The 43,987-nt window shown below is 73.3% G+C and carries 40 protein-coding genes and 7 pseudogenes; 21 read left to right on the top strand and 26 right to left on the bottom strand.

Annotation, left to right across the window (positions count from 1 at the left end):
* Window positions 1-24: 24 nt before the first annotated feature.
* The gene (locus ACFW6P_RS22070; protein WP_386359820.1) at window positions 25-1,164 is read right to left on the bottom strand and encodes an aminoglycoside phosphotransferase family protein; all 1,140 of its coding nucleotides are present in this window, start codon (window positions 1,162-1,164) and stop codon (window positions 25-27) included.
* A gap of 234 nt (window positions 1,165-1,398) precedes the next feature.
* On the opposite strand from ACFW6P_RS22070, the gene ACFW6P_RS22065 reads away from it, so the two are divergent.
* Window positions 1,399-2,889 (top strand): hypothetical protein, encoded by a 1,491-nt coding sequence (locus ACFW6P_RS22065; RefSeq protein WP_386359822.1) that lies wholly within the window; start codon window positions 1,399-1,401, stop codon window positions 2,887-2,889.
* 5 nt (window positions 2,890-2,894) lie between these two features.
* Here the strand turns inward: ACFW6P_RS22065 and ACFW6P_RS22060 are convergent, their stop codons facing one another.
* The 3 genes from ACFW6P_RS22060 to ACFW6P_RS22050 all read right to left on the bottom strand — a co-directional run bounded on the left by ACFW6P_RS22060 (window position 2,895) and on the right by ACFW6P_RS22050 (window position 7,326).
* Window positions 2,895-4,304, bottom strand: coding sequence for a PP2C family protein-serine/threonine phosphatase (locus ACFW6P_RS22060; protein ID WP_386359823.1), 1,410 nt, complete (start codon window positions 4,302-4,304; stop codon window positions 2,895-2,897).
* Between the two features lie 273 nt (window positions 4,305-4,577).
* Window positions 4,578-5,672, bottom strand: a complete 1,095-nt coding sequence (locus tag ACFW6P_RS22055) for a chemotaxis protein (protein WP_386359825.1) — start codon at window positions 5,670-5,672, stop codon at window positions 4,578-4,580.
* An 88-nt stretch (window positions 5,673-5,760) separates the two neighbouring features.
* A complete protein-coding gene (locus ACFW6P_RS22050; protein WP_386359827.1) occupies window positions 5,761-7,326 on the bottom strand; it encodes an alpha/beta fold hydrolase in 1,566 nt (521 codons plus the stop codon).
* A 941-nt stretch (window positions 7,327-8,267) separates the two neighbouring features.
* On the opposite strand from ACFW6P_RS22050, the gene ACFW6P_RS22045 reads away from it, so the two are divergent.
* On the top strand, window positions 8,268-8,414 hold the full coding sequence (locus tag ACFW6P_RS22045; RefSeq protein WP_386359829.1) for a hypothetical protein: 147 nt from the start codon (window positions 8,268-8,270) through the stop codon (window positions 8,412-8,414).
* A 144-nt stretch (window positions 8,415-8,558) separates the two neighbouring features.
* Here ACFW6P_RS22045 and ACFW6P_RS22040 read toward each other — a convergent pair whose 3' ends face one another.
* The gene (locus ACFW6P_RS22040; protein ID WP_386359830.1) at window positions 8,559-8,999 is read right to left on the bottom strand and encodes an SPW repeat protein; all 441 of its coding nucleotides are present in this window, start codon (window positions 8,997-8,999) and stop codon (window positions 8,559-8,561) included.
* A 223-nt stretch (window positions 9,000-9,222) separates the two neighbouring features.
* Here ACFW6P_RS22040 and ACFW6P_RS22035 point away from each other — a divergent pair, with 223 nt between their 5' ends.
* A complete protein-coding gene (locus ACFW6P_RS22035; RefSeq protein ID WP_386359832.1) occupies window positions 9,223-9,402 on the top strand; it encodes a hypothetical protein in 180 nt (59 codons plus the stop codon).
* Between the two features lie 38 nt (window positions 9,403-9,440).
* On the opposite strand, the pseudogene ACFW6P_RS22030 reads toward ACFW6P_RS22035, so the two are convergent.
* A pseudogene (locus ACFW6P_RS22030) lies at window positions 9,441-10,396 on the bottom strand (acyl-CoA dehydrogenase).
* On the opposite strand from ACFW6P_RS22030, the pseudogene ACFW6P_RS22025 reads away from it, so the two are divergent.
* Together ACFW6P_RS22025 and ACFW6P_RS22020 are read left to right on the top strand one after the other, a co-directional pair.
* Window positions 10,298-10,746: pseudogene (locus ACFW6P_RS22025) on the top strand (chitinase); the annotation flags it as partial. The pseudogenes ACFW6P_RS22030 and ACFW6P_RS22025 overlap by 99 nt on opposite strands.
* Before the next feature lie 70 nt (window positions 10,747-10,816).
* Window positions 10,817-12,184 carry a phospholipase gene (locus ACFW6P_RS22020; protein ID WP_386424399.1) on the top strand — a complete coding sequence of 456 codons (1,368 nt, stop codon included), beginning with the start codon at window positions 10,817-10,819 and terminating at the stop codon, window positions 12,182-12,184.
* 264 nt (window positions 12,185-12,448) lie between these two features.
* Here the strand turns inward: ACFW6P_RS22020 and ACFW6P_RS22015 are convergent, their stop codons facing one another.
* Genes ACFW6P_RS22015 through ACFW6P_RS22005 form a run of 3 tightly spaced genes read right to left on the bottom strand, consistent with a single transcriptional unit; the run spans window position 12,449 to window position 15,587 of the window.
* Window positions 12,449-12,838, bottom strand: a complete 390-nt coding sequence (locus ACFW6P_RS22015) for an STAS domain-containing protein (RefSeq protein ID WP_386356891.1) — start codon at window positions 12,836-12,838, stop codon at window positions 12,449-12,451.
* On the bottom strand, window positions 12,835-13,911 hold the full coding sequence (locus tag ACFW6P_RS22010; protein WP_386356888.1) for a B12-binding domain-containing protein: 1,077 nt from the start codon (window positions 13,909-13,911) through the stop codon (window positions 12,835-12,837). The genes ACFW6P_RS22015 and ACFW6P_RS22010 overlap by 4 nt, the downstream gene beginning before the upstream one ends.
* Before the next feature lie 11 nt (window positions 13,912-13,922).
* Window positions 13,923-15,587, bottom strand: coding sequence for a PP2C family protein-serine/threonine phosphatase (locus ACFW6P_RS22005; protein WP_386356885.1), 1,665 nt, complete (start codon window positions 15,585-15,587; stop codon window positions 13,923-13,925).
* Window positions 15,588-15,913: 326 nt separating this feature from the next.
* Here ACFW6P_RS22005 and ACFW6P_RS22000 point away from each other — a divergent pair, with 326 nt between their 5' ends.
* Entirely contained in the window at window positions 15,914-16,306 is a 393-nt protein-coding gene (locus ACFW6P_RS22000) for a VOC family protein (RefSeq protein WP_386356882.1), read from the top strand.
* Between the two features lie 46 nt (window positions 16,307-16,352).
* The gene (locus ACFW6P_RS21995; protein ID WP_386356879.1) at window positions 16,353-17,450 is read left to right on the top strand and encodes an adenosine deaminase; all 1,098 of its coding nucleotides are present in this window, start codon (window positions 16,353-16,355) and stop codon (window positions 17,448-17,450) included.
* Here the strand turns inward: ACFW6P_RS21995 and ACFW6P_RS21990 are convergent.
* Both ACFW6P_RS21990 and ACFW6P_RS21985 read right to left on the bottom strand, forming a co-directional pair.
* Entirely contained in the window at window positions 17,414-17,929 is a 516-nt protein-coding gene (locus ACFW6P_RS21990; protein WP_386356876.1) for a DUF664 domain-containing protein, read from the bottom strand. The two genes, ACFW6P_RS21995 and ACFW6P_RS21990, sit on opposite strands and share 37 nt — an antisense overlap.
* A gap of 42 nt (window positions 17,930-17,971) precedes the next feature.
* Complete coding sequence (locus ACFW6P_RS21985; RefSeq protein WP_386356873.1) at window positions 17,972-18,856, bottom strand: LysR family transcriptional regulator; 885 nt, start codon at window positions 18,854-18,856, stop codon at window positions 17,972-17,974.
* Between the two features lie 118 nt (window positions 18,857-18,974).
* On the opposite strand from ACFW6P_RS21985, the gene mgrA reads away from it, so the two are divergent.
* Entirely contained in the window at window positions 18,975-19,967 is a 993-nt protein-coding gene (gene mgrA, locus ACFW6P_RS21980; protein WP_386356870.1) for an L-glyceraldehyde 3-phosphate reductase, read from the top strand.
* A 56-nt stretch (window positions 19,968-20,023) separates the two neighbouring features.
* On the opposite strand, the gene ACFW6P_RS21975 is transcribed toward mgrA, so the two are convergent.
* The gene (locus ACFW6P_RS21975; RefSeq protein WP_386356867.1) at window positions 20,024-20,311 is read right to left on the bottom strand and encodes a DUF1905 domain-containing protein; all 288 of its coding nucleotides are present in this window, start codon (window positions 20,309-20,311) and stop codon (window positions 20,024-20,026) included.
* A gap of 264 nt (window positions 20,312-20,575) precedes the next feature.
* On the opposite strand from ACFW6P_RS21975, the gene ACFW6P_RS21970 reads away from it, so the two are divergent.
* From ACFW6P_RS21970 to ACFW6P_RS21960, 3 genes and pseudogenes are all read left to right on the top strand, one after another.
* Complete coding sequence (locus tag ACFW6P_RS21970; protein WP_386356864.1) at window positions 20,576-20,986, top strand: hypothetical protein; 411 nt, start codon at window positions 20,576-20,578, stop codon at window positions 20,984-20,986.
* Between the two features lie 59 nt (window positions 20,987-21,045).
* Window positions 21,046-21,213: pseudogene (locus tag ACFW6P_RS21965) on the top strand (FHA domain-containing protein); the annotation flags it as partial.
* 48 nt (window positions 21,214-21,261) lie between these two features.
* Window positions 21,262-22,180: pseudogene (locus tag ACFW6P_RS21960) on the top strand (serine/threonine-protein kinase); the annotation flags it as partial.
* 17 nt (window positions 22,181-22,197) lie between these two features.
* Here the strand turns inward: ACFW6P_RS21960 and ACFW6P_RS21955 are convergent.
* The 4 genes from ACFW6P_RS21955 to ACFW6P_RS21940 all read right to left on the bottom strand — a co-directional run bounded on the left by ACFW6P_RS21955 (window position 22,198) and on the right by ACFW6P_RS21940 (window position 25,382).
* Window positions 22,198-23,496, bottom strand: a complete 1,299-nt coding sequence (locus ACFW6P_RS21955; RefSeq protein WP_386356862.1) for a streptophobe family protein — start codon at window positions 23,494-23,496, stop codon at window positions 22,198-22,200.
* A 754-nt stretch (window positions 23,497-24,250) separates the two neighbouring features.
* Window positions 24,251-24,664 (bottom strand): PRC-barrel domain-containing protein, encoded by a 414-nt coding sequence (locus ACFW6P_RS21950; RefSeq protein WP_386356859.1) that lies wholly within the window; start codon window positions 24,662-24,664, stop codon window positions 24,251-24,253.
* Window positions 24,661-25,245, bottom strand: a complete 585-nt coding sequence (locus ACFW6P_RS21945) for a PRC-barrel domain-containing protein (RefSeq protein WP_386356856.1) — start codon at window positions 25,243-25,245, stop codon at window positions 24,661-24,663. Before ACFW6P_RS21945 ends, ACFW6P_RS21950 begins: the two co-directional genes overlap by 4 nt.
* Window positions 25,242-25,382, bottom strand: a complete 141-nt coding sequence (locus ACFW6P_RS21940) for a hypothetical protein (protein WP_386356854.1) — start codon at window positions 25,380-25,382, stop codon at window positions 25,242-25,244. Before ACFW6P_RS21940 ends, ACFW6P_RS21945 begins: the two co-directional genes overlap by 4 nt.
* Before the next feature lie 180 nt (window positions 25,383-25,562).
* On the opposite strand from ACFW6P_RS21940, the gene ACFW6P_RS21935 reads away from it, so the two are divergent.
* Window positions 25,563-26,027 carry an ATP-binding protein gene (locus ACFW6P_RS21935; protein ID WP_386356851.1) on the top strand — a complete coding sequence of 155 codons (465 nt, stop codon included), beginning with the start codon at window positions 25,563-25,565 and terminating at the stop codon, window positions 26,025-26,027.
* Between the two features lie 138 nt (window positions 26,028-26,165).
* Here ACFW6P_RS21935 and ACFW6P_RS21930 read toward each other — a convergent pair whose 3' ends face one another.
* Window positions 26,166-27,053: an RNA polymerase sigma factor SigF gene (locus ACFW6P_RS21930; RefSeq protein WP_386356903.1), complete on the bottom strand. Its 888-nt coding sequence runs from the start codon at window positions 27,051-27,053 to the stop codon at window positions 26,166-26,168.
* 270 nt (window positions 27,054-27,323) lie between these two features.
* Here ACFW6P_RS21930 and ACFW6P_RS21925 point away from each other — a divergent pair, with 270 nt between their 5' ends.
* Window positions 27,324-27,740 (top strand): helix-turn-helix domain-containing protein, encoded by a 417-nt coding sequence (locus ACFW6P_RS21925; protein ID WP_386356849.1) that lies wholly within the window; start codon window positions 27,324-27,326, stop codon window positions 27,738-27,740.
* A gap of 21 nt (window positions 27,741-27,761) precedes the next feature.
* On the opposite strand, the gene ACFW6P_RS21920 is transcribed toward ACFW6P_RS21925, so the two are convergent.
* Entirely contained in the window at window positions 27,762-28,364 is a 603-nt protein-coding gene (locus ACFW6P_RS21920; protein ID WP_386356846.1) for a ClpP family protease, read from the bottom strand.
* Window positions 28,364-29,004: pseudogene (locus ACFW6P_RS21915) on the bottom strand (ATP-dependent Clp protease proteolytic subunit). The gene ACFW6P_RS21920 and the pseudogene ACFW6P_RS21915 overlap by 1 nt, the downstream one beginning before the upstream one ends.
* 593 nt (window positions 29,005-29,597) lie before the next feature.
* On the opposite strand from ACFW6P_RS21915, the gene ACFW6P_RS21910 reads away from it, so the two are divergent.
* The 5 genes and pseudogenes from ACFW6P_RS21910 (at window position 29,598) to ACFW6P_RS21890 (ending at window position 33,937) form a co-directional block, all read left to right on the top strand.
* Window positions 29,598-30,080, top strand: a complete 483-nt coding sequence (locus ACFW6P_RS21910) for a VOC family protein (RefSeq protein WP_386356843.1) — start codon at window positions 29,598-29,600, stop codon at window positions 30,078-30,080.
* 291 nt (window positions 30,081-30,371) lie between these two features.
* A complete protein-coding gene (locus ACFW6P_RS21905; protein WP_386356840.1) occupies window positions 30,372-31,178 on the top strand; it encodes a VOC family protein in 807 nt (268 codons plus the stop codon).
* Between the two features lie 61 nt (window positions 31,179-31,239).
* Window positions 31,240-31,947, top strand: coding sequence for a ribonuclease H (locus ACFW6P_RS21900; protein WP_386356837.1), 708 nt, complete (start codon window positions 31,240-31,242; stop codon window positions 31,945-31,947).
* A gap of 55 nt (window positions 31,948-32,002) precedes the next feature.
* A pseudogene (locus ACFW6P_RS21895) lies at window positions 32,003-32,848 on the top strand (FAD-dependent monooxygenase).
* Between the two features lie 105 nt (window positions 32,849-32,953).
* The gene (locus ACFW6P_RS21890) at window positions 32,954-33,937 is read left to right on the top strand and encodes an aldo/keto reductase (protein ID WP_386356834.1); all 984 of its coding nucleotides are present in this window, start codon (window positions 32,954-32,956) and stop codon (window positions 33,935-33,937) included.
* A 35-nt stretch (window positions 33,938-33,972) separates the two neighbouring features.
* Here ACFW6P_RS21890 and ACFW6P_RS21885 read toward each other — a convergent pair whose 3' ends face one another.
* On the bottom strand, window positions 33,973-34,317 hold the full coding sequence (locus ACFW6P_RS21885; RefSeq protein WP_386356831.1) for a hypothetical protein: 345 nt from the start codon (window positions 34,315-34,317) through the stop codon (window positions 33,973-33,975).
* A 148-nt stretch (window positions 34,318-34,465) separates the two neighbouring features.
* Between ACFW6P_RS21885 and ACFW6P_RS21880 the strand changes: the two genes are divergently transcribed.
* Window positions 34,466-34,963 (top strand): DUF6328 family protein, encoded by a 498-nt coding sequence (locus ACFW6P_RS21880; RefSeq protein WP_386356828.1) that lies wholly within the window; start codon window positions 34,466-34,468, stop codon window positions 34,961-34,963.
* 30 nt (window positions 34,964-34,993) lie between these two features.
* Here ACFW6P_RS21880 and ACFW6P_RS21875 read toward each other — a convergent pair whose 3' ends face one another.
* The gene (locus ACFW6P_RS21875) at window positions 34,994-35,419 is read right to left on the bottom strand and encodes an SsgA family sporulation/cell division regulator (protein ID WP_386356826.1); all 426 of its coding nucleotides are present in this window, start codon (window positions 35,417-35,419) and stop codon (window positions 34,994-34,996) included.
* Between the two features lie 348 nt (window positions 35,420-35,767).
* On the opposite strand from ACFW6P_RS21875, the gene ACFW6P_RS21870 reads away from it, so the two are divergent.
* Window positions 35,768-36,460 carry a hypothetical protein gene (locus ACFW6P_RS21870; protein ID WP_386356823.1) on the top strand — a complete coding sequence of 231 codons (693 nt, stop codon included), beginning with the start codon at window positions 35,768-35,770 and terminating at the stop codon, window positions 36,458-36,460.
* On the opposite strand, the gene ACFW6P_RS21865 is transcribed toward ACFW6P_RS21870, so the two are convergent.
* Window positions 36,357-37,328, bottom strand: a complete 972-nt coding sequence (locus ACFW6P_RS21865; RefSeq protein WP_386356820.1) for an LLM class F420-dependent oxidoreductase — start codon at window positions 37,326-37,328, stop codon at window positions 36,357-36,359. The genes ACFW6P_RS21870 and ACFW6P_RS21865 overlap by 104 nt on opposite strands.
* 73 nt (window positions 37,329-37,401) lie before the next feature.
* Between ACFW6P_RS21865 and ACFW6P_RS21860 the strand changes: the two genes are divergently transcribed.
* The gene (locus ACFW6P_RS21860; protein ID WP_386356817.1) at window positions 37,402-38,832 is read left to right on the top strand and encodes a serine hydrolase domain-containing protein; all 1,431 of its coding nucleotides are present in this window, start codon (window positions 37,402-37,404) and stop codon (window positions 38,830-38,832) included.
* Here the strand turns inward: ACFW6P_RS21860 and ACFW6P_RS21855 are convergent.
* From ACFW6P_RS21855 to ACFW6P_RS21840, 4 genes and pseudogenes are all read right to left on the bottom strand, one after another.
* A complete protein-coding gene (locus tag ACFW6P_RS21855) occupies window positions 38,824-40,479 on the bottom strand; it encodes a serine/threonine protein kinase (protein ID WP_386356814.1) in 1,656 nt (551 codons plus the stop codon). The genes ACFW6P_RS21860 and ACFW6P_RS21855 overlap by 9 nt on opposite strands.
* 294 nt (window positions 40,480-40,773) lie before the next feature.
* A pseudogene (locus tag ACFW6P_RS21850) lies at window positions 40,774-41,345 on the bottom strand (pyridoxal-phosphate dependent enzyme); the annotation flags it as partial.
* A gap of 1 nt (window position 41,346) precedes the next feature.
* Window positions 41,347-42,024 carry an AIM24 family protein gene (locus ACFW6P_RS21845; protein WP_386356811.1) on the bottom strand — a complete coding sequence of 226 codons (678 nt, stop codon included), beginning with the start codon at window positions 42,022-42,024 and terminating at the stop codon, window positions 41,347-41,349.
* A gap of 74 nt (window positions 42,025-42,098) precedes the next feature.
* Entirely contained in the window at window positions 42,099-43,427 is a 1,329-nt protein-coding gene (locus ACFW6P_RS21840; protein WP_386356900.1) for a CAP domain-containing protein, read from the bottom strand.
* Window positions 43,428-43,987: the final 560 nt, after the last annotated feature.

Raw genomic sequence — 43,987 nt, 5'->3', positions numbered from 1 at the left:
GCGCACAGCGGCCCTCCCGTCTCCTCAGCGCGTGCCGACCGCCGCGCGCACGGCCCGCCGGGCCAACTGGCAGTCGTCGTGCAGCCGCCGCAGCAGCAGCCGCTGCTCCTCGCCGGACGGTGCCGAGACGGGGTGGGCCGGGCCCGGTGCCGTCGGGGCCGCGTCCTGCATCGAACGCTGCACGGCCGTCTCGTACGTACGGATCTCCCGGGTCAGCACCAGCATCAGGTTCACCAGGAAGGCGTCCCGGGACGCCGGGCCCGCCGACTGCGCGATCTGGCTGATCTGGCGACGGGCGACCGGCGCGTCCCCGAGCACCGACCACAGCGTCGCCAGGTCGTAGCCCGGCAGGTACCAGCCCGCGTGCTCCCAGTCCACCAGCACCGGACCGGCCGGTGACAGGAGCATGTTCGACAGCAGTGCGTCGCCGTGGCAGAACTGGCCCATCCCCTGCCGCCCGGCGGCCTGCGCGATGCCGTGCAGCAGCTTCTGGAGGTCGCCCAGGTCACGGTCGGTGAGCAGGCCCAGTTCGTGGTACCGCGAGATGCGGGCCGCGTAGTCCAGCGGGGCGTCGAACGTGCCCGCCGGCGGCCGCCAGGCGTTCAGCCGGCAGATCGCCCCGAGCGCCGCCCTGATGTCCGCCCGGGGCGGTGCCTCGACCGGGTGCCGCTGCAGTGCCGCCACCCGCCCGGGCATCCGCTCGATCACGAGGGTGCAGTTGTCCGGGTCCGCCGCGATCAGTCTCGGCGCCCGCACAGGAGGGCGGTGCCGGACGAACGAGCGGTAGGCCGCTATCTCGTGGCGGATCCGCTCGGACCAGCCGGGGGAGTGGTCCAGTAAGCACTTGGCGACGGCCGAGCTGCGGCCGGTCGTGCCGACCAGGAGCACGGACCGGCCGCTGCGGCGCAGTACCTGCACCGGGCTGAACTCCGGGCAGATGCGGTGCACGGACGCGATGGCCGCGCGCAGCTGCGCGCCCTGGGAGCCGGACAGGTCGAGTCTCCCGCTGAGCGGCTGCGTACCCAGCACCGCGCCGCGCCGGGCCCTGCCCGCGCCGAGCACGGGGGCCGCCGGCCGAGCGGGGGCGAGGTAGGGGCCGCTGTCCGCGGGACGCGGGTGCAGCGGCCGGGGCGGTGCGGACACGGAGGACGATGCTGTGTACATGGCCTGGACAGATCCCTTCGTGTGCCTGCGAGAACGGCGCACCACCCGGCCCGGAGGCCCGGGTTCACCCTGGGGAATGCCCCCGCGGCGACCGGGTCGGGGTGGCGCGTTCCTACCTGACACCGGATGGCCCGTGGCACACCATCTGGCGCACCCTGGCGGACCCTGGCGAATAGTCGCCCGGCATGTCTCCCCGGGCTAATGTCAACTCAGCCGAGAACCTGGGGGCTTGACGTGAGCGGACAACCCAACACCCGGCTCGCGGACCTGTTCGGCCTGGCCGGCTGGTCCAAGGGCGAACTCGCGAGGCTGGTCAACCGGCAGGCGGCGGCCATGGGCCATCCCCAGCTGGCGACCGACACCTCCCGGGTGCGGCGGTGGATCGACATGGGAGAGATCCCGCGCGATCCCGTGCCGCGGGTGCTGGCGGCTTTGTTCACCGAGCGTCTCGGCCGTGTCGTGACCATCGAGGACCTCGGTCTGGTCCGGCACGGGCGTGCGGGGAGACGGCAGGGCGGCGGGAGCACGGAGTGTCCCGACGGTGTGCCGTGGGCGCCCGAGCGGACCGCCGCGGTCCTCACCGAATTCACGGGAATGGACCTCATGCTCAACCGACGCGGCTTGGTGGGCGCGGGCGCCGCGCTCACCGCGGGATCAGCACTCAGCAGCGCCATGTACGACTGGCTGCACACCGACCCTGCCCTGGTTGCCGACGCTCCCGGCCACCGTCCCCTGCACGCCGACCCCGCTGGGTTCGACCGCTACGAGGCCGCCCCCGTCGGGTCGCAGGAGATCGAGGAACTGGAGCGCTCGGTCGAGGTGTTCCGCGCCTGGGACGCCGCCCGCGGCGGCGGGCTCCAGCGCAAGGCCGTGGTGGGCCAGCTCAACGAGGTGGGCGGCATGCTCGCCTACCGTCACCCACCCCATCTCCAGCGGCGCCTGTGGGGCGTCGCCGCCAACCTGGCCGTCCTCGCGGGCTGGATGTCGCACGACGTCGGCCTGGAGCCCACCGCCCAGAAGTACTTCGTCATCGCCGCGCACGCGGCCAGAGAGAGTGGGGACCGGCCCCGCGCGGGCGAGGCTCTGTCCCGTGCGGCCCGCCAGATGGTGCACCTGGGCCGACCCGACGACGCCCTGGACCTGATGAAGCTCGCCACGTCCGGTTCGGGCGACGAGGTGCTGCCCCGCACCCGGGCGATGCTGTGCACCGTCGAGGCCTGGGCACAGGCCTCCATGGGCAAGGGCCAGGCCATGCGCCGCACGCTCGGACAGGCGGAGGACCTGTTCATCTCCGACAAGGACGACGTGCCGCCGCCGGACTGGATGCAGACCTTCAAGGAGGAGGACCTCTACGGCATGCAGGCCCTGGCCTACCGCACGCTGGCCGAGTTCGAGCCGGGCGCGGCCGTGCACGCCCAGCACTACGCGGAGAAGGCGCTGGCCCTCAGGGTCGACGGCCGGCAGCGGTCGAAGATCTTCGACTACCTGTCGATGGCCTCGGCCTGCTTCATCGCCGACGACCCCGAACAGGCCGACCGCTACGCCCGCTTGGCGCTGGTGTCGATGGGCTCCAACTCCTCCCACCGCACGTGGGACCGGCTCCGCCAGATGTACCGGCTCACGGCCGAGTACTCCGGCTACCCGAGGATCCAGGAGCTGCGGGAGGAGATCAAGGTCGCCCTGCCCAAGCCGCGGGGAAAGAGCGGCGACGGCGCACCGGCCTGAGCTCCCTAGGACGTGACCCGGGCGACGAGCACGCAGGAGTGGTCCTCGCGCCCGCTCTCGCCGAACTCCTCGACGACGGTCCGTACGCAGTCCTCCGCGGTGCGGGCCCGGGCCAGGCGCGGTGCCAGGTCGAGGAGGAGGTGCGCGGCGGCCGCTCCGGTGTGCCCGGGCACCAGCCCGTCGGTGTGCAGGAGCAGCAGGTCGCCCGGTCGCAGGGTCTCTTCTGCCTGCCCGTACCCGGCGCCCGAGGTGGCGCCGAGCAGGACGCCGTCCGGTGCGTCCAGGGCGCGGCCCGTCCCGTCGCGGAACAGCAGCGGGGCGGGGTGTCCGGCCCGCGCCCACACCAGGGTGCGGGTGGCGGGCCGGTAGCGGCAGCAGACGGCGCTGCCGAGCACGGGCTGCACGGTCGCGTCCAGTAACTGGTCCAGCCAGGCCATGAGCCGGCCCGGCCGGGCGCCGGCCATCGCCATGCCGCGCACGGCGCCGAGCAGCATGGTCATGGTCGACGTGACGGCGACACCCTGCCCGGTGAGATCGCCGACGCTGAGCAGCGTCTCACCGTCGGGCAGGGGGAGCGCGTCGTACCAGTCGCCGCCGGGCACCGTCCGCGTGGACACCGGTACGCACCGGGCCGCGAGGTCGAGGGTGCCGGTGCCCCGGTGCGGCGGCCGCAACGAGCCGCGCCACGGCGGCAGGACGGCCTCCCGCAGCTCGGCCGCGAGCCGGTGCTCGGTGCGTGCCGCCTCCCGCGGGTCGTGGAGCGAGTCACGGGTCTCGCTCACCACCCGCTGGGTGCGGCGCAGTTCGCTGACGTCGCGCAGCACGGCCCACATCGAGACGGTGCCGCCGTCTGCGTCGAGCACCGGTTCGCCCGTCATGTGCACGGTGCGGACCTCGGCGCCGAGGCGGGCGATGCGGAACTCGCCGTCGACGGGCCGGGCGTCGACGAGGCAGCCGGTCACCATCGCCGTGAGCTTCGGCCGGTCCTCGTCGAGGACCAGGGACGGCAGTTCGTCGAGGGTGAGCGGGGCGGCGGCGGGGTCGTGGCCCAGGATCTGGAACAGTTCGCCGGACCAACTGGCCTCGTCCGTCAGCAGGTTCCACTCGGCGCTGCCGACCCGGCTGAGCAGGGGGCCCTGCGGCAGCGGGGCGGGCTCCGGGCCCGCGGCGGTGGGCAGGGGGCCGTCGCGCAGCTGGGCCAGGTGCTGGTCGAGGTCGTTGAGCTGGTGCAGGGCGAGATCGTACAGGGCGCGCTGCCAGCGACCCCGGGCGTGGTCCTCTCCGCCGTCCTCGGCGTCGCGGCGGATCGCGTCCACCTCGCCCTTCAGCCGCCGCGTCTGCGTGATGAGCGCGTCGACCGAGCCGCGTCCTGGCGGCTGGGCGGCGGGGCGGCCCGCGGAGAGGGGGGACGGCATGACGCACTCCGATGCGGGGACGATTCGACCGGGGCGGACGGAGGGACCGCTACGACTGTCGCACAGCCCGCGACGCCCCGTAAGGGATTCGGCGCCACACGATACGGTGGTGTTTCTGGCGTATGCCACCGTCTCCCGGGTTACTCCGAGGTAGGGGGCAACGTCCTCACTCGCGCGTTCAAGTCGTAGCGTACACAGGGCAGTTGACGATCCGTAGGCCGCTCGTGAACAGGCCCCGTCAGGAGTTCGACGAGCCCTGTGTTCGAGCCGGGCTCAGTACCGCAGCACCCCGGCGATGCCGTCCGCGTCACCGAGGGTGCCGTCCGGGACGAAACGGACCTCGGCCCCGGTCCCCAGGCACTGCTCGACGATCTCGTCCACGATGTCCGCGCGGGAGTCGAGGTCGCCCCCGGCGGCGAGGATCAGATGGCCGCCGGTGTCGCTCACCGTCACGCGGTAGTTCTCCTCGACGGCCAGCAGCCGGACACGGCCGTCCCGGGCGCTCTGCCACAGCTCGTCCACCCCGGCGGCGAACTCCCGCCGCCCCCGGGCCGTCTCGAGGGCGCGGGCCACGGCGTCGGTGCTCCTGCGGGCCTCCGCCTTCCTCACCGGGCGCATCGCCTGCCGGACGGCTTCGGCCGTGCCGTGCGCCAGGCCGCCGTGCGGGACCTGCGTCGCCTCCCCCGTGGCGCCGCCGACCTCCTCCAGCAGGGAGAGGGCGGCCGGTTCGCCGGTGACGTACAGCCGCCGCGGGTCGTCGCGCAGGACGGCGCCCATCGCCGTGTCGGTCTCGCGCATGAACCGGCGGGTGCCTTCCTCCCGGAAGGCGCTCGCCACGTCGCCGACCCGCTGCTGCCGCTCCGGGTCGAAGTTCTCCACCCGCCGGGTCAGCGGGAAGCCTCCGAGGCGGGCCTCGGTGACGCGGTCCGCGACGCCGTCCCACAGGGTCGCGCGGTCGGCGGCGAGCGACAGCACCCAGAACGGCCGCTCCGCCGTGTGCGCGGAGACGAGGTTGCGGGTGAGGAAGGTGTCCGAGAGGACCACGCGTTCGGGCACGGGTCTGGCCAGCGACCACACCTGGTGCTCACCCGGGGCCGCGAAGATCGCGAGCCCGTCCTCGGCGTACGTCAGATCGACCTCCGCCAGAGCCTGGTCGAGGTGCCGGGCGACCTCGGCGCGCCGCTCCCGGGTGACCGCCGGATCCGCCCGCAGCCGGCGTTTGGCCTCGGCCACCGCGTTGCGCAGCCGGACCGGGTCCTGGGCGTTGTAGGGCTCGCGCCGGTGTGTCGGCGTCAGCACGGAGACCGCGGGGTAGGGGCGCGGGCGTCGCAGCTCGGCGAGGGTCGCGGGACTCAGAACGTGCTCCATGACAGCACGATAGAACCGATTCGCCTTCCGGGCATTCGGGGCGACGGGTGCACGCTCGACCCGGCCGGTGGCACGGGCCCGGGCCTGGTCACTCGCTGTCGTGGTCGGACCCGCAGGAGCTGCCGTCCGGCGGGAGGGTGCCGTAGAGCAGGAAGGCGTCGACCTTGGCGTGCACGCACTTTGAGGAGCCGTAGCCGGTGTGTCCCTCGCCCCGGTTGTCGAGGACCACGGCCGAGGATCCGAGCCGCTCGGCCGTCTCGACCGTCCAGCGGTACGGCGTCGCCGGGTCGCCCCGGGTCCCGACGAGCAGCATCTTCGGCGTGTCGAGGTCCTTGACCTCGTCGCGTATGTAGCCGGTGCCCTTGGGGCGGCCGTAGCACATCAGCACCTGGGTGAGCCGGTACCGGCCGAACACCGGCGACGCCTGCTCGTAACGGGCGCGCAGCCGGCCGAGCTCCTCGGTGATCCGCGCGGCGGCGGGGCGGTCTGGATCGTCGGCGCAGTTCACCGCCATCAGCGCCGCCGGCGGGTTGTCCAGGGGTACGTCCCCCGGGTCGGTGAGCCCGCGGTGGGCGTCGCGTCGGGACGGCAGGGTGAAGCCGCCGTACAGGAACGCCTCGAGCCCGCTCGTGTCGCCGGATTCCAGCAACTGGGCGACCGCCCGCTGCAGCGAGGGCCACAGCTTCCTGCTGTAGAGGCCCTGCGCGAGCGCGCCGGCGAAGTCCTGGCCGGAGAAGGCCTCGCCGAAGTCCGTCGGTAACGGGTCCTCGTCCAGCGACTCGACGACCTCGACGGCGTGCTCCCTGGCCTGCCTGGGGTCCCGGCCGAACGGGCAGGCGATGTCCTCGGTGCACCAGGTGAGGAAGTGCTCCAGCGCGGTCTGCTGCCCCCGCGCGCTCACCACGCCCTGCTCGGTCAGCGGCTCGGTCAGCGTGTCGACGCCGTCCAGCACCATCCGGCCCACCTTGTCCGGGTACTGGGCCGCGTACACCGCGCCGAGCCGGCTGCCGTAGGAGAAACCCAGGTAGTTGAGCTTGTCGTCGCCGAGCGCGTCGCGGATGACGTCCAGGTCGCGGGAGGCGTTCACCGTGCCGATGTGGGGCAGGACCGGGCCGGAGTGCTCGGCGCATTCGGCCGCCGCGTCGCGCAGGGTCTTCAGCACGGCCTGCGGGTCGGTCACGTCGCCGTCGGTCGCCTCCAGCGCATCCTCGGAGGCGTCGCCGCAGCTGACCGGCGAGGACCGGCCGACGCCACGGGGGTCGAAGGAGACCACGTCGTAGCCGTTCGTCAGGCCCATGAAGTCCTTGCCGCCCAGGGCGAGCTGGTTCACGCCCTGACCGCCCGGGCCGCCGAAGTTCAGCAGGACCGAGCCCCGTGACGTGCCCGTGGCCCGGTAGCGGGCGACGGCGAGGTCGAGGGTGCCCTTGCGGGGGTCGGAGTAGTCGAGCGGGACGGTGACCTTGCCGCACTTCAGGTCCTTCGGCATCTCCGGGCCCGGGCAGGCGGACCAGGAGACCTTCTGGCCGTAGAACCGCGACAGGCCGGGAGGTGGGTCGTCGGCGGCCGGCAGCGCTGTGCCCACCAGGGCCAGCCCGGCCGCGCCGGCGACCGCACAGCGCCGGACCGAGGGGCGCGTGGACAGCGTGGCCAGCATGGATGCCTCCAAGGACGCCCCACGGCGCCCTCGCCCACGATAAGCGGGGCCCGGAAGCCGCGCCTCCGGGAAGCCGCGCCTCCGGGAAGCGGCGGGGCCGGACGACGCGCTGGGGCTTGCGGCGCCGCGCGGCCGTACGGGGGGTTCCACCGCCAGTTCGAGAGCGGCGCCCCGGGACACGGCCCTCATATCGCTTCCGCCACCCCCGCAGCAGCACCATCCCCGAGTCGCCGTAGTCCGGCAGGGTGGGGTCCGCGTCGATGTGGGTGACATCCAGCTCCCGGCTGAGCGGTCCGAAGACCTCGCCGACCGTGCCGGGATCGACCGGGCAGCCCGGCCAGCGTGAGGCCGGTCCGATGCGGTAGGCCGCCATGTTCTCCATGAACGCGGCGACCAGAAGGCCGCCGGGGGCGACCGCGCGGACGAAGGCGCGGCAGAGGCCGGCGAAGGATCACCAGCAGGAACAGCATGCCGGAGAACGCCGCGATCACGGCGGCGTCCCGGGTCTGGCCGCTCAGGCCCTCGTAGAGCAGGATCCCCGGTGCGATGAGCGTCGCACCGGTGCGGACGACCGACGTAGACGATGCGCCCCAGGCCGACCCAGGCGTGCGCGGCCGCGCACACGGGGCAGTGCTCGCCGGAGGCCACCCGGTTGCGGTCCTCACCCACGACCGTGCCGTCCCCGCCCACCGGGACCGACCCGAACGGCTCGTCCCCGGCGGTGAGTGCCTCGGCCGCGAGCTCCACGCAGCGGCGCAGATGGGGCAGTTCCGTGTCCTTGACGACCATGGTGCGCGCTCCCTGTCGTGACGGCGTGACCAGGGGGACCCCAAGGCCCCCGCGGGCAAGGCGAAAACCCGCTGCCCCGCCGGCGGGCGGAGGCTGAGGTACGCCCGTGGATTCACCGGCCGGCGGCGGACGCGGACACCGTCGTCGCCGCCGTGGCGCCGGCCGGCGACGAGCCCGTCGGCGCGGCCCGGGGCCACAGGTACCTCCAGGTCGCCGCCTCCGGCCGGAGCCGCCCCCTCCTGGAACGCCGGGACCTGCTCGCGCCGACCTCGACGACGCCGTACGCGGACACGCCGTAGCGCGGTGCCGGGCGCCGGCCTGCTGCATCCCGGACCGCCCGATCCGTCGCGGGGTCATGACGACCGCGCCGCGTCCGGTGCGGGGACGGGACGGAAACGGCCGGTCCGGGGAGGGACCGGCCTGAGGTGTCTCCGGCGGGGAGGCTACGCCCTGGGGGTGGCCTTCGCCGCCGTGCCGGCGCACACCAGCCCGAGGATCACGGCCAGTGCGCCGATGACGATGTTGTTCCAGATCACGCCGGCGTCCGGGCTGTCGCCGACGATCCACGGCGCGATGATCAGCCACACCCCGACGGCGCACATGGCCCAGCTCAGGCCGTACATGCGTTCCGGAGCCCGAGTGAACCCGAGCGCCAGCAGGCCGATCGCGATGCCCATGATCAGGTTGTGCGTCACCAGCGCCGGCTGACTGGTCGTGTAGTGAACGATCCACGGGGAGGCGGCGCAGTACAGACCGAGCAGGAACACCGGTCCGTCCACGAGCGCCACCTCACGGCCACCGAGCATGCGGGCGTACCGAGCCCTCATTTCGGAGGCATCGGGATGGCTGGTTATGTCACCTCGGGTGGGCGAGACGTTGGCCATGACTCGTCTCCTTCGTCTGGCAGGGCGACCGCTTCTGGTGGGGTATGCGGTATGTGCCACTTAACCTCTATTCTGCTCTTATTTTTCCTTTATGTGTAGAGGTCGAGGGCGCGGCGCACCAGTGGGTACATGTCCGGGTGGATCGGGGGCATCCGGATGTGTACGACGGAGGCCGAACGTCGCCGCCCCGGTGGGCGGCGCAGGACAGGGGAGGGCAGCGGACGTGTCTGTGGCCATCGGTGCGAAGGTGTTGGAGCGGTTTCCCGCGGGTTCCCCGCGCGGTTCGTGGCCTGCGGAGGAGTACGCGGCGCGTCGCCGCGCCGAGGGAGAGCCCGCCACGGTGGTGATGGACCTGGAGACGGACGCGTTCCTCGTGGTGGTTCCGGAGGACGACGGGGCCTGACGCCCGGACGGGCCCGTCCCGGGACCGGTGCCGTCCGGTCAGCCGGACGCCAGGGTCCCGAGGTGCGAGCGGCGTGACTGAGGCGTCTGGCCCTGCACCAGCAGGAACAGTCCCTCGCGCGCCAGCCGCTGCGCGTCGCTGTCCAGCGCCGTGGAGCGACCGCCGCCCGCCACGATCGCGGCGGTCGTCGCCGCGCGCAGCACGTCGAACGCCCGCGCCCGGACCGCCAGCCGCTCCGGTACGCAGGCGTGCGGCTGCGGGTGGTCGGCCAGCGCGTAGGCCTCCCATCGGACCTCGTCGAGCCGGGCCCGCAGCACGGCGGCGGTCTCCGCGCCGTCCCGGGACCGGGCGGCCAGGTCCAGCGCCGCGCCCGCCACCCCGAACACGGCAGGGGTGGTGTGGGCCGCCCTCGGCAGGTCGACCCGGGCGAACTCCTCGCGCGGCGTGCGCAGCACGACGGAGTCCTCCGGCACCCACAGGCCGTCCAGCTCCAGCGAGACCGTGCGGGCGGCGGTGAGGGCCGCGAGCCGCATCGGCGCCGACGGGGTCAGCCCCGGCTGTTCCCGGGCCTCGGTGACGAACACCACCTCGTCCCGGTCCGTCGTGCCGGCCAGCAGCATCACGTCGTTCAGGCCCAGCCCGTGTAGCAGGGCACCGTGCCGCCGAACGACCAGCCGCCCCGCTCGGGCACGGCCCGCACGGGGACCCGGGGGAAGGCGCGCAGGTGCGCGTACGCGATGCCGGCCATCAGCTCGCCGGTCGCGAGGGGACGCAGCAGTCTCTCCCGGACCGGTGACGCGCAGCCGGCGATCATCCCGACCGGGGTGTGGTGCTGCGTCTGCACGAACCAGGTGGAGCAGCACGCCCCGGCCAGGATCGCCGCGGTCTTGCGCGCCACGAGACCGGCGGTCTGGTCCACGTCGTGGAGCAGAACACCGCCAACTACCCGCACTACTGCGACGGGAGCCGGCCCTACGGCTGCCCGGCCGGCCAGGCCGCCTACTACGGGCGCGGCCCGATCCAGCTGAGCTGGAACTTCACCTACAAGGCCGCGGGCGACGCGCTGGGCGTCGACCTGCTCAACAACCCCTGGCTGGTGCAGAACGACTCGGCCGTCGCCTGGAAGACGGCCCTGTGGTACTGGAACACCCGGACCGGCCCGGGCTCGATGACCCCGCACAACGCCATGGTCGACGGCGCCGGTTTCGGCCAGACCATCCGCAGCATCAACGGCTCCCTGGAGTGCGACGGCAAGAACCGGCGCAGGTCCAGAGCCGCGTGACCGCCTACCGGCGCTTCACCCAGATCCTCGGTACGTCGCCCGGCGGCAACCTGTACTGCTGACGACGGCCTCCCGGGCGTGGTGTCATGCGAGATGTCATGCCCCTGACTAGTTGGAGAAAGGGCATCCCCCATGCGCCCACGCGCCCCCCACGCCCTGCTCGCGGCGGCCACCGCGCTGGCCGCCGCGCTCATGGCCCCCCAGCCCGCCGCTGCCGCCGTCCCGGCTTCGGGCACCTACTACGTCCAGAGCGCGGCGCCCGGACTCAACGCGGCCGACAGCCGCGGCGCCGTCGAGCAGCACCGACCGCGCGGCGACGAGGACCGCCAGCAGTGGCGGCTGAAGCCGGACGGGTCCGCCTCCCTCCTGGAGAACACCGACGCGCCCGGCAGCTGCCTCGGCCGCAGCGGCGACCAGGCCGCGACCGTCGCCTGCGCGAGCGCCGACGCAGCCTGGGAGATCACCGCGTCGGGCACCGACCTGTTCACCCTGCGCGTTCCGGGGACCACGCGCCACCTCACGGTGGCCCCCAAGCCGCCAGGCGCGAACCACCCCGCCCGGCTCGTCCTCGGCGGCCCGGGGGACCTCGCCGCCTGGTACCTCACCCCGGTCGAACCGGCCACCGCCCCCCTGCCCCCGCAGGACCGGCGCACCCTGGACCAGGTCACCTTCCTCACCACGCACAACGCCTACGCCAACGGCGTCGACGGCGGCTTCGCCCCGCCCTTCGTCAACCTGGTCCCCAACCAGACCCGCGGGATCGAGCGCCAACTCGCCGACGGCGTGCGCGGATTCATGCTGGACGTCCATCAGACACCCGACGGCGCGATCCTCTGCCACAACAGCTGCACCCTCGTCAGCAGGCCGGTCGCCCTCTGGGTCGACCTCCAGCGCATCGTCGACTTCCTCGAGGCCCACCCGGACCAGTTCGTCACGGTCTTCCTGGAGGACCACGTCGACCCGGGCGTCCTGCGCGCCGAACTCGCCCGCGTCGACGGCCTGCCGGACGTGCTGTACCGGCCCGACCGCACCGGCGTCCGGCAGTACGGCTGGCCGGCGATGGCCGAACTGATCGCCGCGAACGACCGGCTGCTGCTCTTCACCGACCACAGCCGCTCGGCCGATCAGGCAGCCGGCCTGACGCGGGACGGCTTCGGCGTCATGTACCAGCGCGAATGGACCGTCGAGAACTACTGGTCCATGGGTGCGGGTGTCGGCACCTCCGACTGGTCCTGCTACAGCCGCTGGTACGGCCCGGACGTCAACATCCCGCTGACCCGCACCGAACCTGGCTTCCGCCCGCTGTTCGTCATGAACCACTTCCGCGACGTCCCCTTCACCGGCACGGCCACCACGGACAACAGCAAACTCGCCGACCGGGCGCGGCGGTTCTGCCAGCCCGCCGCCCGCAAGAAGCCCACCTTCCTCGCCGTCGACCACTACGACCGCGGCGACCCGGCCGCCGCCGCGGCCGCTCTCAACGCCTACACGTATCCGTAGAACGCCCCCTCGGTCCGCGCGACGTGTGCCGTTCTGCGCCGCGGCCGGCGGGGTGTGGGGGCGCGGGGTGCCGCCGCCGTCCACGACGGCGGCGTGCGCGCCGTGGCCCGGGCCCACGGCGCGAGCCCCGCCCGCCCATCCGCATCGCCCGGACCCGCACCAGGGTCCTCGCGCGCTTGCCGACCCCGCCCACCTCACCGGGAACGCCGGGGCGGGCGCGATCCGCTTCACCGGCGAGGACCTGGATCGGCTCGGCGGGAGCGTCTAGGTGGCGCCGGCCTCGGTGACGTCCCCGCTCTGCTCGTCCCCCCGCGCCGATGCCGCGGGCCCGGTCAGGTACTCCAGGACATTGGTGAGATGCAGGGTGCGCTCCAGGAACTCGGGCCGGTTGTCCAGGTGCAGGGCCATGCCCGCGGCGCTGGTGTGACGATGGATCATCAGCAGGGCCGACAGGCCGGAGGAGTCGATCCAGGCCAGTTCGCCGAAGTCCAGACGCACTTCGCGCAGTACCGCACCCTGGGACAGGTGGGGGAGCACGATGTCGAGGAGTTCGCCGGAGGTGTCGTAGTCGAGCTCGCCCACCACCCGCACGGTCAGTGCGGGCGGCGCGAGGTCGACGGCGACGGTGAACTGGGGCGAGGGCGGGTTCGTCATGCGGGGGTCTCGGAGCCGGGGAGGGGAAGGGAGGAGGAACGGCCGTCGAGGACGGTGGTGCCCTCACGGATCAGGGCGAGGGCGCGGGGGAAGTCGTGCAACTGCCCGGCCAGGAGATCCAGGCCGGCGTTCAGTGACCGGGCCGGCACCTGCCGCGCCTCGAGGATGTCGGCGGTCCACAGCAGGAACGAGGTGAGCAGCTCGGCGTCGTCGACGTACAGGGCCGTCGCGAGGAACGCCACGATGTGGGAGATGTCCTCGGCGGTGCGGTCACGCTGCTCGACCGAGTAGGCGCGCATGGCCGGGAAGCGGTCCTCCAGGTCGGCCATGGTCTGCCGGACCAGGGGGACGCGGTTCTGGACGACCCACGTGTACTCCTGGTCGGCCAGGTGCGGGAGGTCGTCCACGGCCTGGCGCAGCATCGCCGGGGCGGGCCGGGGGAGTCCCGCTTCGAGCGCGCCGGCCGCGCGTCGCGCGTCGCCGGCCCACCGGTCGGCGCCCAGGGCGCGGGCGTAGCGCCCGTCCGGGCCGAAGGCGCGACCGCCGGCCATCACGGGCGTCCCGATGGCCTGGCACGCGGTGATGGCGCTGTGGGCGGCGGGCAGGTGGGTGGGGATCGAGCTGGACAGCAGCACCGCGTCGGGATTGGTGCGGTGCAGGTGCGCGATCAGGTGCGGGGTGGGGGTCTGCGCCCCGAGGTAGTCCACCTGCCAGCCGCGCAGCCGCAGCGTCTCGGCGACGAGGCGGGCCGGGAAGGCGTGCCATTCACCGTCGATGCAGGCGACCGTCACCCGGCCCCGTCGCGGGGAGCGTCCGGCGCCGTCGCGGTCGCGATGGGCCAGGGCGGCGACGGCGCGTTCGTTGATGGCGGTGGCCGCGTGCTCCTGGGCGACGGTGATGCGGTCGGCGGCCCACTCGGCGCCGATCCTCTCCTGCACGGGCGCGATCACGTCCAGCAGGAGCGATTCCTCGTCCAGCTCCTGCGCCGGTGCCGAGGACAGGACGTCGACGGCGGCGTCCTCGTCGCCCTGGGCCACGGCGTGCCACAACCGGTTCTGCAGTGTCACTGACATCGCGGGATCGTTCACCTGTCCTTCCTGTCGTTCCCTCGACGCCCGTTGACCACCGACAGCCCGCCCGTCTTGGGGGCGCTGACGGCGACGACGGCCATGTCGTCGTGCCGGCCCGAGCCGAGCCACTGGGCGGCCAGCATCTGCACCCGCTCCACGACCGCCTCGGCGGGCAGCCCGGCGCACTCGGCCAGCACCCGCTTCAGACGGTCCTCGCCGAACAGTTCGTCGCCGAGCGGACCGCCGCGCGCCTCGGTGATGCCGTCGGTGTAGAGCAGGCAGGTGTCGCCCTGCTCCAGCACCGTCTCCGCGGACGTCGCGGTGACGACCGGCAGGGCACCGATCAGCGTGCCCCGGGAGCTGATCTCCTCCACCCGGCCGTCGCTGCGGACCACGAGTGGCGGCAGGTGGCCCGCGCTGGTCAGCCGCAGGTGCGCCCGGCCCCCGCGGCGGCGCACCGAGGCGAGGACCAGGGTGGCGAAGCGGGTGTGGTGGGAGCTGAGCAGGGCGCCGTTGAGCAGGTCGAGCACGCGCTGGTGGTCGTCGGCCAGGGGGAGGAGGGCGTGCAGGGTGTTGCGGATCTTGCCCGTCAGCACGGCGGCGTCCAGGCCCTTGCCCGCCACGTCGCCCAGGACCACCAGCGTCTCCTGCGAGGGATCGGAGCCGGGGTGGACGTCGTAGAAGTCACCGCCGACCCGTTCGTGGTCCTTGGCGGCCCGGTAGCTGCCGGCGTACTGCACGCCGTGCACCCGCTGCAGGGCGGGCGGCAGCAGTTCGTGCATCAGGGTGGCGGTGATGGCGGCCTGCTCGGTGTACAGGCGGGCCGCCGAGAGGGCGGCACCGGCCCGGGCGGCGAAGAGGCGGGCGAAGATCTCCTCGCCCTCGGTGAACGCCTGCTCGGTGCTGGACCGCAGCAGGATGAGGGCGCCGGCGGGTACGCCGTGCCCGGGCAGCGGAGTGACGATCACCGAACCGACCGCTCCGGTGAAGCCGTCGGGGATCGCCCAGTCGGGAAGGAGGGAGGGATCGATCCAGCGCGCCGGCACCGGCGGGAACCCCTGCAGGGCCTCGGGCAGTCCGGGCACGCTGTGCGTGTCGATCTGCCGCGTCACCTGGACGACGGGTCCGCCCTGCGGAGCGTAGGTCAGCGGGTGGCGGCGGCCCTGCGCCGGAGCGACGAGGACGGCGGCTTCCGCCAGATGCTGCGCGGCCATCGACGCGGCGACCTCCATGCAGCGGGGCACGTTCAGCGTCGACAGCAGCGACGAGGACGCCTCGGAGAGGATCTCGGAACGCGCGTGTGCGCTGCGCACGGCCTCCTCGGCCAGGTGGCGGTCGGTGTCGTCCACCAGCCACCACACCACGTCCCCGTCGGCCGCCGCCCTGGGATGCGCCAGCACGAACCGGTCGTTGATGGATCCGCTCAGGGGACCGGCACCGCGGCTGCCGGGCACCTCGGTGATGCTGCGGTGCGCGTCCGACAGCCAGGCCGGCACGGACTCGCGCAGCCGGTCACCGCTCACCGCGCCGGGCAGCAGGGTCCGGGCGGCCTCGTTCAGCTGGACCAGGGAGCCGTGCCGGTCGACGACCAGCACGGGATAGGGGGCTTCACCCCACGAGCTGCCGACCTTGGTGTCGGCGCTGCGTGAGCGGGCGGACGTACGGCGCGAAGCGGTCACAAGCGGAGGCACGCATCGTGCGCACCCCACCACCTTCCTGTCGGGAGAAATCTGTGCAGACGGCAACGGTCCCGCATCCACGTCAGCTATGCAACCCACCCGGGAAAGGGGCATATATGCCTCGGATTCTCGTCACAGGCCACTTCGGGCGGCAGGACGACACACCGGCAGGTCGGAATGTTCGGTATCTCCGTTTGTGCGCCACAGGGGAAATGTCGCCCGATCGCGTCACGCGGGGCCGGTCGGGCGGTGATGCGTCACATCTGGTGGCGTCATGGAGGTTCTACGTATAACCTCTCCGGTCAACCCCGCTCCGAGAGGCCCCGATGAGACGTATCGCACTGGTCACCCTCGTCGTCGACGACTACGACGAGGCGATCCGCTTCTGCACCGAGGCCCTCGGATTCCGGCTCGCCGAGGACGTGCCCCGGCCCGACGGGTCCCGCTGGGTCGTCGTCGAACCCGGCGCCGCGGGGACCGGTACCGGCCTGCTGCTGGCCCGAGCCGAGGGGGAGGGTCGGGCCGCCCGGGTCGCTGACCAGACCGGCGGGCGGGTCGGCTTCTTCCTGCACACGGACGACTTCGCCCGCGACCACGCCCGGATGACCGCCGCGGGCGTGACCTTCCTGGAGGAGCCGCGGCACGAGCCGTACGGCACCGTCGCCGTCTTCCAGGACCTGTACGGCAACCGCTGGGACCTGCTCCAGCCCGCCGGCTGACCCCACCTCCTTCCTTCGCACCGCCCGCACGACGAAAGACCCCGACATGACTGCTACGCGCGTAGACGCCGAAGTGATCCACCGCCTCCCGAAGGCCGTCCTGCACGACCACCTCGACGGCGGCCTGCGTCCCGCCACCGTCGTCGAGCTCGCCGGCGCGGTCGGCCACGCGCTGCCCACCACCGACCCGGACGAGCTCGCCGCCTGGTACTACGAGGCCGCCAACTCCGGCGACCTGGTGCGCTACATAGCCACCTTCGAGCACACCCTCGCCGTGATGCAGAACCGCGAGGGCCTGCTGCGCACCGCCGAGGAGTACGTCCTGGACCTCGCCGCCGACGGCGTCGTCTACGGCGAGGTGCGCTACGCGCCCGAGCTGATGCTGAAGGGCGGCCTGACCCTGGCCGAGGTCGTGGAGACCGTCCAGGAGGGCCTCGCCTCGGGCATGGCCAAGGCGGCCGCCGCGGGCACGCCGGTGCGCGTCGGCACCCTGCTGTGCGGGATGCGGATGTTCGACCGGGTGCGCGAGGCCGCCGACCTGGCCGTGGCCTTCCGGGACGCCGGGGTCGTCGGCTTCGACATCGCCGGCGCCGAGGACGGCTTCCCGCCCGCCGACCACCTCGCGGCCTTCGAGCACCTGCGCCGCGAGAACGTGCCGTTCACCATCCACGCCGGGGAGGCCCACGGCCTGCCCAGCATCCACCAGGCGCTCCAGGTGTGCGGGGCCCAGCGCATCGGGCACGGCGTGCGCATCACGGACGACATCCCCGATCTCACGGCCGGCAAGCTGGGCCGCCTGGCCGGCTGGGTGCGCGACCGGCGGATCGCCCTCGAGATGTGCCCGACCTCCAACCTGCAGACCGGCGCCGCCGCCTCGATCGCCGAGCACCCCATCACCGCGCTGAAGGACCTGGGCTTCCGCGTCACGCTCAACACCGACAACCGGCTGGTGTCCGGCACGACCATGACCCGTGAGATGTCGCTGCTGGCCGAGGAGGCGGGCTGGACCCTCGAGGACCTGCGCACGGTCACGGTGAACGCCGTCAAGAGCGCGTTCCTCCCGTTCGACGAGCGGAACGCCCTCATCCGCGACGTGGTCCTGCCCGGCTACGCCGCCGAACTCGGAAGCAGCCCCCGGACGTAGGCGGCCTGTCCGACGTGCTGCAGATCGTCGGACAGGACGCTGACCAGCCGCACGCCCAGGGTGACCGGCGGGTCCCAGCGCTCGTCGACCACGCGCTCCAGGTCCTCGGCGGCCAAGCCGTGCAGGGCCGTGAGGCTCTGTTCGTGGACGGCGTCGTAGTAGCCGGTCAACAGGTCCCCGGAGTCGACCCGGACCCTGGCGACCTCGGCGGGGCTGTGGCCGTAGCCCGTGTCGTGGCGGGGCAGTCCCAGTCCGAAGCGCTTCTCCCAGTCCTGGGCGAGCCAGACCTGGTCGAGGCCGAAGGCGTCGGCGACGTGGTCGTCCTGGACGCGGGTGAGGTGCCAGACCAGCCAGGCGATGGAGTTGGTGCCGGGGGAGGGGCGGGCGGCCAGTTCGTCGGGTCCGAGACCCTCGACGGTGGCGTGGACTTCTTCCCGGATGCGGTCGTAGCCGTCGATGAGGATGTCCTTCGCATGCATGGCTCCACCATGGCCCATCGCCGCGTCCCCCGCGTCCCCGTCTCAGTCCCCGGCGGTCTCCAGCAGCGCCATCAGCGCCCGGGCCGCCGGGCTGGTGGCCTGCGGGGGCGGCAGCAGGACCACCGTGTCGTAGACCGCCTCCCCGGTGCCCTTCACCGGCAGCGCGGTGAGCGAGGCCCGCTTGTGCGCGAAGTGCCGGGGCACGACGGCCACGCCCAGGTTCTCGTCGACCAGGTCGAGCAGGGTGTGCACGTCGTTCACCTCCAGGGCCACCGTCCGCCGTACACCCGCGGTGGCGAACACGGTGTCCGTGGTGCGGCGCGGCCCCCAGTCCGGATGGAAGTCGACGAACACCTCCCCGCCCAGCTCCTGAGGCGTGACCGCCGCCCCCGCGGCGGCGAGCCGGTGGCCGGCGTGGCACAGCAGCGTCATCGGCTCGCTGGTCAGCGGCACCGACCGCAGCTGCTCGCCGTCGTCCCGCGTCCGCACGGCGAACGCCATGTCGAGCCGCCCGGCCGCCACGTCCTCCGCGAGCGCGCCCGACCCCGCCTGGCGCAGGCAGATCTCCACGTCCGGATGCCGGTGCCGGAAGGCGGCGAGCAGCCCCGGCAGGTGCACCCCGGCGATGCACTGCTCGCTGCCGAGCCTGAGCATGCCCCGCAGCACCCCCTGCACCGCCGCCACCGCCTCGTGGGCCGCGCGCACCTGCGCCAGGATCCGCTCCGCCTCGCCGAGCAGCGCCCGCCCGGCCGGAGTGAGCGTCACCCGGCGGGTGGTCCGCACGAACAGCGGCGTCTGCAGCTCCCGCTCCAGCGCCCGGATGGAGGCCGACAGCCCCGACTGGGACACCAGGAGCCGCTCCGCCGCCCGGGTGAAGTGCCGGTCCTCGGCGACCGCGACGAAGTGCTGCAGGTGACGCAGTTCCACGACTGAGAAGCGTAGCCGCTGAATTCCATCGGATTCCTCTGTTGGACGGATGCGAGCAGGTCACGCGAGAGTGGGCAGCGGTTGTTTCCCGACCGTGCCCACCCCTTCAGGAGACGCGTTGTACACCGCACACCCCGACCGCTACGCGGGCATGCCCTACCGGCGCACCGGACGCAGCGGCCTGAAGCTCCCCGCGCTCTCGCTCGGTCTCTGGCACAACTTCGGCCCGGACCGGCCCGTCGAGACCCAGCGCGCCATCCTGCGCCGCGCCTTCGACCTCGGCGTGACCCACTTCGACCTCGCCAACAACTACGGCCCGCCGCCCGGCGCCGCCGAGTCGGCCTTCGGCGAGTTCCTCAAGGCCGACTTCGCCCCGTACCGCGACGAGCTGGTCGTCTCCACCAAGGCCGGCTACCTGATGTGGCCCGGCCCGTACGGTGAGTGGGGCTCGCGCAAGTACCTGCTGTCCTCGCTGGACCGGAGCCTGCAGCGGATGGGTCTGGACTACGTCGACATCTTCTACTCCCACCGCCCCGACCCGGACACCCCGCTCGAGGAGACGATGGGAGCCCTGCACTCGGCGGTGCAGCAGGGCAAGGCACTGTACGTCGGCGTCTCCAACTACTCCGCGGAGCAGACCCGCGAGGCCGCCCGCATCCTCGGCGAGCTGGGCACCCCGCTCCTCATCCACCAGCCGCGCTACTCGATGCTGGACCGCCGTCCCGAGGACGAGGGCCTGCTGGACGCCCTCGACGAGCTCCAGGTCGGCTCCATCGTCTTCTCCCCGCTGGAGCAGGGGCTGCTCTCCAACCGCTACCTCGACGGCATCCCGGAGGGCTCGCGGGCCGCGAGCGACAGCCCGTTCCTGCGGTCCGACGCCGTCACCGAGGAGCTGGCGGCCCGGCTGCGCGACCTGAACGACATCGCCAGGACGCGCGGCCAGACCCTGGCCCAGATGGCGCTCGCCTGGGTGCTGCGCGGCGGCCGGGTCACCTCCGCGCTGGTCGGAGCGAGCAGCCCGCAGCAGGTCGAGGACAGCGTCGGGGCGATCGGCAACCTCGACTTCGACGCGGACGAGCTGGCCCGGATCGACGCGATCGTCCGGCAGTAGCCGCGGTCGGCGCGCCCGGGGCGGACCGCCCCGGGCACACCCCCCGGCGCGAGCGGTCAGCAGCCGATCCGCTCCTCCAGCCGCACGGTCACCGTGTCGCCCTCCTGCTTGCCGACGGCCCTGCGGATGTCCGCCTTCACGGGCAGCTTGTGCGTCCCGTCGCCGAGGGCCATGAACGAGCTGCGGAACGGATGCCCGTCGATCGTGCCGCGGACCTTGACCAGGCCGCGGGTGCCGAAGAACTCGGTGGAACGGGGCCAGACCAGATAGGTCCAGCCGCCCTCGGAGGGGCTCCTGCGCAGGACGGCGGTGAACTCCGCGTCCAGTGCTCCTGTCGTGGCCATGGTGTCCTCCGGCTCGTGGTGGTCTGTCGCAGGAGAGACCGGCGGCCACCGCAGAACTCATCGCCCCGGTGCGGCCTTTCGGCCAACCCGGGCCGTGAATATGCCAGGAGAGTGGCCGGAAAGTCATGGTGACAGCGTTTCGGCAGTGAACATACTGGCCTGCGAGAGCGTTTTCACATTCGGCGACGGTGCCCTCACGCACAGCACGCGAGCCACGGGAAACGCGGGTCCGGGCAGGCGCGCAGGGCAGCGGGGGAGGGGCACGTGCACGACGAGTTTCTGTGCCATGTCACGGCGTACGGGGTCTGCGACGGCCGTCGTATCGGAGTACCCCTCGGCACCTACCGGGCACCCACCCTCGCCCTGGCCCTGTGGTGGCTGCGCGACCGGGCCTCCTGGATCGCCCAGCGCCTCGACCCCCGGCCGGAGGTCGAGCACTTGCCGCCGGGCTCGCTCGTGCCGGTCGCCGACACCGTGCCCGACGTGCCCATGCTGCTGCGCGCCTGGTGCGCCGACCCCGCCCGCCAGGAGCGGGTGGCCGAGGAACTGGCGGCCGGACGGCTGGTGCGCATCGCCACCAGCGACGACACCACCGAGTACGAGCTGCTCGCCGAGTCCGTGGACGCCCTGCGCATGCAGCGCGCCGCCCCCGTGCTGGGAGTGCCCGTCGCCTGACCTGCGGCCGGGCCCGCGCACAGAGGCGCACAACAGGGCACATCGGTAGGATCTTCGCCATGGCGCAGCCGTCGGTGGCACCAGAACTCGTCCTGGGGACCGACACCGGCGCCACCGTGATGATCCCGGGCCGCGACTACCACGTGGGACGCGACCCGCTGAGCGGCATCGTCATCGACGACGACCGGGTGTCCCGGCACCACGCGGTGCTGCGGCCCGAGGACGGCCACTGGGGCCTCGCGAAGGCCAACGGCACCTACGCCGACGGCCACCGCATCCACGAGCCGGGACGTCGGGCCCGGGGGATCGGGCGCGGCGGCATGGCCGTGGTCCACAAGGCCCGCGACCTGCGGCTCGACCGTACCGTCGCCCTGAAACTGCTCGCCCGGGAGCTCGCCCGCAACGACACCTTCCGTCGGCGCTTCACCCACGAGCCGCGGGCCGCGGCCGCGATCGGCCACCCGCACATCGTGCCGGTCCTCGAGGCCGGTGAGACGGACGGCGCGCTGTACATCGTCATGCGGTACGTCGCCGGCGGCGACACGTGCGGGGGAGGGTCCGATGTCGCCCGCCACCGCCGTCCGCGTCGCCGCGCGGGTCGCCTCCGCGCTCGACGCCGCCCACGAGCACGGGCTGGTGCCCCGGGACGTCAAGCCCGGCAACATCCTGGTGCCCGGCGGCACGGACAGCGACCACCCCGAGCACGTCTACCCGACCGGCTTCGGCCTGACGGAGAGGTCGCTTTCGATGACCGGTTTCACCACCGTCGGCCAGATCACCGGCACCCTCGACTACGTCGCCCCCGAGCAGATCTCGGGCAAGCCGGTCGGCGCACGCTGCGACGTCTACGGCTTGGGCTGCGTCGTCCACGAGGCCCTGGCCGGGCACCCGCCCTTCGTCCGGGACGACGACGTGGCCCTGCTGTGGGCGCACCAGTAAGACGAGCCGCCGCCGCTGACCGAGAGCGTGCCCGACGTCCCCGCGGCGGCCGGCGCCGTCCTCGCCAAGGCCCTCGCCAAGAACCCCGACGACCGCTACCCGTCCTGCTTCGCCTTCGTGGCCGCGCTGCGGGCCGCGACGACCGGCGGCGCGGCCGGAACCGCACGCGGGCAGACGCGGACGGACCGGCGGCAGCCGGTCGGGGAGCGGCCCGTGAAACCGCCACCGCGTTGGGCCGAACCCGTGGTCGTGGAGCGAATGCAGCGCCCGGCTCAGCCCGCGCTGCCGGCGCGCACCTCGCCGCGCCGCCGTACATGCCCGGCCGCCAGTGCCCCGGCGAACCCCGTCACCAGCCCCCAGAGCACGGCCAGCCCGACCGCGCCCCACAGCCGGGGTCTCAGGAACAGCTCGCCCGCCAGACCGCCGCCCAGGTCGCCGATGCCGAGCACGGACAGTCCGTAGTGCGCGGAGATGCGCCCCAGAAGGCAGATCACGAAAACCGTCAGCGCCAGTGCGACGGCCATCTGCACCGCGTGCTGCCAGGCCCGCATCCGGGCCGGGGACCGGGCCGCCATCACGAACGCGGCGCCCACCAGCAGCACGACGTCGACGACCAGCAGCCACCACACCCGGCCGTCCTGCTCGGACAGCGTCCGCAGGTTCAGCTCGGAGATGTCCGGCGTGCGCAGCACCTCGTCGAGCACATGCGGCACGGGCAGCCCGAACGGACCCTCCACCCTGCCGGTCCAGGTGGCGCCCATGCCGATGGTCATCGCCAGCCACACCAGGTTGGGCAGGCCGAGCAGGATCACGGCGAACGTCTCCCGGGCGTGCCCCTTGACCGCCGAGACGACCAACGCGACGACCAGGCCGATGACGACGCAGGCGAGCAGCAGCGAGACCATCGCGTACGCGGCCGGCCGCACCGACTCCTGGAAGCGCAGCAGCCCGCCCGGCAGCGGCGCCCCCCGCGAGACCAGCGGGGCCAGTACCAGGACACCGGCCAGCCACACCACGCCGACGAACACGGACAGCGGAACGTCCGTCGTGAAGCCGATCCGGGGCGACACGCCGAACAGATCGCCGAGCTCGGCCAGAGCGTCGTCGCGGAGCGAGATGTCGAACGTGTGGCGGGCGGCGAGCGTCAGGCCGATCAGCGCGAGCAGCCACAGGGCCGCCACCCGGGCGGCCCAGCCGGCCAGCTCCGCGGTACCGGCGACCGCGCGGTGCCGCAACGGCCGCAGGAAGGCCCAGGCGATCACCAGCGCCCCGGTGAGCGTGACCGACAGGGGGATCACCGTCAGGCCGGCCTGCGTCTCGGCGAGCTCCCCGGCGCTCCCCGACAGCTCCACCGTGCCGCCGACGGCGGTGACCAGGGTGGCCGCGACGACCGGGGCGAAGCCGCCGTCCGGAAGGTCCGCGGCCCCGGCCGCCCACAGTCCGAGGGTGGCCACCACTCCCATCGCGAGCAGCCCGCCCAGCACCGTGACGAGGGCCTGCGCCCAGCCGTGCCGGGCGGTGGACCGCTCGCCGTCGGCCCGTGCCCGGCCGGAGGGGGTGCGCGCACTCACGCTGCCACGCTAAGCGGCACCCGCCGCCGGACGCCCGCCGGACGGGTCCGTCCGCGTCGGCTTGCGGGCCGCGCGCCGTCCGAGCACACCATGAGCTCACAGCGCAAAAAGCGGGCCTACCGGGGCGTTGGGCTCGGAGGTGTGGAAGCCGCGCAGAACCACGAGGGAAGAAGAGCTCGTGAGCGTCGAAGCGCCGTCGTCCGGCCGTCCCACAGGACCTCCGCCGGGCGCGCTGTCGGGTCCCTGCCAGCCCCCGCCGGGAGGCGGAGGCCCGCCCTCCGAGCCGCCGACGGGGGCGGCCCGTCGCCGGAGCCCCGCCGCCCCTGGTGGGGATCCGTCCCCCGGGTCGCGATCGCCGCGGCCGCCGTCGTGGTCGCCGTGGTCCTCGCCGTCGTGCCCTCCCGGCCCGACGGCGGTGGCACGGGCGCCTCGGACGGCGGGACCGGCACCTCGAGCGGTGCCGGACGGCGAGTGGTTCGAGCGCCATGAGGGCGACACCGGCAAGAACGACCGCAAGACCGGGAAGCCGGACCAGCCCTCCCCCTCGGCCGGCGTCACCACTCCGGCGCCGTCCGACTCGGCCTCGTCGACGCCGCCCTCGAGCGAACCGCCGGCCTCGGACACGACCACATCCAAGCCGGGCGAGCCGCCCACGTCGCAGGCGCACTCCCCGCCCCCGCCCGACAGCACCACGGGGAGCGGCACCGGCGGCCCACGGAGCAGTCACCGGCCTCCCGACCCGGGCCGGTCCCGCTCAGGCGGCCCGCACCACCAGGGCGTAGTCGCCGAGCCCGAGCAGCCGGTCGGCCGGCAGGTCGCCCTCCGTGGTGCGGACCGCCTCGACACGGCCGGTGTCCGGTGCGAACGCGACGTCCTGGACCGTGCCCAGCCAGTCGCCGGTCTCGGCGAGGATCCTCAGACCCTGCATCTCGTGGTGCGGCGGCACCGCGACGGGAGGAGCGGCCGAGCGCACCAGCACGGCGTCCGGGCCCACGGCGTGCAGGGCGCCCCAGGGCAGCACCGTGTCCTTGCGGTGCCGCCCCCGCACCCGGACATGGGTGACCGCACCGGACGCGGCGTCGACCGTCAGCGACCGCACGGTGCCGATCTCCTCCGCCTCCTGGAGCGTCAGCACGGGCAGGCCCCGCGCCTGCGAGAGCAGCATCACGACGGCGTCCCCTTCCGCTCGTCCCGGTAGGCACCGATCCGGGCGACGAAGCCCGCCAGGTCGTCGGCGACGTAACGGGTGGCGTCCGCCGGGATCACCAGCGCCCGGCCCGAGACGGCGAGCGTCTCGCCGCGCGGCACGTACACCCGGTGCCGCCGACGCCGGGAGCCCTGCACCAGCGCCTTGCCCGCCGCGATCCGGAAGCCCACGACCCGGCCGCTGGTGCCGCCCTCGACGATCACGTCGAGCACCGTCCCGACCTCCGCGCCGTCGTCGGTCAGCACCGTCGCGTGCAGCAGCCGCCCCTGCCGGGCCTCACGGCGCGCCACGACGACGGACGTGTCCTGCAGCGCGTGGGCGTCGCGGACCATGACCGCGTCCCGGCCCAGCGCGTGCACGCCCGCCCAGGGCAGGCTCTGCTTCAGCGGCCCCGACAGCAGGCCGCGGCCGCTCAGCGTGAAGCCGGTGACGCGCCCCGCCGCGGGGTCGAAGACGGTGTCCTTGACCTGCGCGACGGCGTCACCGTCCAGCGTGACCACCGGCAGGGTCGTCAGGCTCCGCGCCGCCATCAGCTCGTTCATCGCACGCCCTTCCCGCCGGGCCTGCGCCGCACCGCGATGACCGTCCCCGACCGCCGCCCGGCCTGCACGGCGAGCGTCACCATGAGGACGGCGGCGAGCGCCGCGACCACCACGACCAGCCACATCCACCAGGCCACCGCACACCTCCACGATCAGGTCCGGCCCCTTGGCCGGCCCTGCTGTCCGGGTGCCCCGCCCACGGGGGAGAATGCCCCCGGCACCGGACCGGCGACGTTCTGTCAGGACTGCGACGCGCGGCTCGGGGTACGAGCACTGTGCAGAGCGTCCGGCCAGTCCGGCTTCCCAGAGAGAAACCCATGATCGACCACCTGGACGGGGCAGTGATACCGACTGGTTTCGACGTGCCCGTGGAACCGCTGTGGCGGGCCGCACACTACTCCGGCGAGCAGGGCTGCATCGCCGAGGCGCGGTGCTTCGCCGCGCTCTTCCTCGAGCAGCTCAGGACCGAGTGGTGTGCCGACATCGACGAGCGCGTCGACGGCGCCGTGCAGCTGGTGGTGAGCGAGCTGGTCACCAACGCCGACCGCCACAGCAGCGGGCCGTACATCCTGGAGCTCGTCGGCACCGACACCGCGGTGACGGTGTCGGTCTACGACAGCAGCTCCGCCCTGCCCCGCGTCTTCCCCCGCAACCCCGAGCGCATCGGCCGGCACGGGCTGGAGATCGTGCACGCCCTGGCCGAGGAGGTCAGCGTGGAACGCGTGCCGGTGGGCAAGCGGGTGCGCGCCGTGCTGGCGCTGACCGGCCCCGGCGGTCGGTGAGCCTCACACCCTGGCGCCGGGGACCCACGTCGCCGGCGCGGGACCCGTGTGGTGCGCGCCGCACGCGGACACACACATACGGGTGCCGCCCCACTCCCGCACGTGGGACGGCACCCGCCGTTTCGACGGCCGAGGCCGTCAGGCGCATCCCAGTTCGCCCAGCATGCCCTGACGCAGGCGGGTGATGATCCGCTTGATCAGGCGGGAGACGTGCATCTGGGAGCATCCGAGCCGCTCACCGATCTCCGCCTGGGTGGCCTCCTCCACGAACCGCATGTGGATGATCTGCCGGTCGCGCTCGCTCAGCTCCGCCATCAGCGGGGCCAGCGAGTGGAAGTCCTCGACCAGCCGCAGCCCGTCCTCCTCCACGCCGATGAAGTCGGCCAGCACGGCCTCGCCGCCCTCGGGGCCGTCACCGGTCAGAGCCGCGTCCAGCGACGACGAGTTGTACCCGTTCGCCGCGATCTGCCCCTCGACGACCTGGCTCTCGGAGATGTTCATCAGCGTGGCCAGCTCCGCGACGGTCGGCTCGCGGTCCAGCCGGCTCGCGAGCTCCTCGCGGGCCTTGGCCAGCTCCACGCGCAGCTCCTGCAGCCGCCGCGGCACGTGCACGGCCCACGTCGTGTCCCGGAAGAACCGCTTGATCTCGCCCACGATGTACGGCAGTGCGAAGGAGGTGAACTCGACCTCGCGCGACAGCTCGAACCGGTCGATGGCCTTGATGAGGCCGATCATGCCGGTCTGGACGATGTCCTCCATGTCGTCGCCGCGCCCACGGAAGCGGCCGGCCGCGAACCGCACGAGCGACATGTTCATCTCGATGAGCGTGTTGCGCGCGTACTGGTACTCGTGCGTGCCCTCTTCCAGCTCCGTCAGGCGCTGGAAGAACCGGCGGGACAGCTCCCGGGCGTCCCGGGGGGCCACGGAACGCGGGTCAACGACTCCCGGCAGTGCTCCGTCACCCGTGCTGGCCTCGGCGTTCTTCTCGGCGGCCTGTGCCTTCGACCGGATCACGGCGGTCTCCATTACCTCTCCCACGAAAGTCACGGCGGACATCTGCCTAGGTCCTTCCGGGTTGCGGGTACCCGGGTCTGCGCACACCATGCCCCCCGACTTCTCGAGAGGTGAAACGGCGGTGCGCGCGAGCCCGCCGGACCATCCTCACCCCATCGAGTGACCCAGAGCAAGCAGGGCGACCTCCCTGGTCCCGGCACCGGAGGCTCGGGTTCCGGTGATTCCACCCAGGACGGAACGCCGGACCCTTCCCCCGGCGGGCGTGATTCCTAGGCTGGGGCGGTGACCGATCACGTGCCGAACGAAGCCCGAGTCGTCTCCCTGCGCCCGCACGGCCCGCGCCCCGTGCCCGCCCCGGCGCGTCAGGGGCCTCCCACACCCGCGGTGAAGGAGCCCCTCTGGCGCCACCTGGTGGGGGACGTCCTGCGCCGCGAGCGCCTCGCGCAGGAGCGCACGCTGAAGGACGTCGCCGACGAGGCCCGGATCTCCATGCCGTACCTCTCGGAGGTGGAGCGCGGCCGCAAGGAGGCCTCCTCGGAGGTCCTCGCGGCCGCCGCCCACGCCCTCGGGCTGGGCCTCGGCGACCTGCTGGCCCGGGTCCAGGGCGAGCTGACCCGCGTCACCTCGCGGTACGCGGGCGGCGGCCGCCGCGGGGCGGCGTCCCCGTCCTCGCACGACGGACTGTGTCTGGCGGCCTGAGGCCGCTTCCGGGCCGGCGCCTCAGACCGTCTCGAGGCGCCGGCTGAGCACCTCGTCCGCCAGTCCGTAGGCCACCGCCTCCTGCGCGGTGTACACCTTGTCGCGGTCCATGTCGGCCCGCAGGGCCGCCACGTCGTGGTGGGTGTGCCGCGCCAGCACCTCCTCGACCTGGGAGCGGATCCGCACCATCTCCTTGGCCTGCAGAGCCAGGTCGGACACCATCCCGCGCTGCCCTCCGCTCGCCGGCTGGCCGAGCAGCACGCGCGCGTGCTCCAGCACGAACCGCCGGCCGGGGTCACCGCCGGCCAGCAGCACGGCCGCGGTGGAGGCCGCCTGACCCACGCAGCACGTCGAGATCGGTGCCCTGACGTACGACATCGTGTCGTAGATCGCCATGAGCGAGGTGAACGAGCCGCCGGGTGAGTTGATGTAGACCGCGATCTCGCTCTCCGGGGACGAGGACTCCAGATGGAGCAGCTGCGCGACGACGACGTTGGCGACGCCGTCGTCGATCTCGGTGCCGAGGAAGATGATCCGCTCGTTCAGCAGCCGGCTGAAGACGTCGAAGGACCGCTCGCCCTGCGGGGTGCGCTCGATGACGTTCGGAATCGTGTAGGTCCCCATCACTGCAGCCCCATCCTGCGTCGCGTCGCCGCCGGGCGGACGTCCGCGAGGGACTCCACGACCCGGTCCACCATGCCGTACTGCCTGGCCTCCTCGGCCGTGAACCAGCGGTCCCGGTCGCCGTCCCCGGAGATCGTCTCCGGGCTCTGCCCGGTGTGCTCGGCGGTGATCCGCTCGATGGTCCGCTTGGTGAACTCCAGGTTCTCCGCCTGGATCTCGATGTCCGCGGTGGTGCCGCCGATGCCGGCGGACGGCTGGTGCATCATGATCCGTGCGTTCGGCAGGGCGTAGCGCTTGCCGGGCGCGCCGACACTGAGCAGGAACTGGCCCATGCTGGCCGCGAAGCCCATGGCCAGGGTCGACACGTCGTTGGGATGAGCCGCATCGTGTCGTAGATGGCGAGGCCCGCGTGCACCGCGCCGCCGGGGCTGTTGATGTACAGGCTGATGTCGGTGCGCGGGTCCTCGGCGGACAGGATGAGCAACTGGGAGCAGACCCGGTTCGCGGAGACCTCGTCGACCTGGGTGCCGAGCAGCACGATGCGCTGCGCGAGCAACTGGGCGGCCAGCTGGTCGTCGAAGCGGGTCGGAGGGGTGTCGCCCTCCTCCGCCCGCGGGGCGAGTGTCGTGAGTGGAGTCATCGGTCCTCCTCGTCGTGGCGCACCCACCGCGGGACCTCCGCGGTGCGTGCCGTCGACCCCACTGTCGGCCTCCCACGACGCCCGCGGCCGCTATCTCTGCCCTGGGCAGATCCGCTGCCGGCAGAGCGCCGGGCACAGCCGTTCCCGCGCAACCGCCGCAAGAACGCCCGGACATCACCCGCCAGCGGTCCGGCTCCGCCATCGCCGCGACGTGCCCGCCGCGGTCGGACTCCGTCCGGCGCACCAGGTCCCCCGTGCGCTCCACTCGTGCCACAGCCGCAGTCAGGACCCGGCCGGGTTGCGTGCGGTTCCGGGGAGCGTGCGTGCGCGAAGTGGACGGTCGCCCCGTCCTTCACGGTTCGTGAGCTGCCGGTTCGCCCCGGTGTACGGGCCGTCCGAAGTGCCGCCGGGCGCGGGCCGATGAGTTTCGCGGTGTGTGGAGGTCCACACACCGAGGACAGTGACGCACATCTCGATCAGCAGCCAGGGCGCCCCGGAGAGCCGGACGGCCACTCCTGGGAAGCCACTGAAGGCAAGACCCCATAAGCCACATCCGGCCCTCCCGGGCCACCCGACAACTTACGGAGGAACCCATGGCGTCCGACGGCTTCACCACCTGTCTCTGGTTCGACGGCCAGGCCGAGGAGGCGGCCCACTTCTACGTCTCGGTCTTCAAGAACTCCGGCATCGGCAAGATCGCCCACTACCCCGAGGGCGCGATGCAGCCGGCCGGAAGCGTGATGACCGTCGAGTTCACGGCCAACGGCCACCGCTTCCTCGGGCTCAACGGCGGACCGCAGTTCCGCTTCAACGAGGCGGTCTCCTTCATGATCTTCTGCGAGAACCAGGAGGAGATCGACTACTACTGGGACAAGCTCATCGAGAACGGCGGCGAGCCCGGACCATGCGGCTGGCTCAAAGACCGCTACGGCGTCTCCTGGCAGGTCGTCCCGGACCGGCTGGACGCCATGATCACCGACCCGGACCCGGCGAAGGCGGCCCGGGTGACCGGGGCGTTCATGGCGATGGGCAAGTTCGACATCGCCGCCCTGGACCAGGCGTACGCCGGGGAGTGACACCGCGACCGGCCGGGGCGGGCCCGGCTCGGGCGTGGTGCGGCCGGTGCCGGCTCCTCTGGCGCGGACGCCGGGTCCCCGCACCCGCCGAGCAGCAGCCCGCCCAGCACGACCCCCACGACCCACCTCGTGCGCATACGGCAACTCCCGCCCCGGCCACGACACGGCCCTCAGGCAAGCGCAGCCCCGTCCCGGGGAGGAAGACGTCCGCCGGGCTTCGGCGCGCGGGCCGGTCCGCCGGTGACTAGCGTGGGGAAAGGGCCCGTTCACCCGTCCGGAGAGGGCGCAGCCATGGCCGTGCAACCCGAAGGAACCCCCTGCTGGGCCGACGCGATGTTCAGCGACCTCGACGGCGCCAAGAGCTTCTACGGCGACGTCCTCGGCTGGACCTTCGGCGAGTCGTCGTCCCAGTACGGCAACTACACCCAGGCCTACGCCGACGGCAAGGCCGTCGCCGCCGTCGTCCCGCCCATGCCCGGCCAGGACGGCGAGGAGGCCCCGTCCCAGTGGTGCCTGTACCTGGCGGCCCAGGACGCCTCCGCCACCGCGGAGCGGATCCGCTCGAACGGCGGGCAGGTGCTCATGGAGCCCATGCGGGTCGGCGACTTCGGCAGCATGTGCCTGGCCCGCGACCCGGGCGGTGTCGTCTTCGGCGTGTGGCAGGCCGGCCGTCACGAGGGCTTCGAGGCCACCGGTGAGCCCGGCGCCTACATCTGGGCGGAGATCTTCACCCGCGAGCCCGAGAGGTCCGACGCGTTCTTCCCCGCCGTCTTCCCCTACCGGCAACGGGACATGGAGGACGACCGGACGGACCTCCGCGTCTACGACCTCGGCGAGAGCCACGTGCTGGGCCGGATGAGGATGACGGAGGACTTCCCGCCCGAGGTGCCGCCGTACATCAACGTCTACTTCGCGGTCGAGGACTGCGACGAAGCCGTGGCCAGGGCCACCGGGCTCGGCGGTGCGCTGCGGTTCGGCCCGATGACCATGCCGTTCGGCCGGTTCGCCGCGATCAGCGACCCGCAGGGCGCGCACTTCTCGGTCATCGACCCCACGACGACCGAGGGGGAGATGCCGAAGCTGACCGAAGTCGGCTAGCTCGGCGCGTGGCCTCCCGGGATCCCGTCCCTCGGGGCCGGAGAGCCCGCGCGGCCATGGCATGATCGATCCCATGCGTGAACGTGTGGTGGCCGCGTGCGACGGGGCTTCGAAGGGAAACCCGGGTCCCGCGGCGTGGGCCTGGGTGATCGCCGACCCCTCGGAGAGCCCCGAGCGCTGGGAGGCCGGCCCGCTCGGCAGGGCCACCAACAACGTCGCGGAACTCACCGCGCTGGAGCGCCTGCTCGCGGCCGTCGCCCCGGACGTGCCGCTGGAGATCCGGATGGACTCCCAGTACGCGATGAAGGCCGTCACCACCTGGCTGCCCGGCTGGAAACGCAACGGCTGGAAGACGTCCGCCGGCAAGCCGGTCGCCAACCGGGAGCTCGTCGTGCGCATCGACGAGCTCCTCGACGGCCGCTCGGTCGAGTTCCGCTACGTGCCCGCCCACCAGGTCGACGGCGACCGGCTCAACGACTTCGCGGACCGCGCCGCCAGCCAGGCCGCCATCGTCCAGGAGCCCGCGGGCAGCGCCCTCGGTTCCCCCGAGCCGCCGCCCGCCCCGGACACCTCCGCGAAGGCCCCGCGGCCCCGCTCGCGCACCGCCTCGGCCCGCAGCGCGAAGCCCTCGAAGGGCTCCTCGCGCACGATCAAGGCCAAGTTCCCCGGCCGCTGCCAGTGCGGCCGCCCGTACGCGGCGGGCGAGTCCATCGCCAAGAACGACAGCGGCTGGGGCCACCCGGAGTGCCGCACCGGCGCGGCCGTCTGATCAGCCGTCGAACGTGTAGAACGGCGTGTGGTCCAGCAGGTCCGCAGGGCTCGCTCTGTATCTCTCGATCCTGCTCAAGAGGCAGGACCCGTCCCACGACATCACCGTCTACGCACGCGACCCGGAGGGCTCGACCTACGGCTGGGGCGTGACGTACTGGCGCGAACTGCTCGACCGGCTCCACGAGCGGGACCCGGAGTCGGCGCGCGCCCTGGACGCCGGCTCCGTCCGGTGGCGCGACGGCGTCGCCCGCGTCCGGGATCTGACGACCCGGCACAGCGGTGACGAGGGGCACGGCATCGGCCGGCACCGCCTGCTGGAGATCCTCGCCGCCCGGGCCCGCGAGCTCGGGGTGCGCCTGAGTACGAGCGCGAGATCACGCCCGGCGACCTGCCCTCCGACGCCTGGCAGACCTTCCGCACCCTCACGAACGACACCTGGCACCACGGCGGCCTCGTCCTGCTCGGTGACGCCGCCCACACCACGCACTACTCCATCGGTGCCGGCACCACCCTCGCACTGGAGGACGCCACGGCCCTCGCCGCCGCGCTCCACGAGCAGCCGGCGCTCCCCCAGGCCCTGGCCCGCTACGAGCGCGAACGCAGGGCGGCCCTGCTTGCCGGTGCAGAGCGCGGCCCGCTCCAGCGCCCAGTGGTACGAGAACCTGCCGCGCTACATCCAGCTGCCGCCGGAGCGCATGTTCGCCCTGCTCGGCCAGCGTCACTCGCCCCTGCTGCCCTACGTCCCGCCGCAGCTGTACTACCGGCTCGACCGCGTGGCCGGACAGCTGGAGACCCTGCGCCGTTTCAAGCGCTGGCTGGGGCCCAAGGTCGCCAGGAGCGTCCACGCTCGCTCGCTCTCCTCCCGGGAGCAGCCGCTCACCGCCCGGGGCGGCACGTGACACGAACCTGTCGCTCCTCTTCACTCATGCGAGTGAATGCACCGGGGAAGCGGTCCGGAGTGACACCTTCCGCACCCCGCGGCGGCGGATGACAGACTGGCGCCCATGGACGAGCGCACATTCGACCGGTCGGATCAGCACGCTTCCGTCGTCGGTCTCGGTACGTGGCAGCTGGGTGCCGACTGGGGCGACGTCGACGACAAGGAAGCCCTGGCGGTGCTGGAGGCGGCCGCCGAATCCGGCGTGACCTTCTTCGACACCGCCGACGTGTACGGCGACGGCCGCAGCGAGCAGACCATCGCAGCGTTCCTCGGCGGGCGCCCGGACCTGAACGTCATGGTCGCCACCAAGATGGGCCGCCGGGTCGACCAGATCCCCGAGAACTACGTCCTCGGCAACTTCCGCGACTGGAACGACCGTTCCCGCCGCAACCTCGGTGTGGACCGGATCGACCTGGTGCAGCTGCACTGCCCGCCGACGCCCGTGTACTCCAGGGACGAGGTGTTCGACGCCCTCGACACCCTGGTCGAGGAGGAGCGCGTCGCCGCGTACGGCGTCAGCGTCGAGACCTGCGCGGAGGCACTGACCGCCATCGCCCGGCCGAACGTGGCCAGTGTGCAGATCATCCTCAACCCGTTCCGCATGAAGCCCCTGCGCGAGGTGCTCCCGGCCGCCCGGGAGGCGGGCGTCGGCATCATCGCCCGGGTCCCGCTGGCCTCCGGCCTGCTGTCGGGCAAGTACACGCGGGACACCGTCTTCCCGGAGAACGACCACCGCACCTACAACCGGCGCGGCGAGTCCTTCGACGTGGGTGAGACCTTCTCCGGCGTCGACTACGGCACCGGAGTCGAGGCCGCCGCCGAGTTCGCCGCGCTCGCCCCCGGGGGGTACACCCCCGCCCAGCTGGCCCTGCGCTGGATCATCGAGCAGCCCGGCGTGACGACCGTGATCCCCGGTGCCCGCTCACCCGAGCAGGCCCGGGCCAACGCCGCCGCCGCCCGGCTGCCGGAGCTGCCCGCCGAGACGCTCACCGCGATCCGCGACCTCTACGAGCGCCGGATCAAGGACCAGGTGGAGTCGCGCTGGTGACGCCCGCCGTCGGCGCTGCCGTGTGACCTCCGCACTCACGGCACCAGCAGCAGCTGCCGCTCCTGCTCCTGGTCGCCGGAGGCGGCGCCGTCGTCGCGGGTCGTGAAGGCCCGGGCGAGGGTGTCGCTGGCCCGTCGCACCGCTTCCGGGGAGCCCTGCACGGTCACCGTCACCGGGGCGGACAGGCGCCCGCCCTCCCCGGCGCTCCCGCCCTCACCTCCGGGCGCGCCACCCTCGAAGGTGGCCGTGCGCACCGTCGCGTTCTCGTCGCCGGGAAGCTCGTCCGGCGCACCGAAGGCGCCCTCCAGAGCCCGGACTACCGTGCGTGCGTCGTCGGCGCCTCCGCCGCTGAGCGTCACCGTGAGCTGTGTTCCGGACATGCGTCCACGACCTCCTCGCGCTGTGCGTCCTCCAGGGCCCTCCGTGTAACCGTCCCCTGACCGGTCAAACCGTCACCCGGTTCGAGACGATGCCCCGTTACGGGGCACACGGGTGAGGAGGGATTCGGGTTTCACACCAGGAGGAGCCGTGTCCGAGGTGGCAGAGGGCGGGGCCAGGCGCCGGGGGCGCAACGAGACCGAGGAGGAGAGAGCGGACCGGATGTGGCAGGAGCTCATCCAGGAGGTCCGTGTGGCCCAGATGGGGGTGCAGATCCTGTTCGGCTTCCTGCTGACGGTCGTCTTCACGGAGAAGTACGACGACCTGACCGGCACCGATCAGACGATCTACCTCGTCACGGTTGTCCTGGGCGCCTGCGCCACCGGGGCGCTCATCGGGCCGGTGTCCCTGCACCGCCTCGTCTCCGGGCGGCAGATCAAGCCCCAGGCGGTGCGGGTCGCCTCCCGGCTGACGCTGCTCGGCCTCCTGCTGCTCCTCGCCACGACGACCGCCTCACTGCTGCTGATCCTGCGCGTGGCCACGCACGACGGGTTCGTGCCCTACCTCGTCGCGGGAGTGGTCGGCTGGTACCTGCTGTGCTGGTTCGTCCTGCCGATGTGGACGCGGTACCGCTACACCTCCCAGTGAGGCGGGCTGCCGCTCCTGCGCACCGCCGGGTCAGCCTCCGGCGATGACGTCCGCAAGGAAGTCGTCCACATGGACCGTCTCGTGGCCGGGCGGCACCAGCTCGTGCGTCTCCCGCAGGAACGCCGCGAACGCCGGGGCCCACGCGAACACCACCGCGTGGTGACGGCCGCCGTCGGGCCGGGCGTCGCCGAAGAACTCCATGCGCAGCTCCTGCCACAGGCCGCGCGACTCGGGGCGCATCCGCACGTCTCCTGTCCCGACCGGACGCCGCAGCGCGTCACCGAGCATCTCCCGGTCCAGCTGCCACCGGGCGAGCACCCGTCCGCCGTGGCTGAAGACCACGGTGACGGCGAACGGGTCCGAGGTGTCGTAGCTCAGGTGGGCGAGGACGGAGAAGCGGTCCGAGTCACCTGCCTGCAGCAGCACCACCAGGGACTTGTGGACGAACGAGTTCACGAGGAGGCCTCCGGGAAGAACCGACGTAGAGCCCTCTAGTACCCCCGTTCCTCATCTGATGCTCCGCCCTCCGGTCGATTCCCGCGGGCACCGCGCAGGGACCGGACGCAGGCGGCCCCGGCGCGTTGCAGCTCCTCCAGGCGCCTGACCACGTCGTCCTCGTGGAAGTCCCCGGCGTGGTCGAAAGGTCAGGTCCTCGAAGACCTTCACGCCTCCTCCGGTTCGATCGGAGGGCACGAGGTGCGGACGGAAGCCCGGCGGTACCCGCTGACCTCGGCCTTCACCGTCCGCGCCGCCCGGGCCGAAAACCGTTACCAAGCCCCGCGGCGGGTGGGGGACGATGTCCGCATGGTGCGACCCGAGGTCGGAGCGGCGCCGCGCCGCTGTGCGGAATGCGGCGGATACGAGTACGGCGGCGCCCCCGCCTGCGCGGCCTGCCGCGACCTGGTGGACGGCCTCGTGGAGGAGGAGTGGGCCGCCTTCGTGCGGCGGTGGGACGCCGCCGGCGGTGAGCAGGAGCGGGTGCTGGCCGAGATGGTCGCGGCGGAACCCGACCGGCACGACTGGCGGGTGGTGGACGCCGCGCTCGACCGGCTGGTGTGCCCCGACTGCGGCGGCCGGCCGGCCCGCGGCCCGGCCGGCTGCCCGGCCTGCGACCTGGCGCACGGCTTCCGCTACGCCGCGATCGAGACGGACCGGCCGGGCGTCCCGCCGGGCAACGAGCACGCGGTCCGCGTGAACGTGTCGGTGGTGCGCCGGCCGGAGGTCACACCCCCCGGCGAGGTGCTCGTGCGGCGTCTGCTGCTGCCCGTCCTGCTGGCCGGGTTCCTGCCGACCACCGAGGAGGCGCAGCGGATGAGCGCGCTCGTGAGGAAGAGCCCTCCCTACCGGAGGGCTCGACTCGTCGAGCAGGCCGTCGAGGCGCTGGTGGAGGACCTCAGCCGAGAGCCTTCCGCAGCGCGGGCAGCAGGGTCTTCTCCGACCAGTCGAGGTACGCCGGCTGCGACTCGCCGCCGATCTGCACCAGGGCGACCTCGGTGAACCCCGCCTCGGCGTAGGGGCGGACGGCCTCCACGAACGCGTCCGGGTCGTCACCGCAGGGGATGGAGCCGGCGACGTCGTCGGGCCGGACGAACCGGGTCGCCGCCTCGAAGGAGTCCGGGTGGGGAAGCTCCGAGTTGACCTTCCAGCCGTTGCCGAACCAGCGGAACTGGGAGTGGGCCCGCTTGATCGCCGCGTCCCGGTCGGGGTCGTAGCAGACCGGGAGCTGGCCCACGCGGGGCTTGCCCGCGCCGCCGTGCCGGTCGAACGCCTCCAGCAGACCGGCCTTGGGCTCCGTGGCGATCACCAGGTCGGCGAGCCGGCCCGCCAGTTCGCAGGACCGCTCCCCGGAGACCGCGATGCCGATCGGCGGGGCCTGCTCCGGCAGGTCCCACAGGCGAGCCGACTCCACGTCGAAGTGGGTGCCGCGGTGGTTGACGTGGCCGCCGTCGAGCAGGGCGCGGATGATCTCCACGGCCTCCACGAACATCTCGTGCCGCACGTCGACGGAGGGCCAGCCGCCGCCCACCACGTGCTCGTTGAGGTTCTCGCCCGAGCCGAGCCCCAGCCGGAACCGGCCCTCGGACAGCAACTGCAGCGTGGCCGCCTTCTGCGCCACCACCGTGGGGTGGTAGCGGAACGTCGGGCACGTCACGTACGTCATCAGCGGGATGCGCGACGTGGCCTGGGCGGCCGCACCGAGGACCGCCCACGCGTAGGGCGAGTGGCCCTGCGAGCGCAGCCACGGGAAGTAGTGGTCCGAGGTCACCGAGAAGTCGAAGCCCGCCTCCTCGGCCCGCACCACGTGGTCGACGAGCTCTCGGGGGCCGGCCTGCTCCGTCATCATCGTGTATCCGATGTGCACCATGAGCGCCGGGTCCCCTCGCAGCGGGCTGGGAAACGACTCGATCAAGGTCCCCGCGCGGGGGCAGGATGCGTCCATGAGTGCTTCCGACCTGCCGTCCTCCGGCCCCGCAGCCCAGGGTGTCGACGCCTGCGGCGTCCACGCCTTCCTCGACGCCCTCGAAGCCGCCCCCGGCATCGAACCGCACAGCCTGATGATCATGCGGCACGGGCATCTCGTCGCGTCCGGCTGGTGGGCGCCCTACACCGCCGACCGCCCGCACCTGCTGTACTCGCTCAGCAAGAGCTTCACCGGCACCGCCGCCGCCCTCGCCGAGGCCGAGGGTCTGCTCGACTTCGACGCCCCGGTGATCTCCTACTTCCCGGAGTTCGAGGCCGACATCACCGACCCGCGCAGCCGGGCCATGCTCGTACGGCACGTGGCCTCCATGGCCAGCGGTCACGAACACGAGACCGTCGACGAGGCCTTCGGCACGGACCCGGCGGAACCCGTCCGGGGCTTCCTGCTGCAGCCGCCCGAGCGCGACCCGGGCACCGTCTTCGCCTACAACCAGCCCACCACGTACACCCTGGGTGCGATCGTGCAACGCGTGGCCGGGCAGTCGCTCAGCGCGTACCTGCGGCCCCGGCTGCTGGATCCGCTGGGCATCGGCGAGGTGTTCTGGCGACGGGACCGCACCGGCCGCGAGCTGGGCTTCAGCGGACTGCACGCCACCACCGACGCCGTGGCACGGCTCGGGCAGCTGTATCTCGGTGACGGGGTCTGGAACGGCGAGCGGCTGCTGCCGCAGGGCTGGGCCGCCCGCGCCTCGTACCCGCACACACCGACGGCCGGGGCCATGGGCGAGGCGGACCGCCAGGACTGGCACCAGGGCTACGGACACCAGTTCTGGGTGTCCCGCCACGGCTACCGAGGCGACGGCGCCTACGGCCAGTTCTGCCTGGTGCTGCCCGAGCACGACGCGGTGATCGCGACGACCGCGGCGACCGAGGCGATGCAGGAGATGCTGAACCTCGTCTGGGAGCATCTGCTGCCCGCCTTCGGGCCCGCGCCGCTGTCCGGACGGGACGCCGCCGACGCCGGCCTGCTCGCACGCCTGGGCCGGCTCGCCCTGCCGGCCGCCGCGGGCGGCACCGCACCGCCGGACCGGGAGGCGGAGTGGGCCGCCGTCGAGTTCACGGCTCCCGTCCCGGGCCTGGTCCGGACGGCCGCGCTCGCCCGGGACCCGGACGGCTGGACGCTGAGGCTCGCCGGGGACGGCGACCGGCTGGACCTGCGGATCGGAGGGGACGGCTGGACGGTCGCCGAGGAGCCCCTGCCGACCGCGGTGAGCGGCGGCTGGACCGACGCCGGCACGCTGGCCGTGGACGTGGCGTTCCTGGAGACCCCGCACCGCCTCGCGCTGACCTGCTCCCTGCCCGGAAGGACGCTCACCGCGCGCTGGTGCACCGAGCCGCTGCACGGGGGCCGGCTCACCTCCCTGCGGGCACCGCACGGCTCACTGTGAACCCGGCCGGAACGTCTTGAGGAAGGTGCGCAGCCCCTCCTGGTTCGCCTCGTCCTCCCACGCGTCGTCCAACGTGGTGAAGCGCAGTGAGAAGCTGCGGCCCTCGCCCAGCAGGAAGCCCCGGCCGAAGGTGCGCACCCGGGTGCCGTCGGCGTCCGCACGCCACTCCATGTCGGCGGCCTGCCGCCCCTGGTACGTCGTCGCCCGGATCTCGCCGATCCGCTGGTAGTGGCCGGACTGCTGCAGGTTCGGCTCGACCTCGTCCCGCCAGACGGCCACGGGGTCCGGACCGACGCGTGCGCTGTAGGTGACGGCCAGGGTGCGGGCGTCGCCCTCGGCACCGAAGACGACCCGGTACGCCAGGTCGCCCTGGCGGTCGGTGTCCAGCCGGGTCCAGTGCTCGGGCAGGGCGACGGAGAAGCCCTCCGGCGCCCGGTAGCGGCGGAAGCCGGCCGGCAGGGCGGTGGCCGGGGCGGACGGCTCGGGGGTGGCGGGCGGGGCGGTGGGCGCGGGGGAGGGAACGTCGGAGGCCGAGGGGGAGCCGGTCGGGCTGGGCGTGCCGGACGGCCCGGGGCTCTCCCGGCCGGTCCCCTCGCCCGGCGAGGCGGCGGTGGCCGGTGGCCGGGGCGGGGAGCCGGCCGCGTCTCCGCCCGCGTCTCCGCCGGGCAGCCCCTGGGTCGCGGCGAGCACGGCGACGGCGACCGTGACGACCGCCAGGGCGGTGCCCGCGATCACGGTCCGGCTGCTCCAGACCGGAGCGCCCGGGCGCAGCGCGGAGTACCCGCCGCGCAGTCGCGGGGCCGCCACCGAGCCCAGGCCGCTGTCGGGGTCCTCGCTGAGCGCCCGGGTCAGCGCCTCCCGCACCACCTGCCGGGTCAGCCGTTCCCGTGAGTCCTTGCGGAGCAACCCCTGTACCGCCTGGGTGAGCGGCCCGGCGCGCATCGGCGTGCGCAGCGGCAGCCGGTCGACGCCCTTGAGGGTGTTCTCGGGACGCCCCCGGTCACGGAAGGGCGGACACCCCTCGACCATCGTGTAGAGGAGCGCGCCCAGCGCCCACAGGTCGGCCGCCGGGCCGAGGAGTTCGTCGCGGGCCTGCTCCGGGGAGGCGTACCCGGGCGCCGTGAGCCGGGGGGCGAGGGTCGCCCCGGCCAGGCCGAAGCCGGTGACGACGACCGACTGGTCCGGCCGGACGAACACCTGGCCCGGGCTGAGCTCGCCGTGGGTGATGCCCTCCGCGTGCGCCGCGTCGAGCACGTCCAGCACCTCAAGGCCGATGCGCGCGGCCCGCACGTAGTTGAACGTCCCCTGCTCCGAGAGCAGTTCCCCGAGCGGGGTGCCGTCGATCCATTCGTGGACCGTCCACAGGGCGCCCGCCTCCTCGACGGCGTCGACGACCGTGGCGATCCGGCCGGGGCACAGCAGCGCCATGCTCTCGGACGTGCGCAGCAGCCGGGCGGCGGCGCGGCGCTCGGTCTCCACGGGGTCGTCGGGGAGCCCGACCTGCGTGACGAGGCACGGGCGCGGGACCTCGCCGGCACCGAGGTCCTCGGCGTACCAGCAGATGCGGTTGGTCTCGCGCTGGATGATCTCGAGCAGCCGGTACCGGCCGGCGACCAAGTGGTGTGTGGAGACGTGCGCCCTGCCCATGGCCATCCCTCGCTGGAAACCTGGCTCTCACCTTTTCCAGAGGTACGGGAAGCGAGGGCTCCTGCGTTCAAGCCGAGCGCAACTCCTTCTCTTTTTCTGTCTTCTATTCAAGAGAAGCGAGCAAGCGTGCGATGGGAAACGGCGTTTGACGGGTTCGTAGGCGTTCACCTCGGCCGATGCGGACATCAGGCGCCCGCCTGCCGGTAACCGACGGTAAATAGGAAGGCGGGCCGAGGGCCGACTCGGTGCCCCACGACGAATTCGGCGTGGGATTCCGCGGGAGCGCCCTCATCCTCAGCCCAGACCGAAGCGCCGGGACCAGGACATCATGTCGCCCGTGGTCGCGTTGCCCCCGCACACCACGAGACCGACCCGGGCCCCCTCGCCCACGCGCTCCAGCACCTGCCGGGCGGCGGGCACCAGACATCCGGCGGCCGGTTCGGCCCACACCTCGGCGTGGTCGGCCAGCTCCAGCGACCCCCTTACCGCCTCCCGGTCGGGCACGGGTGCCCCCAGCACCTCGGTGACCAGGGCGGACACATGGACGTCAGCCGCGACACCGACGGGGCGCTGAGCGTGGAGACGATCGACGACAGGGGCACCGGTCGCGGGCCGCCCGCCGCCAGCGCCTCGGACATGGCCTGCGCGCCCTCGGTCTCCACGCCCCCCACCCGCACCCCGGGCCTGCGCGCCCGCAACGCGGCGGCGACACCGGAGATCAGGCCGCCGCCTCCGACCCTGACGAGCACGTCGGTGAGGTCACCGGCGTCGGAGGCGAACTCCAGCCCGGCCGTGCCCTGTCCGGCGATCACCACCGGGTCGTCGAACGGGTGGACCAGGGTCAGTCCTTCCTCCCGGAGTGCCGTCTCACTGCCGGCCGGGCCGCTGCGGTTCCGCCTCGCTCGGCCGGACGACGACGTACCCCGCGCCCCGGAGCAGCAGTTGCACGGTCTCGCCGGAACCGCCGCGCAGCATCGAGCCGATGGACTGCGAGCGGTGCAGGGAGGTCTCCAGGCCCGTGGTCCAGCCGACGACCGCGTCGGTGTCCACGTACACCGGGGACCCGGGCGAGACCGGCAGGACCAGCGGGGTGCCCTCGCAGACCAGGCCCAGCTTGCCGTGCCCGCCGAAGACGCTGTTGAACAGGCCCCCGCCGGTGATGCCGGAGCCCTTCACCGTCGCGATGCGGTACGACAGCGTGGCGTCGAAGCAGAGCACGTGGCGGCCGTTGACGGTGAACTCGTCGCCGGGTTCGACGTCGACGACGAAACAGTTCTGCGCCTCGTGCGCGAACCAGGCCTCGCCCTGGCCGCGCACCGCCATCAACGGCAGCCCCTCGCCGGTGACCGCGCGCTTGAGCATGCCGCCGACGCCCTGCCCCTTGCGTTCGAACTGCAGGGTGCCGCGGTGGGCGACCATCGCGCCCTGCCGTGCCAGCATCTCGCCGTTCACCGTGTACCGGATGCACTTGGCGTTCTCGATCGCCATGCCCGCCGCGACGGCCGGCCGGACCACGTGCTCGCTGGAAAAGAGGTCACCCTTCATACGGGCATCCTCGCCCGGAGCCTCCCCCTCCGCCAAGATCGCGCCCGGCGTGAGAAGCGGTGCGGTGCGCGGTGTCAGCCCCCGAAGAGCTGTGTCCAGTAGCTGCCCGCGCGGCCGCCGCCGGCGAAGCCGACGCCGAGGTGCGTGAAGCCCGGTTCGAGGATGTTGGCCCGGTGCCCGGGGCTGTTCATCCAGCCCTCCACGACGTCGGCGGGGGAACGGTGGCCGCAGGCGATGTTCTCCCCGATCGCACGCCGGGTGGAGCCCGCGGCGGCGGCCCGGTCCCGGGGCCTGCCGCCGTCGGGCGCGGTGTGCGCGTAGAAGGCGCGGGTCACCATGTCGGCGCTGTGCGCCTGCGCAGCCGCCGTGAGGTGCGCGTCGACGGTCAGCGGCGGCAGCCCGGCCCGGCCGCGCTCCCGGTTGGTGAGGTCGGTGACGGCCGCCGCCGTGCCGGTCAGCCCGTCCGGCGTGAACGGCCTGGCCCACAGCGCCGTCCAGTAGGTGTCCCCCGAGGAGCCGTCGCGGACGCGGGCCACCCCGGCGTGGGAGAAGGACGGATCCCGCAGGGTGCGGCGGGACCCCGCCGCCCGCAGGCAGTACGCGACGAACTCCTCCGCGGTGCGCGGCCCGGACACCAGATGCTCACCGACCGCCAGATACGCGTACCCGGCGCCGGTGACGCGCTGGTAGACGGAGACACCGTCGGGCGTCTCGACACCGAGGCGGCCGGAGGCGGCCATGGCGGTGGCGTGGGCCCGGGCCGCGGTGAGGAGCCGCTCGTCCAGGCGGAGCGGGGGCGAACCAGCTTTTTCCCGGGCGGAGTTGATGGGCGCCAGGAGTCCGTCGGCGGCCGAGGTCGTGGAGGGCGGAGGACCGTCGGCGCCGGAGGCGGTGGGGGGTGGGGGCGCGGGCGGTCCGGGGGGCGCCTCGTCCACGACGTCGACCCCGAAGTCCCGTGCCAGCCCGGCCAGTCCGTCGGCGTAGCCCTGGCCCAGGGCGCGCAGCTTCCAGCCGCCGCCGCGCCGGTAGAGCTCCGCGAGCAGCAGGATCGTCTCCCGGTCCGGGCCCGGCGGAGCGAACCGGGCGAGGGGCCGGCCCCCGGCGGTGACGTGCAGCATGGGGGAGGGCAGCGCGCCGAGCGCGGTTCCCGGCTCGGCGGGGCTGACGGCGACGGTGACCCGGGTGGCGCCCGGCCGCAGCCGCGCCGGGTCGACGGTGAGGGTGTCGCCGCGCAGCCGGGCCCCGGGGGCGGACGGCTGGTTGTAGAAGACGAAGTCGCCGTCGCCCGCGACCTTTCCACCGTCGTCCGTGACCAGCGCGGACACGTCGAACGGCCCGGGAACACGAAGGGTCACCGCGCCGCCCGGCACCACCAGATTGCCCCCGGGGACCAAGTCCTCCACCACGCCCCGCCCCCCTGCCCTCGTCCTGCCGCCCACCGGGAAGGACGGCCCGGAGAGCAGCGGAGTTCCCGTGCCGGCCCGGGGAGCCGCCGCCCCCGCCGGCGTGGACGGCGATCCGGCGTCACCCCTGTCCTCACACTCCGGCCGACGCGTCGGGCGCTGCGTCGGCCGGACGAGGGTCGAACCGGCGCCCACCCGGGTACTCCGACGGTCGTGCTCGAGACGCCCGGCCCGTCGCGGCCGCCCCGCACCGGATCCACGCACGGGCCACCGCCACGTGGTACGCCGGGACGACCCGACGCGCCCGCATCACCCCGGTGGGACCGTGACACCCGGGACCCCTCGCCGCACGAGACCCCCTGCCCGCGCCGACCGGCCGAAGGAGCGCCGACGATGCCCCGCACTGCACGCCCCCGCCACCGCGCCGCCCTGGCGGCCCTGTCCACGTGCGTCGCACTGGGCTGCGGGACCCCTCGCCGCACGAGACCCCCTGCCCGCGCCGACCGGCCGAAGGAGCGCCGACGATGCCCCGCACTGCACGCCCCCGCCACCGCGCCGCG

This window comes from Streptomyces sp. NPDC058741 (assembly GCF_042746715.1).
Classification (GTDB): Bacteria; Actinomycetota; Actinomycetes; order Streptomycetales; family Streptomycetaceae; genus Streptomyces.
The sequence above is the reverse complement of the archived record's forward strand: the minus strand, read 5'-3'. Positions and strand labels throughout refer to the sequence as shown.

Coding starts and splice junctions, on each gene's coding strand:
- ACFW6P_RS22070 (WP_386359820.1), bottom strand. CDS start 1,164: ATGTACACAGCATCGTCCTCCGTGTCCGCACCGCCCCGGCCGCTGCAC.
- ACFW6P_RS22060 (WP_386359823.1), bottom strand. CDS start 4,304: ATGCCGTCCCCCCTCTCCGCGGGCCGCCCCGCCGCCCAGCCGCCAGGA.
- ACFW6P_RS22055 (WP_386359825.1), bottom strand. CDS start 5,672: ATGGAGCACGTTCTGAGTCCCGCGACCCTCGCCGAGCTGCGACGCCCG.
- ACFW6P_RS22050 (WP_386359827.1), bottom strand. CDS start 7,326: ATGCTGGCCACGCTGTCCACGCGCCCCTCGGTCCGGCGCTGTGCGGTC.
- ACFW6P_RS22040 (WP_386359830.1), bottom strand. CDS start 8,999: ATGGCCAACGTCTCGCCCACCCGAGGTGACATAACCAGCCATCCCGAT.
- ACFW6P_RS22020 (WP_386424399.1), top strand. CDS start 10,817: ATGCGCCCACGCGCCCCCCACGCCCTGCTCGCGGCGGCCACCGCGCTG.
- ACFW6P_RS22015 (WP_386356891.1), bottom strand. CDS start 12,838: ATGACGAACCCGCCCTCGCCCCAGTTCACCGTCGCCGTCGACCTCGCG.
- ACFW6P_RS22010 (WP_386356888.1), bottom strand. CDS start 13,911: ATGTCAGTGACACTGCAGAACCGGTTGTGGCACGCCGTGGCCCAGGGC.
- ACFW6P_RS22000 (WP_386356882.1), top strand. CDS start 15,914: ATGAGACGTATCGCACTGGTCACCCTCGTCGTCGACGACTACGACGAG.
- ACFW6P_RS21995 (WP_386356879.1), top strand. CDS start 16,353: ATGACTGCTACGCGCGTAGACGCCGAAGTGATCCACCGCCTCCCGAAG.
- ACFW6P_RS21990 (WP_386356876.1), bottom strand. CDS start 17,929: ATGCATGCGAAGGACATCCTCATCGACGGCTACGACCGCATCCGGGAA.
- ACFW6P_RS21975 (WP_386356867.1), bottom strand. CDS start 20,311: ATGGCCACGACAGGAGCACTGGACGCGGAGTTCACCGCCGTCCTGCGC.
- ACFW6P_RS21945 (WP_386356856.1), bottom strand. CDS start 25,245: ATGAACGAGCTGATGGCGGCGCGGAGCCTGACGACCCTGCCGGTGGTC.
- ACFW6P_RS21935 (WP_386356851.1), top strand. CDS start 25,563: ATGATCGACCACCTGGACGGGGCAGTGATACCGACTGGTTTCGACGTG.
- ACFW6P_RS21930 (WP_386356903.1), bottom strand. CDS start 27,053: ATGGAGACCGCCGTGATCCGGTCGAAGGCACAGGCCGCCGAGAAGAAC.
- ACFW6P_RS21920 (WP_386356846.1), bottom strand. CDS start 28,364: ATGGGGACCTACACGATTCCGAACGTCATCGAGCGCACCCCGCAGGGC.
- ACFW6P_RS21910 (WP_386356843.1), top strand. CDS start 29,598: ATGGCGTCCGACGGCTTCACCACCTGTCTCTGGTTCGACGGCCAGGCC.
- ACFW6P_RS21905 (WP_386356840.1), top strand. CDS start 30,372: ATGGCCGTGCAACCCGAAGGAACCCCCTGCTGGGCCGACGCGATGTTC.
- ACFW6P_RS21900 (WP_386356837.1), top strand. CDS start 31,240: ATGATCGATCCCATGCGTGAACGTGTGGTGGCCGCGTGCGACGGGGCT.
- ACFW6P_RS21890 (WP_386356834.1), top strand. CDS start 32,954: ATGGACGAGCGCACATTCGACCGGTCGGATCAGCACGCTTCCGTCGTC.
- ACFW6P_RS21885 (WP_386356831.1), bottom strand. CDS start 34,317: ATGTCCGGAACACAGCTCACGGTGACGCTCAGCGGCGGAGGCGCCGAC.
- ACFW6P_RS21870 (WP_386356823.1), top strand. CDS start 35,768: ATGGTGCGACCCGAGGTCGGAGCGGCGCCGCGCCGCTGTGCGGAATGC.
- ACFW6P_RS21865 (WP_386356820.1), bottom strand. CDS start 37,328: ATGGTGCACATCGGATACACGATGATGACGGAGCAGGCCGGCCCCCGA.
- ACFW6P_RS21860 (WP_386356817.1), top strand. CDS start 37,402: ATGAGTGCTTCCGACCTGCCGTCCTCCGGCCCCGCAGCCCAGGGTGTC.
- ACFW6P_RS21855 (WP_386356814.1), bottom strand. CDS start 40,479: ATGGGCAGGGCGCACGTCTCCACACACCACTTGGTCGCCGGCCGGTAC.
- ACFW6P_RS21845 (WP_386356811.1), bottom strand. CDS start 42,024: ATGAAGGGTGACCTCTTTTCCAGCGAGCACGTGGTCCGGCCGGCCGTC.